Genomic DNA, 54,645 nt, shown 5'->3' on the forward strand with positions numbered 1-54,645 from the left:
GGGGCCATCAGGCTCCTTGGTCCCGTCCTCCACCAACGGCCGGCCGTTCCATAGGGCCAGCGCCAGGGACTCAGGCTCGTCCAGTTTCTGACGCAGCCAGTCGCGGTCGCCGCGCCGCTCGCTGGCGCGATCCAGCGGGTTGCCGGCGAAGGTGTTGGTGATGATCGAGAGGGGCATGGGACAAGCCTAGCAAAGCGGGTGCGACCGCGCGAGACTTGCATCTCGGCCCTCTAGACGCGATATAGCGCCCCGGAGGCTGGCGGCGGGCGGAGTCCTCGCCAACCTGGTCAGGTCCGGAAGGAAGCAGCCACAACGAGTTTCGCTCCGGGTCGCCGTTCAGTCTCCACCCTTTCCCTTCCGCCTTTTTGTGCGTGGTTCGAGACAGCCGCTAGCGCGGCCTCCTCACCATGACTAGGTTTGGCGGTCACCACGAAAATCAGTCATGGTGAGGAGCGGCCCAAAGGGTCGCGTCTCGAACCACGCACTTGAGGCGCCCAGACCGAGGCCTTAATGGACGAAGACCTGCCGAGCGACATCGCCGAAGCCGACGAGCGCGACGACAAGACCTTTTCCATGTTCGGCGACGCCGAGCCGGCCACCACGCCTGCGCCGGAGGGTCCCGCCTACCAGGTGCTGGCGCGCAAGTACCGGCCGCGGAAGTTCGAGGACCTGATCGGGCAAGAGGCGATGGTGCGCACCCTGCGCAACGCCTTCGCCTCGGGCCGCATCGCCCACGCCTTCATGCTCACCGGGGTCCGCGGGGTCGGCAAGACCACCACCGCACGCCTTTTGGCCCGCGCCCTCAACTTCGACAGCGATACGGTGCACGAGCCGTCCCTGGATCTCTCGGTCGAGGGCGTGCACTGCCGCTCGATCATCGAGGGCCGGCACTTGGACGTCTTGGAGCTGGACGCCGCCAGCCGCACCAAGGTCGACGACATGCGCGAACTGCTGGACGGGGTGCGCTATGCCCCCGTCCAGGCGCGCTACAAGGTCTACATCATCGACGAAGTGCACATGCTGTCGACGGCGGCGTTCAACGCGCTGCTCAAGACCCTGGAAGAGCCGCCGCCGCACGCCAAGTTCATCTTCGCCACTACCGAGATCCGCAAGGTCCCGGTGACCATCCTCTCGCGCTGCCAGCGCTTCGACCTGCGCCGCGTCGAGCCTGAGGTGATCGTCCGGAACCTGGAACAGATCTTGGAGACCGAAGGCGCGCGGCTGGAGCCCGAGGGCCTGACCCTGATCGCCCGCGCCGCCGAGGGCTCGGTGCGCGACGCCCAGTCCCTCTTGGACCAGGCCATCGTCCAGGCCGAGCGCGGCCAGGTGGTGCCGGCGGCGGTGGTGCGCGACATGCTGGGCCTGGCCGACCGCGGCCAGACCATCGACCTTTTCGAGCTGGCCATGCGCGGCAAGACCGGCGAGGCGCTGGAAGCGTTCAAGACCCTCTACGGCTTCGGCGCCGACCCGGTGGTGGTGGTGCTGGACCTTCTGGAACACGCCCACGGCGCTTCGGTGGCCAAGGCGCTCGGCCCCGACGCGCTCGGCCTGCCGCAGGAACAGGCGGCCAAGCTCGCCGCCATCGGCGCCGGCGCCTCGGCCGGAACCCTGGCGCGGGTGTGGCAGATGCTGCTCAAGGCGCACGACGACGCCCGCCGCGCCCCCGACCCCAAGGCCGCGGTGGACATGGCCCTGATCCGCCTCTGCTACGCCGCCGACCTGCCGGGGCCGGAGGAGGCGCTGAAAGCCCTGCGCGACGGCGCGCCCGCAGGCGGAGGTGGCGGCGCGTCCCAAGGCCCGTCCGGTGGCGGAGGCGGAGGCGCGACCGCCCAGGCCCGCATGGTCGCCCCACGCCCGGCGGCGCCCCAGGCCGCGGTCAAGCTGGAGTCCTTCGAGGACGTCTGCGCTCTGATCGAACAGCGCCGCGACATCGGCCTGAAGCTGGACGTGGACCGCTTCATGCGCCCGATCAGCTTCCGACCTGGCGCCATCACCTTCGAGCCGGCCCCCGGCGCCCCGTCCAACCTGGCCCAGCGCCTGGTCGCCCGGCTGAAGGAATGGACCGGCCAACCCTGGCTGGTGGCCGCCGAGGGCGGCGGCGGCGCCGAAAGCGCTTGGGAGCGGGAAAAACGCGAGCAGCGAGAGACCCGGGCCGAGGTCGAGGCCGACCCCTTCATCGTCCAGGTCATGCAGGCCTTCCCCGGCGCCGAGATCCTCTCCATCCGCCGGCCCCAGGTGGTCGTCGAACCGCCGCCGGTCGAAGACGGCGAGAGCGTCGAGGACGACGACTAGACCCCGGGCGTCCCGACGCCCATCTTCCTGAATACGAGACCCCTATCGGAGCCCGCCATGAAAGACCTCGGCGCCTTGATGAAACAGGCCCAGGCCATGCAGCAGAAGCTGCAGGAAGCCCAGGCCAAGCTGGCCGAAACCGAGGTCGAGGGCGCCTCCGGCGGCGGCATGGTCAAGGTGACCCTCCTGGGCTCGGGCGAGCTGAAGGGCGTGGTGATCGACGACGAGCTGATGCGCCCGGGCGAGGGCGAGCTTCTGGGCGACCTCCTGGTCGCCGCCCACGCCGACGCCAAGCGCAAGCTGGACGCCGCCCAGGCCGAAACCATGAAGCAGGTCGCCGGCCCCCTAGCCGGCATGCCCGGCTTCCCCAAGTTCTAGCCGTTTGGCCGCCTCCGCCGGACCCGAGATCGAACGCCTGATCGCCCTCCTGGCCAAGCTGCCGGGCCTGGGGCCGAGGTCGGCGCGCCGCTCGGCCCTGGCGCTGCTGAAGCGCCGCGATCAGCTGCTGGTCCCCCTGGCCCAGGCCATGACCGCGGCGGCCGAGCAGGTGAAGACCTGCTCTATCTGCGGCTCGCTGGACTCCACCGATCCCTGCTCGGTCTGCAGCGATCGCACCCGCGACGGCGCTCTGCTGTGCGTGGTGGAAGAGGTCGGCGGCCTCTGGGCGCTCGAGCGCGGCGGCTCCTATCGAGGCCGCTACCACGTGCTCGGCGGCCTGCTGTCCGCCCTCGACGGCCGAGGCCCCGAGTCCTTGCGCGTCGGCGAACTGGTCGCCCGCGCCGGCTCCGGCGAGGTGCGCGAGGTGATCCTGGCCCTCCCCGCCACCGTCGACGGCCAGACCACCGCCCACTACCTCGCCGAACGCCTGGCCCAGACCGGGGCCGCAGTCACCAGCTTGGCGCGCGGCGTGCCGGTGGGCGGCGAGCTGGACTGGCTGGATGATGGAACGATCGCCCAGGCCTTGAGGGCGAGACGGCCGGCTTAGGTTGCCAGTTTGTTCTAAACCTGGTATTGAAATCGCTATATTAAAGCCGCTCATCCCCGCGAAGGCGGGGATCCAGGTTTCACATGGCGTTCTTCACCTGTCTCCTCAGTAGCGGCCGCAACAAAACCCTCTACTGCGGCCATACCGACGACCTGACCAGCCGCATCTGGGAGCACAGAGAGAAGCTGTTCAAAGGCTTCACGGCCGACTACGGCGTCGATCGCCTGGTCTGGTACGAGGTTCATGATACCCGTGAGGCGGCCTTCGTTCGCGAATGCCAGATCAAGAAATGGAATCGCAGCTGGAAAGTCCGGATGATCGAGACGGGCAATCCGAAATGGCGCGATCTCTATTAGACGCTGAACCAATAGTGCGCCGGCCCCTGGATCCCCGCCTTCGCGGGGATGAGCGGATTTTATATGGTTCAAGGACCCGACTCCGCCTAAAGAACGGAGCATGAACGCAATTTCCGCCATCCTCGCCGCCGTGGCGGCCATCACCAGCCTGGGCCTCGTGGGCGCCCTCATGGCCCTGGGCCGGGAGCGGGCGCGGGCCGCTGAGCTGGACCGCGGGCTCGCCCGCGCCGAGGAGCGGCTCAGGGCCAGCGAAGCCGGCCAGGCCCAGTTGCAGGAGGCGGTGCGGGCCCAGGCCGCCGCCTCGGCCCAGGCCGTGGCCGAACAGCTGGTGGTCCGCGCCACCGAGACCTTCAAGGCGCAGGAGGAGCAGGCGAAGACCCGTCTCGAAGCCCAGCTCAAGCCCGTGGCCGAGACCCTGGCCAAGTTCCAGGAACAGGTCACCGCCGCCGAAAAGGCCCGCGCCGAGGAGACCGGCGGCCTGAAGGCCCAGATCGCCGCCCTGATGCAGGCCTCCTCCGACACCCAGGCCGAGGCGCGCAAGCTCTCGGCCGCCCTGCGCCGCGGGGCCGGGGTCCAGGGCCGCTGGGGCGAGCAGACCCTGCGCAACGTCTTGGAAGCCGCGGGCCTGTCCAAGCGCTTCGACTTCGAGGAGCAGTTCTCGGTCGACACCGAGGAGGGCCGCCGCCGGCCGGACGTGAAGGTGCGCATGCCCGGCGGCGGAGTGTTCGTGATCGACGCCAAGTGCTCGCTGAACGCCTTCCTGGAGGCGCAGGACGCCGCCGACGAGGCCCTGCGCGAACAGGCCCTGGCGCGCCACGGTTCCAGCGTGCGCCAGCACATGGCAGGGCTTTCGGCCAAGGCCTATTGGGACCAGTTCAAGGACGAGGGCTCGCCCGACTTCGTGGCCATGTTCGTCCCTGGCGACGGCTTTCTGGCGGCCGCCCTTGACCGCGCGCCCGACCTGATGACCGAGGCCATGGACAAGCGGGTGCTGATCGTCACCCCGACCACCCTGTTCGCGCTGTGCAAGGCGGTCGCCTACGGCTGGCGCGTCGAGGAGCAGGCGGCCAACGCCGACAAGATCGCCGGCCTCGGCCGCGAGCTCTACAAGCGCATCTCGGTCATGGGCGGCCATGCCCTGGCGCTCGGCAAGGCGCTGGAGGGGGCGGTCGGCAAGTACAACGCCTTCGCCGCCTCGCTGGAGAGCCAGGTCCTGACCCAGGCCCGCCGCTTCGAGGACCTGGCCGTCGACCACGAGGGCAAGGAGATCGCCGACCTGCCCCAGGTCGAGACCGGCGTCAGAACCCTCTCCAAACTGGCCAGCGACGATGCGCCCGAACTGGCGGCCTTGACGCTGGAAAGCCGCTGACCTACCTCACGAAATCATGGCCATCCGCGACATCCTGATCGTTCCCGACCCGCGCCTGAAGCAGGTCTCCACCCCCGTCGAGGGCGGGGTGACCGACGAGCTGCGCGCGCTGATGGACGATATGCTGGAGACCATGTACGACGCCCCCGGCATCGGCCTGGCCGCGATCCAGATCGGCGTCGCCAAGCGCATCATCGTCATGGACCTTTCCCGCGAGGACGAACCCAAAGCCCCCCGCTATTTCGTCAATCCCGAGATCACCTGGCGCTCGGAAGAGACCGTCCCCTACGAGGAAGGCTGCCTCTCGGTCCCCGAGATCTACGACGAGGTCGAGCGCCCGGCCCGCGTGCGGCTGAAGTACCTCGACTACAATGGCAAGGCGATCGAGGAAGACGCCGAGGGCATGTACGCCGTCTGCATCCAGCACGAGATGGACCACCTGGAAGGGGTGCTGTTCATCGACCACCTGTCGCGCCTGAAGCGCGACCGCGCGGTCAGCAAGGTCAAGAAGGCCGCCCGCGCGGCCTGATTCCACTCAGTTCTGGTTGCTTGTCCGGTTGCGGGCGTCGTCCGCGGCTTGGTGCGCCTTGGCGTCGGCGCTGTCGGCGGCCTGGCGGGCCTTGTCGGCGGTTTCCGCGGCGCCTGCGCGAAGGGCGTTACCCGTATCCTTGGCGGCGTAGTGCAGATCCTGGCCCGCGCGCTTCAGGTCGGGATCCTGGCCGATCTTGTGCGCCTCGGCCTTGATGTCGTGGCCGGCGGCGTCCAGGTCATGCTTGACCGCATCGCCGTCCGAGCGCGAGCAGGCTGCGGCGGCCAGGGCTAGCATCAGGATATACGGAACGGATCGAGCCATACCGGGTCTCCTCCTATAGGTGATTGCAACGGGCCGGCTTGCGGCAAGGTTCCCGGCGCCGCTAAACCCAGCCCATGCGCATCGCCTTCCTCGGCACCCCCGATTTCGCCGTCCCCTCCCTCGCCGCCTTGGCTGAGGCTGGACACGAGATCGCCTGCGTCTATTCCCAGCCCCCGGCGCCCCGCGGCCGCGGCCAGACCCTGCAGCCCTCGCCGGTGCACGCCTTCGCCCTGGCCCACGGCTTTCCGGTCCGCACGCCGGTCTCGATGAAGGACCCGGCCGAGATCGAGGCCTTCGTGGCCCTGAACCTCGACGCCGCCGTGGTCGTCGCCTTCGGCCAGATCCTGGTGGCCGCGGTGCTGGACGCCCCCCGGCTGGGCTGCTTCAACCTGCACGGCTCGCTCCTGCCCCGCTGGCGGGGCGCCGCGCCGATCCAGCGGGCGGTGATGGCCGCCGACCGCCAGACCGGCGTGCAGGTCATGCGCATGACCGAGGGCCTGGACGAGGGCCCGGTGCTGATGGGCGAGAGCGTGCGTATCGACGCCTTGGAGACCGCCGGCTCTCTGCACGACCGCCTGGCCCCGATCGGCGCGCAACTGCTGGTCCGCGCCATGGCCGCGGTCGAGGCCGGCAAGGCCCAGGAGACGCCCCAGCCCGAGGAAGGCGTCACCTACGCCAAGAAGATCCGCCGCAAGGAGACCCGCATCGACTGGACCCAGCCCGCCGCCGAGGTCGATCGCCGCATTCGCGGCCTCTCGCCTTTCCCCGGCGCCTGGACCACCGCGCCGGGCGAGAAGGGTCCCGTGCGGGTCAAGCTGCTTCTGTCCCGTGTCGAAGACGCCGACGGCCAACCCGGCGAGGCCCTGGACGATGGCCTGCTGATCGCCTGCGGCCAGGGCGCGGTGCGAATCCTGCGCGCCCAGCGCGAGGGCCGCGCGGCCCAGGACGCCGAGGCCTTCCTGCGCGGCTTCCCCGTCCCAGCCAAAACGCGGCTCGGCTGATGCCCCGCTACCGCCTGCTGGTCGAATATGACGGCCGCCCCTATCACGGCTACCAGGCGCAAGGCGACCTGCCCGCGGTGCAGAGCTCGATCGAGCGCGCCATCAGGGCGTTCTGCGGCCAGGAACTGCGCCTCCAGGCGGCCGGCCGCACCGACACCGGCGTCCACGCCACCGGCCAGGTGCTGCACTGCGACCTGGACAAGGACTGGAAGCCGGACGTGGTGCGCGACGCCCTGAACGCCCACCTGGTCCCAGAGCCGATCGCGATCCTGGAGGCGAGCCTGGCCGAGCCCGGCTTCCACGCCCGCTTCTCCGCCACTGGCCGCCGCTACCTCTACCGGATCCTGGCTCGCCGCGCCCCGCCGGCTCTGGACAAGGGCCGGGTCTGGCATTTCCGCAAGCCCCTCGACGCCCAGGCCATGCATGCCGCCGCCCAGATCCTGGTCGGCCACCACGACTTCACCACCTTCCGCGACCTGCAATGCCAGGCCAAGTCGCCGATGAAGACCCTGGACGAGGCCCGGGTCTGGCGCGAGGGCGAACAGGTGCTCTTGACCTTCGCCTCCCGCTCCTTCCTGCACCGCCAGGTCCGCTCCATGACCGGGAGCCTGGCCGAGGTCGGCGTCGGCCGCTGGACCGCGGACGACCTGCGCGCGGCGCTGGAAGCGCGAGATCGCCGCGCCTGCGGGCCAGTGGCGCCGGCGGAGGGGCTGTACCTGACGGGGGTGGAGTATGGGGCGCGGGCTGCGACCGGAGAGGGGGAGTAGGCGCCCGCCTCAGTTCGGCCGACCGTAGCCCTCGCCCAGAAGAAACCCGCGGATCCATTCCGCCACGCGCTCGCGGTCGTTGGGGCCGGCCAGGCTGGCGATCGCCGCGTCGGCCTGCTCGTCGGTGTAGCGCACGCCGCGGCGGGCCTCGATCAGGGCCTTGGCGAACTCGGGGTCGAACTCGGGGTGCCCCTGGAACGAGATGGCGCTGCCGTCCTCGTAGGCCAGGCCGGCATAGGGTGTGAACGCGCTGGTCAGGCTGACCCGGCAGCCCGGCGGCAGTTGCACCACCTGGTCCTGGTGCGAGACGGCGATGCGCACTTCCTCGGCGGCGTCCATCCAGGGGCCGCGCTCTTCCACGCCATAGCGGTGCAGGCCGACGCCCCAGCCCTTGGGCGACTTGATCACCTCGCCGCCGAAGGCCTTGGCCAGGATCTGGTGGCCGAAACAGACCCCCACCAGCCGCGCCCGGCCGCGCGCCGCGCGCAGGAATTCGACCAGGGGCTGGATCCAGGGCAGGTCTTCATAGACCCCGGCCGGGGAGCCGGTGATCATATAGGCCTCGCAGGCCTCGATACTGGGCGGGGCGCCCTGGACCACGTCGAAGGTCTTGGCCTCGAAACCCGGACCGACCAGGTCGCACAGCATGGCGGGGAAGTCGCCGAACTTGTCCTTCAGCGCGTCCGGGGCCGTCCCGGTCTGCAAGATCCCCAGCTTCATGGCTGGCTCCTCGGGTCCTGGCGATTGATTCGTCGCCAGCCTCGAGTTTGCACAGCAGTCGTATACGGATGGTGAGCGGCATGGTTGGCCGCCGTTCATCCAGCGCGGCATTGCGTCACGGACAGGCGTTTCGACCGGGTCGACGCCAATCCTGTGGGCGCCCTTCCCCCGTCCCGGTGTTTGATGCTTAAGCTCGCCGCCATGCAGAGGGGAGAATCGCGGATGTCCTTGGCGGCTGAGCTGCGCGGGATGGACCGGCATCAGTGGAGCGCGGTGACCGCCAGCTTCCTGGGCTGGACCCTGGACGCCTTCGACTTCTTCCTGATGGTGTTCATGTTCAGCGCCATCGCCAAGGAGTTCCACTCCAGCGTGCCGGCGGTGGCCATAGCCAGCACCCTGACCCTGGCGGCGCGTCCGTTCGGGGCGCTTTTCTTCGGCATGCTGGCGGACCGGTTCGGGCGCAAGCCGATCCTGATGATCGACATCCTGCTCTATTCGGTGATGGAGTTCGCCTCGGCCTACGCGCCGACCCTGACGGCCTTGCTGTTCCTGCGCTGCCTGTTCGGCTTCGCCATGGGCGGGGAGTGGGGCATAGGCGCGTCGCTGGTGATGGAGTCGATCCCGCCCAAGGCGCGGGGGTTTCTGTCCGGGGTGCTGCAGGAGGGCTATGCGGCCGGGTACCTTTTGGCCTCGCTGGTGTTCTATTTCCTGTTCGATCGCATCGGCTGGCGCGGCATGTTCATGGTCGGCCTGGCCCCGGCCCTGATCATCGTCCTGATCCGCTTAGGGGTGAAGGAATCGCCGGTGTTCGAAGCGCAAGCGCGGGCGAGCGCCGGCGCCACAGCTCGCCGCAGCCTGCCGGCCATGCTGGGCCTGGGGCTGCTGGCGCTGGGCGTCTCGGTGGGGCCGGCGATCGTCGGCGCGCTGGCGGGTCCGCTGGACAAGAACGCCATGCTGTACTGGGTCTATTTCGTCGACGCGCCGATCGCGCTCTGCGGCCTGTGGGTCTTCCGCAAGCACTGGAGGATGGCGCTCTACTGCGTGCTCCTGATGACCGCCTTCAACTTCTTCAGCCACGGGGCGCAGGACCTCTATCCGACCTTCCTGACCAAGCAGCACCACCTGGACACCCAGGCCACCGGGCTCCTGACCATGCTGGGCAATGTCGGGGCGATTGTCGGCGGCCTCGTCTTCGGCGCCTGGTCAGAGCAGCTCGGCCGGCGGCGAACCATGGTCATCGCCGCCCTGCTGGGCGTCCTGGTGATCCCGCTATGGGCGTTCTCGCACACCATCCCGCTCCTGATGCTGGGCGTAGTGCTGATCCAGGTCAGCGTCCAGGGCTCCTGGGGGGTGATCCCGGTGCATCTGAACGAGCTGTCGCCGGCCGACGCCCGCGGCGCCTTTCCCGGCTTCGCCTATCAGCTCGGCAACATCCTGGCCTCGGGCTGCATCGTCTGGCAGTCGCAGATCGCCGAGGCCCGCGGCGGCGACTACGGCTTCGCCCTGGCCCTGGTGGTGGGGATCGTGGCGGTGGTGATCGCCGGCCTGACCCTGTTCGGGCCCGAGCGCCAGGGGGTGGATTTCGTGACGGCGGACTGAGGCGAGGTTAGGCGCCCCTCAAACCGCCTCGCAGCGCTCGCCCTTGTTCTGCACCGCCAGCCATTTGGCCAGAGGGGCGAAATAGTCGGTGATGGCGCTGGCGTCGATATCGTCCTCGCCGGTGAAGGTCTTCAGGGCCTCGGGCCAGGGGCGAGACTGGCCAAGCTTCAGCATGGCGGCGAACTTCTCGCCCACAGCCTTGTTCCCATAGACCGAACAGCGGTTCAGCGGCCCTTTCCAGCCGGCCTGACGGCAGGCGGCGCGGTAGAACTGGAACTCGTAGATGTCGGCCAGGAAGTAGCGGGCGTAGGGCGTGTTGTCGGCGACGTGGAACTTGGCGCCCGGATCGAAGGCGTCGGCGGGCCGCGGCGCCGGCGGGGCCATGCCCTGATACTTGCGCACCAGGTCCCACCAGGCGTCGTTGTAGTGGTCGGGGGTGACCTGGCCCGAGAACACCTCCCAGCGCCATTTATCGACCAGGTAGGCGAAGGGGAGGATGGCCACCTTGTCCAGCGCTATCTTGAGCAGATAGGGGATGTCGGCGTCGGTCCCGGGCACGGTGTCGATCAGGCCGACCTGCTTCAGATAGTCCGGCGTCAGGGCGTTCAGGCCGGCGAAGTCGCCGATCGCCTCATGGAAGCCGTCATTGGCTCCGCCCTTGAACAGGAACGGCTGATCGGCATACGCCCGCTGGTACATGTTGTGCCCTAGCTCGTGATGGGCGGTGTAGAAGTCGTCGGCGGTGACGGTGAAACAGGCCTTGATCCTGAGGTCGTCCTTGTTGTCGACATCCCAGGCCGAGGGGTGGCAGACCACCTCGCGGTCGCGCGGCCGGGTGATCATCGACCGCTCCCAGAAGGTCTGCGGCAGGGGCGCGAAGCCGAGGGATTGGTACCAGCCCTCGCCGGTCTTTACGATCCGGGTCGCGTCGTAGCCCTGCTTGACCAGGTTGGCGGTCAGGTCATAACCCAGGCCGGTCCCGCCCTTGGGCTGAACGATGTCGTAGATGTCGCCCCAGGCCTGACCCCACATGTTGCCGGTGAGATCGGCGCGGATCGGGCCGGTGCGTGGCTGGACGGCGTCGCCGTAGCGCTCGTTCAGCCGGCCGCGGACATAACAGTGCAGGCTCTTGTAGAGGGGCGCGACCTGGCCCCACAGCCGGTCCATCTCGCCGCCGAACCTGTCCGGCGGCATGTCGTACCAGGAGCGCCACAGGGCGCCGGTGTCGGCATAGCCCAGCGCCTTCGAGCCCTGGTTGGCCAGGGCGACCAGCTTGACATAGTCGTCCTTCATCTTCGGCGAGACGGTGCGCCAGCCCTCCCACAGGGCCTTGGTTTCGGCCGGGTCGCGCGAGGTGCGCAGGATGTCCTGCATGTCGTCGAGCGTCAGGGTCTTGCCCTGATAGGTGAACTTGCCGGTGGAATAGAGGGTGTCGAGGTCAGCCTGCAGGTCCGCCAGTTCCTTGGCCGCGCCCGCCCGCGCCGGCGCCGGCAACACCACCGCCTGTTCCAGCAGATAGAGCTTGCGGCGGGTGACCGGATCGACTTCCACGTGGTCGAACCGGGCCGCCTGTTTCGCGTACTTGACCGCGGCCTCGGTGTTCTCGGCGTTGGCCTTGGCCGCCAGCCAGTTGCTGTCGGCGTTGATATAGGTCGCCTGCACCCAGCCGGCGTGGGCGCCATATTCCGACAGGGCGGCCAGATCGGCTTCCGCGGCATCGACGAAGGCCTTGGCCTCGGCCGCGGTGGGCGGGGCGTCGGCGGCGGCGATGGGAGAGGCGAGGGCGCAGGAAAGAGCAGCCGCAGCACAGGCGGCCAGAAGCTTGGATTTCATGGTCTCGGCGTTCCAGGGTTGGGCGAGGACGTGAAACAGGTCCGTTTCCCTCATGGGTAGCGCCCTGCGATGGGCCGTCAAGGCTTGCCCGGGCTGGACTTCAGCCCGCGCGCGGCCGAAAGAAGGGACATGGACGAGACGCTGAACGCCGACGTGATCATCGCCGGGGCCGGCATGGCCGGCGCCACCCTGGCGCTCGCCCTGCACCAGGGCGGGCTGAAGCCGGTGCTGGTGGATCCGCAGCCGTTCTCGGCCCAGCTGGAGCCGACCTTCGACGGGCGCTCCTCGGCCATCGCCTTCTCCTCGTTCCGCGCCTGGGACGCCATCGGGGTGGGCGACCGGATGCGGCCGGACGTGCAGCGGATCGAGCAGATCCTGGTCACCGACGGCCACAAGCCGGGCGCCTCCACCGGCGGGGTCGGGCCGTTCTTCCTGCGCTTCGAGGCGGCCGAGATCGCCGACCGCGTGCACGGCGAGCCCCTGGGCTACATGGTCGAAAACCGCCGCACCCGCACGGGTCTGGCGCAGGCGATCGAGGCCGCTGGCCTGACCGTGCTGGCCCCGGCCCGGGTCGAGGGGGTGGAGACCACAGGCTCCGGCGCGAACGTGCGCCTGGCCAATGGCCGCATCCTGACCGCGCCGCTGGTGGTGGGGGCCGAGGGCCGCGGCTCGGCAGTCCGCAAAGCCGCGGGCATCGGGACTATCGGCTGGGACTATCGCCAGACCGGGGTGGTGGCGACCCTGAAGCTGGAGCGGCCGCACCACGGGGTGGCGCACGAATATTTCCTGCCCTCCGGCCCCTTCGCCATCCTCCCCCTGACCGAGAACCGGGTCAGCCTGGTCTGGACCGAGAGCAACCGCGCCGCCGCCGCGCTGAAGGCGGCCTCGCCCGAAGCCTTCCTGTCCCTGCTGCGCCGCCGCTTCGGCGATTTCCTGGGGAGGATCGAGCTGACCGGGCCGGTGTTCGTCTATCCCCTGTCGCTGCAGCTGGCCGAGCGGACCACGGCGCCGCGCACGGCCCTTCTGGGCGATGCCGCGCACGGGGTGCATCCGATCGCGGGCCAGGGGCTGAACCTGGGCCTAAGAGGCGCGGCGGCCCTGGCCGAGGTGCTGGTCGACGCCGCGCGGCTCGGCGAGGATATCGGCTCGCCCGCGGTGCTACAGCGCTACGCCGCCTGGCGCCGCTTCGACACCCTGACGCTTAGCGCCGGCATGGACGGCTTCGTCAGGCTATTCTCCAACGACCATCCGCTGGTGCGCCTGGCCCGCGGGGTGGGCATGGCCGCGGTCAACCAGGTCGGCCCGGCCCGCCGCTTCTTCATGCAGGAGGCCGGCGGCGCGGTCGGCGACCTGCCGCGGCTGTTCCGGGGCGAACTGCTTTAGCCTGCCTCAGCGCGACAGCCCCTCGCGCTCAAGCCGCTTCAGATAGTCCGCCCACAGCCGCTCGCGCCCCTGGCCGAGGCGGTAGAGCTCGTCCCAGCTGTAGAGGCCGGTGTCGTGGCCGTCGCTGAAGCGGATGCGCACGGCGTAGCGGCCCACGGGCGTGAGGTCGGTCACCGAGACCCCCTGCTTGCCGCTGACGCAGCGCCCCGGCCCTGCGCCATGCCCGCGGTCGGCGGCGCTGGGGGTCATCACCCGCAGGTATTCGGCCGGCAGGTCGAAGGCAGCGCCATCGTCGAAGCTGGCGGTGAGCACGTCCGTGCTGCGCTTCAGCCTGAGCTCGATCGGCCAGGGACGCGGGGCGCTCATTCGTCGTCGCCGAGGGCGCGGGCCTCCTCGGCCAGCATCACCGGCACCCCGTCGCGCACCGGGTAGGCCAGGCGCGCGGCGCGGCTGACCAGCTCGCCGCGATCGCGATCATAGGTCAGCGGGCTGCGGGTCAGGGGGCAGACCAGCACTTCCAGAAGGCGCGGATCGACCTCATGGACCAGCGCCAGGGGCGCCGCGTCGTCGGCGAAGGGATCGGGGGTTTCGGGCATTCAGGCGTCCTATTGCAGCCAGTGTGGGTCGTCGTCGCCAGATCGGTCGGCGGCGTCGATCTCCATCAGGGCGATCAGGGTCTCGCGCCGCTCCTCGAAAGCCACGGCTTCCAGAAGGGCTTGGCGCTCGGCCGGCTCGAAGGGCAGGGCCATGGACAGGCTGTTGACCAGGGCCTCGGCCGGGGCGTCCTTGGCCGTGTCCCAGTCGACGTCCAGGCCGCGCCGCTCCAGAAACGCCTTCAGCGCGGCCAGGAAACGGATGCGGTCGAAGCCCTCGTCGTCCACCAGGGGCTTCAGGTCTTCGACAAACTCGGCGTAGTTGGCGCGGACCTGGCGATAGGGCAGGCGCCCGGCCAGCTCGTTCGCCACCCGGAAGCGGCAAACCCCGGTCAGGGTGATCAGGTAGCGTCCGTCCGAGGTCTCGGCGAAGCTGGTGATGCGCCCCAGGCACCCGACCGCCGCCAGGGCCGGCAGGGCGGGCGAGCCGCCGGCCGGCTGGATCATGCCGATCATGCGCTCGGCGGCCATGGCGTCGTCGATCATGTTCAGATAGCGCGGCTCGAAGATGTTCAGCGGCAGCTGGGCGTGCGGCAACAACAGCACGCCGCCCAGGGGGAACACCGGGATCACCTGGGGCAGATCGCCTGCCTTGATCGCGCGGCCGGCGGCCATGGCTTTACGAGAACAGGATCGAGGACAGGCGGCGCCGGCCCTTCTTGGCCACATCCGAGGTCGGACCGGCCGCCTCGAAGATGGTCAGGAGCTGCTTGCGCGCAGCCTCCTCATTCCAGGTGCGGTCCTTCTCGATCAGGGTCAGGAGGTGGTCAGCCGCGGCGTCCATGCGCCCCTGGGCCGCCAGCACCTTGGCCAGTTCGAAACGCGCCTCGTGATCCTCCGGGTCGGCGGCCAGGCGCTTTTCCAGCGGCCCGGCCTCGCCCTGGGCCTCAGTCGCCAGCGCCAGGGCTGCGCGCACGCTGTCCAGCTCGGCGTCCTTCGCCCCGGCTGGCGCCATGTCCACCACCTCCTGCGCCCGCTCGGCGTCGCCGCCGGTCAGGTAGCAGCGGGCGAGGCCGGCGATGGCCTTGACGTTCTCCGGCTCCATCTGCAGGGCCTGGGCATAGGCCTGGGCCGCACCACCGATGTCGCCGACCTCGAGAGATTCCCTGGCCATCTCCAGCACCTGGTCCAGGTCCGAAGGCTCGCCGGGGCCGGTCAGCCGCTCGATGAAGGCCTTGATCTGGCTGTCCGGCACCGCGCCCATGAAGCCGTCAACCGGCCGCCCGCCGACGAAGGCGTAAACCGTGGGGATCGACTGCACGCGCAGCTGGCCGGCGAAGCTGGGGTTCTTGTCGACGTCGATCTTGACCAGCTTGACCGCGCCCTTGGCGGCGACGACGGCCTTTTCCAGCGCCGGGGTCAGCTGCTTGCAGGGGCCGCACCAGGTGGCCCAGAAATCGACGATCACCGGCTGGGTCTTGGACGCCTCCAGCACATCGGCCACGAAGGTGGCGTCCGAGCCTTCCTTGATCAGGTCGCTTTGCGAGGGCGCGGAGGTCTTTTCTCCGAGCATGGGCATCAACTCCGGGCGGACAGGGGTCTTAAAGGACGGGGCCTAACATGGTCCGGTCGGCGGCCTGCTGCAACGCGCCTGGACCACAAATCGAAGGCGCGGACTGACCGAAGTTCAGCCGGATACCAGCGTCGCCGGTTCGGCGCTGAAATCCACAACGATCGGCTCGACGCCGACGGCCTTCAGGAAGGCGAGGAAACCGGCCTTGGACACGGCCGTGGTGGCGGTGTTGACCAGGGGATGGAAGTTGACCAGATCGTGCTGCAACAGGCCCGCGTCCAGCACGAAGGTCACCTTGTGCTCCGGATCGTTGATCAGGGCGAAGGCGGTGACCGAGCCGGGGGTCACGCCCAGGGTCTCCTGCATCAGCTCCGCATTGCCGAACGACAGCCGCGCCGAGCCGATGGTCTTGTGCAGGGTCTTCAGGTCGATGACCGAGTCGGCCAGGGCGCTGATCAGCCACAGCCGCCCCTTGGCGTCCTTCAGGAACAGGTTCTTGGTGTGGCCGCCCTTAAGCCTGGCCTTCAGCTCCGGCCCCTCCTCGACGGTGAACACCGCTTCGTGCTCCAGGGTGACGTGGTCGACGCCATGGGCGTCGAAGAAGGCGAACAGGTCTTGGGGCGTTGTGGTCGGCATGGCCGCTTCCTAGCGGCCCCGGCGCCCTAGGTGAAGCCCCGGCGGACTTTACGGCCCCCGCCCGGCGCCGTTAGGAACAACACACGGACCTTGAGGAACCGCGACGATGAAGCTCGAATGTTTCGCCACCACCCAGCGGCCGCCGGACATCGTGCCGGGCCGGCCGCAGCGCGCCTGGATGGAGAAGTTCGACGAGCGGCACCCCTACCGCTGCCTGCCCCTGACCATGGCCAACACCACCGGCTGGGAGATCCTCTGCCCGATGGCCTTCACCGCCACCTGGAACGGCGGCAATCACCAGAACGACATCACCCTGGTCCCGGACGTCCCGCACCCGGACTTCCACGATTTCGTGGTCTCGCACTTCTCGACCGGGGTCCTGACCTTCCATCCCGGCTACCTGTTCCGCACGCCGGAGAACTGGTCGATGTGGGTGATGGGCCCGCCCAACCACATCAAGGACGGCATCCAGCCCCTGATGGGCCTGGTGGAGACCGACTGGCTACCCTTCCCCTTCACCATGAACTGGCATTTCACCCGGCCGGGCGAGGTGCGCTTCGAGCGCGGCGAGCCGTTCTGTTTCATCACCCTGGCCCAGGACAAGCCGATCGAGGAGTTCGACGTGGTCCAGCGCTCGCTGCAGAGCGAGCCGGACCTTCGGGCCCAGTACGAGGCCTGGGGCAACCGCCGCACCGAGTTCAACAAGCGCCTGGCCAAGGGCGACGAGGCCACCATCAAGGAGGCCTGGCAGCGGTTCTATTTCCGCGGCGAAATGCCCGACAACACCGGCCCGAACCCCAAGACCCACGTCAACAAGCGCCGCCTCAAGGCCCCGCGCTTCACCCGCTGAGAGCCGCGCCGCCTTCAGCAAGGCCGCGGCGAAAAAGCCGCGCGACCCCGCTTGCCAAGCGCGCCGGCCTCTGCCATAAGCCGCGCTCCTCGCGAGGGTCGCTTCGGCCCTCGTCGATGCGGGCGTAGCTCAGGGGTAGAGCACAACCTTGCCAAGGTTGGGGTCGGGCGTTCGAATCGCCTCGCCCGCTCCATTTCTCCAAAAGAAATGCAGCGATCAAAGCGGTCCTTCGGGGCCGCTTTTTGCTTTCTGTCGCCCTATTCCGCCGCCGTCAGCCGCCGGGCGCCTTCCTCGGCGCGCTGCTTGAAATTGATGCCCTGCAAAAAGCGGATGCCCTCGTCGGCGATGGCGTCACCGGGCATGGAGAGGCCCTGGGCGGCCAGTTCGTCCATGTCGACGAAGCCGGCGTAGAAGCCCCGGGTGCGCTCGGTGATCAGGTGCGCGTTGAGCAGGGTCTTGACCAGCACGCGGAAGGCGTTGGTCTCGCCGCGCATCTTGCGGTTGGGGTCGCGGTTGCGGCGCATCTCCTCGAAGCCGTCCAGCACCCGCTCGGGGTCGAGGCCAAAGGCTTCGTAGACCGGCGCGTGCTGCTGGGGGCCGCCCTGGTTGATGAGCAGGGCCTGGCAGCAGTGCGCCGCCCAGTCCTCGACCACGCAGCGTTCGGCCTCGGTCATCTGCGGCACGGTGCGGTCGGCCCAGATCTTGCCGAACTTGTGGTGGAAGGCCTCGTCGGTCATCACCAGCTGGAACAGCTTTTTGGCCAGTGGGTCGGCGTTGTAGCGGAAGCCGTTGGCGAAGGCGCCCATGGCCAGGCCCTCGACGATCATCTGCATGCCGATGATCTTCTTGTAGACCTCGGGCGAGGCGATGATCTCGACGAGGAGGGCCTTCAGCACCACCCCGCATTCGGTCGGCCGGCCCCAGCGCACCTTGATGTACTTGGCGAAGGCGGTGACGTGACGGGCCTCTTCCCGGGTCTGGTTGGCGGCGTATTCCTGGGCCCCCTGATCCTTGAGCACATGGCACAGCGAGGCCGAAAGGTTCAGCGCCCCCTGCTCGCCGTGCAGGATCGAGGAGAAGCCCCAGAGCTGCATGTGGTTGATGAAGGCGACCCGCTGCTTGGGATCGCTCAGCGCTTCCGAGACATAGGGGATGCGAAGGGCCATGACGTGGTGGTCGGGGACCATGGCCACGTTTTCCAGGTCGAAGGGGGTGTCGAAGTCGATGTACTTGGGGTCCAGCGGGTCCCAGAAATGGTCGTGGGTCGCCGAGATGATCTTATCGAAACAGGTCGAGCGGGCGCCGTAGCGGTCGAGCTCGAGCATGGACTCGAAATCGTCCGGGGCCACAGCCTCATAGACCATGTCCTTGGTGATGTTGCCGTCGGCCATTTTCGGCTCTCCAGGCGGGCTCGTCCCTGAGTTATCACTGTCCACCTGTACCCGATCGCCGTCAATCGGCGCGCCGGTCGGCGAGGATCATTAAGCAAGTTTAATCCCCGCCGGCCGGCCGTCCGTAGACGCGCGTTTCGCCGTAGCGTATGCCCGCGACCAAACTTGGCCGCGCGAGTGCGAGCCAAGGCGCCACCATAGAGGGGCCTTTTCATGAAACGCACCGCGCTGACCGCGCTGGCCACTGTTCTCCTGCTCAGCGCCGCCCCCGCGGCCTTCGCCACCCACGCCTACGCCGACGACATGGACGGCAAGGGCGAGGCCGCCGCGGCGGACAAGAAGGACAGCCAAGAGGAAAAGATCGACGCGGCCACCGCTCGCGCCCCGATCGACGAGCAGGCCTCGACCACCAGCCACACCATCCAGGTCCACGGCCAGACCCTGGCCTACAAGGCGACCGCCGGCACGCTGACCATCCGCGACGACGACGGCAAGCCGGTCGCCAGCCTGTTCTATGTCGCATACGCCCTGGACAACCCCAAGGGCGGGCTGAACCACCGCCCGGTGACCTTCCTCTACAATGGCGGCCCAGGCTCCTCGAGCATCTGGCTGCACATGGGCTCGCTTGGCCCCATGCGGGTCAAGACTTCGAGCCCCGACCACATGGGCTCGGCGCCGTTCAGCTTCGGCCCCAACGAAGACACCCTTCTGGACAAGACCGACCTGGTGTTCATCGACGCCATCGGCACCGGCTATTCCCGGCCCCTGGGCAAGACCGAGGCCAAGACCTTCTGGGGCGTGGACCAGGACGCCGACGCCTACGCCAAGGCGATCAGCCGATACATCCTGCTGAACGGCCGCACCAACTCGCCCAAGTTCCTGTTCGGCGAATCCTACGGCACCACCCGCTCGTCGGCCCTGGTCTACAACCTGCACCAGCGGGGCGTGGACATGAACGGGGTCACGCTGCTGTCCTCATGGCTGAACACCGCCGCCAGCGAACCCGGCTTCGACCTGAACTACGCCGAATATCTGCCGAGCTATGCGGCGACCGCCTGGTTCCACAACAAGATCGCCAACAAGCCCGCCGACGAGGCCGCCTTCCTGGCCGAGGTCCGCGCCTGGGCCGCCGGCCCCTACGCCGCGGCCCTGTTCAAGGGCGACGCCATCAGCCCTCAGGAGTTCGACCAGGTCGCCCAGCAACTGGCCGCCTATACCGGCCTGCCGGTGGACTATGTGAAGAAGGCCAAGCTGCGGGTGAACCTGGAACGCTTCCGCCGCGAACTGCTGCGCGACCAGGGCCGCATCACCGGCCGCCTCGACAGCCGCTACCTCGGCCAGGAAGAGGACACCGCCGGCGAGGCCACCAGCTACGATCCCGCCGATACCGCCATCTCCGGCGCCTTCGTCGGGGCGGCGGGCGACTACATCACCGGCGAGCTGAAGTTCAAGACCAACCTGGAATACCGCCCCAGCTACTACAAGGCGGGCGAGGCCTGGGACTTCCACCACGCCATCGTCAACGGCGGCGGCCAGAAGGCCAATGTCTCGCCGGTCTATCTCGACCTGGCCCAGACCATGCGCGAGAACCCGCACATGAAGGTGTTTTCGCTGAACGGCTGGTACGACCTGGCCACGCCGTTCTTCGAGACCGAGTACGACCTGGACCACATGCTGCTGGACCCGGCGATCAAGGCGAACCTCTCCTACGCCTACTATCCTTCGGGCCACATGGTCTATCTGAACCCCGACGCGCTGAAGCAGATGCACAGCGACCTCGCCCGGTTCTACGACATGGCCGCCCCGCAGTAGGGTTGTCCTGGCGCGGAGGGGCTTGGAGCCAGGCCTCTCCGCGTCTAAATTGAGCGCCATGAACGCTTATGACCGAGACCTCGGCGGGTCCGACCTCGCCGTCCTGCACTATGGCGACGGCGAATACGCGGTGATCAAGGCCGGGCGCTACGTGGTGTGCGCCGTGTCGGGGGCCAAGATCCCGCTGGACGCCCTGCGCTACTGGAACCCCGAGGCCCAGGAAGCCTATGCCGGGCCGGAACAGGCCCTGGCCCGCTGGCGCGAGCTGCACCCGGCCGAGAAGGGCTGAGCGCCTTCACATCCCGAGCCGCGCATAGGCCTCCTCGTCCCAGCGTTTGTGCACCCAGAAATATTCCTCGGGCCGCTCGCGCACCCGCGCCTCGATGAAGTCGGTGATCCTGCGGACCGCGACCTCAACGTCCTCCTGGCGATCGCCGGTTTGCGGCAACGGGATCGGCTCGTGGACGATGACGCGGAAGCGGGCGCCCTTCAGCCGCTGCACCGACATCGGCTGAATCTGGCCGCCGAACCGCAGGGCGAGCTTGGCCGGGCCTGTGGCCGTATGCACCGGCTGGCCGAAGAACAGCGACGCCACGCCGCGGTTGTTCTTCTGGTCGTTCATCAGCGCCACCGACTGGCCGCGCCCCATGGCCTGCAGCATCTCGCGGATGCCGTCGCTGCTCTTGGGCGCGAACAGTTCGACGCCATAAGCCTTACGGCTCTCGACGATCGCCTCGTTCACATAAGGGTTGTTGGCCTTGCGGAAGGTGATCGCGCAGTCGATGCCGGCGCCCAGGATCACCGAGGACATGATCTCGAAATTGGACAGGTGGCCGGAGACGAACACCGTGGCCGGGCCATGCTCGGCTATGGCCTTCAACCGCTCCATGCCCACGACCTCGACCCGACCGCTGTCCAGGGTCAGGCGGTCCATCATCAGGAATTCGGCGAAGTAGCGGCCGACGCTCTCCCACTGGGCGCGGCGGATACGCTCGCGCTCGGCCTCGCTCATCTCGGGAAAAGCCAGGCGAAGATTGCGCCGGACGGTCTTGTCGACCCCGGTCAGCGGCCCCAGCTGGGACAGGATCCAGGCCCCCAGGTCCGAGGCGGCGTCGACCGGCAACAGGCGCAGCAGGAACTTGACCGCGCCGTAGCCGACGGCCTCCAGCCGCCAGGCCAGGTTCTGTCCGAAGGAAGCGTCGACGGGGTCCAAGCGATCGGCCAATCCAAGCAAGTGCGGCTGCGGCGCGAAGCCGGCGCACAAGCTGCGCCGATCCCGTTCGCCGCCGCGGCATATCGCTTGCCAGGGGAAAGGCCAAGCGTCCCGCGTCGGGACGGCAAGCTATTTGAAAGGCTAGCCGGTGGGCAACGAAATCGACCTTCACCTGGGCAAGCGGCTCCGGCGTCGCCGGCGTCTGCTCGGTCTGACCCAGCAACAGCTCGCGGACGCCGTCGGCGTTCGCTTCCAGCAGATCCAGAAATACGAGTGCGGCGCCAACCGCATCTCGGCCGCGCGCCTTTGGAGTCTGGCCGAGGCGCTGGAGGTTCCCGTGGGCTATTTCTATGACGGCCTGGCCGCCAGCGCGCCCGTCGAGATCCCGCCCGAACGCGGCGAAGGCGGCGAAGTCCTGGCCCGCAAGGAGACCCAGGACCTGATCCGCGCCTACTACCAGCTGGGCGAGCGCCCGCGCCGCCGGCTGCTGGACCTGGCCAAGTCGCTGCACAACGGCGCCGAAGCGGCCTAAGCTCGATGATCGCCGCGCGGGGCTTCGCGGCTCCGCGCTCATATTGCTGAGCGCGGGGCTTTGCCGCCCCGCGCTGAGAGGCTATGGCTTGCGCCATGCCTGACACTCTCGATTCCGCCCGCCTGGACCAGCTCGACGCCTTCCTGCTCGAGCTGAACCGGGCGTCCGCGGACGTCATCCTGCCCCTGTTCCGCGCCGACCATGGCCTGGAGGACAAGGCCGCCCCGGGCGTCGCCTTCGACCCGGTGACCCAGGCCGACAAGGGGGCCGAGGCCGCCATCCGCAAACGGCTGTCTGAGCGGTTCCCCGAGCATGGGGTGATCGGCGAGGAATACGGTGAAGACCGGCCAGACGCCGAGTTCGTCTGGGTGCTGGACCCGATCGACGGCACCCGCGCCTTCATCGCCGGCCTGCCGCTGTGGACCACCCTGATCGGCCTGCGCTTCCAAGGGCGGCCCGTGCTGGGCTCGATCGGCCAGCCCTTCATCGGCGAGGTGTTCGTCGGCTCCGACCGCGGCTCGCGCCTGATCTCGGCCGCAGGGACCCGCCCGCTGGCCGTACGCGCCTGTCCCAGCCTGGAGCAGGCGGTGATCGCCACCACCGACCCGGTCCTGTTCCGCGACGACGCCCAGGCCCAGGCCTGGGGCCAGCTGCGCGCCGCGGTGCGCCTCGCCCGGTACGGCTGTGACGCCTATGCCTACGCCATGGTGGCCATGGGCAAGCTGGACCTGGTGGTCGAGACGGGTCTGAAGGCCTGGGACATCGAGGCGGCCGTGCCGGTGCTGGCCGGCGCCGGCGGCTTCGTCGCCGACTGGCGCGGCGCGCCGATCGGGACCCAGGGCGGCAAGATGCTGCTGGCCGGCGACCGCGCCGCCATGGAACAGGCCGCCGAGATCCTCAGCCCGGCGGCTTAGAGCCGGCGCCCACCTGTTCGGCCAGGGCGTCGAATTCGCGCCAGAACTGGGCGCGGATGTCGTCGGTCTCCATCAGAATCTCGTGGAAGGCGCCCTTGACCTCGACATAGCGGGCGCCTGGCACGCGGGCGGTGACCGTCCTCTGGTCGGCGTTGCTGACCAGCCGCTCCAGCTCGGCGCCCATCACCACCAGCGGAATATGGATGCGGGTCACCTCGGGCGCGGTGTGCAGCCAGTCCACGGCGCGGAAGGCGCTGGCCAGCCAGCCCCAGGTCGGCGCCCCCAGGGCCAGGTCGCGGTCGGCCAGGATCTGGCGGCGGGTGCGGTCGTAGCGCGCCCGGTCATGGGTCAGCTGGTCCGCTTCGAAGGTGGTCGTATAGGGGTCGGTGGCCCCGCCCAGGATGTAGCCGCCGCCCCGCCCCAATGCGGCCAGCCCCTTGGACATGGACCTGGCTAGCCAGGGCGGGATCTGCCCGGTGTTCAGCCCCAGCATCGGCGCCGACAGGATCGCCGCGTCGAAGCCGCCGATCTGCTTGGCCAGGGCGGTCAGGGTAAGGCAGCCGCCCATGGAATGCCCGACGGCGATGCGCGGGTGCGGCAGGCGGTCGTCGAACTGGGCCACCAGCCGGCGAAAATCCTCGATGAAGTCGTCATAGCCCGCCGCATGGCCCTTCAGCCGGTCGCCCAGGAGCCGGGCCGAGCGCCCCTGGCCGCGCCAGTCGTGGATCAGCACCGAAAAGCCGCGGGCGACCAGCTCGCCCACCACCTCGACATATTTCTCGATCGGCTCGGTGCGCCCGCCGCTCAGCACCACCGACCCCCTGGGCTGCTCGGCCGGAGCAAACGCCGCGCGCATGGGCAGGCCGCCGACCCCCTCGTACCAGATGGCCCGGGTTCCGGGTGGAAAGGCGCAGTCGGCGGTGGCCAGCAGGGGCGCGTCCGCGCCGGTCTCGAAGGTCTTGGCGTCCATGGGCTCGAAGTTGGCCGCTTGCGGCGCACAAGTCAAAGCGGCTTGCGAAACCTCAGGGTCATGCGGTCGCTCTCGCCGATCGCCTGGTAAGGCCGGGTGTCGAACTTGGGATCCGGCGGCTTGCCCTCGGGCGCGGTGCGCAAGGTCGGCGGCAGGGTCCAGACGCCGAAGGGATGGTCGTGGCCATCCTTCGGATTGGCGTTGATCTCGCTGGCCGCCTCGAAGGCGAAGCCGGCCTCCTTGGCCATCTGCTGCACATAGGCTTCCTGCACATAGCCGTTGGCCGCCAGCACGTCCTGCACGCCGCCGGGCGGGGCGCGGTGGGCCTCGACCCCCAGGGCGCCGCCGGGCTTCAGGGCCAGGAAGGCGTCATGGAAAGCCTTTTCCGCCATGCCGCCGCGCATCCAGTCGTGCAGGTTGCGCAGGAACAGGGCCAGGTCGCACGAGCCGGCCGGCGCCGCCGGGCCGGAATTGGGACCGAAGGCGGTGAACTCGACCCTGCCATAGAGCTTGGGGCTGGCCTTGATGCGCCGCTGGAAGGCCTGGGTCACCGCCTGGGCCGCAGGGCTGACCGGCTGGATATTGGCGGCGTAGAGCGTCCCGCCGGTGGCGGCGAGGAACGGGGCGATGATGTCGGTGTACCAGCCGGCGCCGGGCCAGAACTCGACCACCGTCATGCCGGGCTTCAGCCCCCAGAAGGCCAGGCTCTGGGCCGGATGGCGCCAGGCGTCGCGGGCCCTGTCCGCGGGCGGGCGCCAGGGCCCTGCGGCCGCGGCCTCCAGCGTGGTCGGCGGCGCGGCGGCCGAGGGCGCTGCGCCCTTGCGCGAACAGGCGGCGACAAGGCCGCCCGCGCCGGCGGCCAGAACGGCCCGCCGCGGCAAATGCCCGATGCTGCGCTTCATGTCCGGCGCCTTCTTCCGCGCCCCCGCGGCCGACCGGCCAAGCCTTAGCGCGACGGCGCAGCCCGGTCAAAACCGGGTCTGGGATCGATCCGGCTTGACGCAGTGATCTGTGACTGCAGATTGGTGAACAATCAAAAGCAAGGGGGAAAACATGGCGCATAAGAACCTGCTCATCTGCCTCACAGTTGTGATCTCAGTTGCGCTGACGGCCGGTTCCGCCGCGGCGCAGGACGACGGCCTGCCCAAGTCCCTGGCCGAGGCGGTGAAGATGGAGGCGGCCGACGCCCTGCCGCGCACAGCTCTCTATGACGCGCCGAAGTCCCTCGCGGCGAGCAAGCCCGGCGCGCTGCTGAAGCACGAGGCTTTCGACGGCTATGACCTGCCCAAGGGCGCGCGGGCGGTGCGTATCCTCTATCATTCGCAGAACGACCGAGGCCGCGACGTGGCCACGAGCGCGGTGGTGCTGATCCCCGCCGGGACCGCCCCCGCCGGCGGCTGGCCGGTGATCGCCTGGGCCCACGGCACCAGCGGCGTCGCCCGCCAGTGCGCCCCCTCGCTGATGAAGGACCTCTATTACGGCGAGGAGGGCCTGATGCCGATGGTCCGCGCCGGCTACGCCGTGGTGGCCACCGACTATCATGGCCTCGGCACTGACGGCGGCCACCAGTACATCGACAAGCCGGCCCAGACGAACGACGTGGTCTTCTCCATCCCCGCCGCGCGCAAGGCGGTTCCCGAGCTCGGCGCCCGCTGGGTGGTCGACGGGCACAGCCAGGGCGGCCTCGCCGCCTGGGGGGTGGCCGAACTGGAGGCCAGGCGGCATGACGCGGGCTATCTGGGCGCGGTGGCCGTGGCCCCGGGGGTGGGGCTAAAGAGCCTGTCCCAGCACCTGGCCGACCCTGGCGCGGCCAGCTTCTATCTCGACTATTTCGCCTATGCGATCGGCCACATGTCGCCGGGCTTCAAACCCTCGGACATGCTGACCGGCCAGGCCCTGGCGCGCTATCACGACGTGACCACCAAGGGCTGCTGGGACTACGCCTACGCCAGCTACCTCGGCGACACCACGCCGCCGAAACTGAAACCGGGCTGGGACGAGACCCCGGCGGCCAAGCGCCTGTTCACCACCGACGCCGCCGGCGAGGCGCCGCTGGGTGGCCCCCTGTTCGTCATCGCCGGCGAGCAGGACCACTCGGTGCCGCTGTTCGCCGTCCGCGAAACCGTGGCCAAGGCCTGCAAGGCGGGCGCGACCCTGAACTTCCGCGTCTATCCAGGCCTGGACCACGACCCGACCATGGACAAGTCCACCCCCGACCAGCTGGCCTGGATCGCCGACCGGTTTGCGGGCAAGGCGGCGGGGAATGACTGCCCGGCCGCTGCAAAGTAGCAGTTGCAGGGAGGCGGGGCGCAACGCCTATCCGCGAACAGGGCCTAAGATCCTTCCATCTGCGCCTTGTTGTTTCGCCAGCCGCCACAAAGCCCTTCCCCCAGCAGGGTCTCGCGCTGCTGCTCGACGAGGCGGGCGCGAAACTGGACGTCGCACCAGGGATCGGCTTCCGCCTCGGCTGATTTCCAGCGCCGTTCTTGGATGAGGATCTGGGCCAGTTCGAAATGGAGCATGGGCTCCAGGATTCGCGGCATCGCGCCAGCCCAGGCGTCGTGCTCGTCGATGGCTGCCCGCGCTTCCGCCTCGGCCGGATAGAGATCGTTCCGGGCCAGGAGGTAATCGCTGCGGATCAGGCGCGCGCGGGGATCGTGCGGATAGAGTTGGACCAGTCTGGCGGTCCGCCGGTCGAAATCCGGGTCCTGCAGCGCCTGGGGCGTGGCCTGCGGCAACTCGCTCGCATAGGGCTCCCCGGCCTGCGCGTAGGTCGGGTAGCGCAGGGCGACCAGCAGAAAGGCGACGGCCGCGATGGCCGCGCCGGCCAGGCCGACCCGGCTGGCGAGCTTCTCCCCGGCAGGATGCACGCGCTCCTCGGGCCATGCCGCCCGGATGAGGAAGCCCAGCAACAGCCCGGCCAGAAAGCCGCCGCCATGGCCGTTGTAGTCGATCGGTGCGCCCTGGACGCTGGAAAAGGGGATCAGGGCGGGGATGGCGATGCGGGCGCAGGCGAACTGGATGCGTCGGCGGCGGTCGGCAGCGTGGACATGGAAACTGATCACCAGCGCCACCGCCAGCAGCCCCATGATCGCGCCCGAGGCGCCCACAGTCGTGGTTTGCGATGGGTTGCACAGGATCGAGGCCACCGTCCCGCCGAGGCCGCAGATGACGAAGGCGGCGGCCAGCCACGCCCGGCCGATCAGCCGCTCGAGCGTCGCACCCGCCATCAGCAGCACGATGCAGTTGCCGACGATGTGAGCGAGGTTGGCATGCAGCAGGGCGGCCGTAATCAGGCGCCAGGGCTCGTGCGCACCGAACACCAGCTGGCGGCTGGCGGCGCCGAGCGCAATGAGGCTGTTCGGTCCCGGGGTCGTATCTGGCGTCGGACTGATATTGAAATGGCGTTCGGCCGCGTAGATCAGGGCCAGGGCGCCAATGATCGCAAGGGTCAGATAGGGCGCCGGGCGACGAGCGGATCGCACCGCGAACTTCACCTTCAGCTCGGGCTCGATCACCATCGCGCCGGCGAGCAGGGTCTGGGGTAGCGCGCCCCGCAGCGCCGAGCCGCCCGCGCCGTCGCCACCGACGCGCCGTCCGAAGGTCGCCTCTTCGCTCATGCCGCGGCTCCGAAGCTCGTGCAATCGGAGTCATAGGACGCGAAGGTTGTGAAACCGTGGATAGCGGCGCAAGGCGGCTTGCCGTAGTGCGTTCAGGAGTGAGCGCAGGGTTCCCTGAAACGGCGGCGGGAAGTCCGGCTTGGGGCTCCGCTGCTCGCTCAAGACTGGGCCGCAAGCACGCCGATCCGCGGCTGCTCTAAGCGCCGGCCTTGACCAAGCTTGAGCCCCAAGCTGCAATATCACCTGAGGCTTTCAAGATGGGTGCAGGGGCACCCAACGCCAAACAGTGGGGGTGAATTTGGCCGTTGTTTCCGGATTTCAACGCGCGGAACTCAAGCAGCCCAAGTTGCATCCGACTCAGGTGGTTTGCCATTGGGCGGTTCTGCAGTCAGAGGCTGGCGGACCGATCCTTCAGCTCGACACACGAGGGTCTGTCGATCGGGAAATGCCAGGCAAAATAAGCCAATCCCTGCAGCTCACGCCGGAGAGCGCCGCGGAACTTCTATCCATAATTCGACGAGAATTTAGACTTCCATGACCCCTACAGCGTCCGCGCGATCAGCACCTTCATGATCTCGTTGGTGCCGCCGTAGATGCGCTGCACCCGGCTGTCCTTGAACATCTGCCCGATCGGGTACTCGTTCATGTAGCCATAGCCGCCGTGCAGCTGCAGGCACTCGTCGACGATCTTGCACTGCAGGTCGGTGACCCAGTACTTGGCCATCGACACCGTGGCCGCATCCAGCTTGCCCCGCAGATGCAGCTCCAGGCAGTGGTTGACGAACACCTTGGCGATGGTGGCCTCGGTCTTGGCCTCGGCCAGCTTGAACTGGGTGTTCTGGAAATCGATGATGCGCTTGCCGAAGGCCTGGCGCTGCTTGACGTAGTCGATGGTCACGGTCAGGGCGCGCTCGATGGTGGCCATGCCCTGCAAGGCGATGATCAGCCGCTCCTGGGGCAGCTTCTCCATCAGCTGGAAGAAGCCGCGGCCCTCCTCGTGGCCCAGCAGGTTGGCGGTCGGCACCCGCACGTCGTTGAAGAACAGCTCGGAGGTGTCGGCCGCCTCCTGGCCGACCTTGTCCAGGTTGCGGCCGCGCTCGAAGCCCGGCGCGTCGTCGGTCTCGACGAACACCAGCGAGGTCCCCTTGGCGCCTTGGGCGGGGTCGGTCTTGGTCACCACACAGATCAGGTTGGCGGTCTGGCCGTTGGTGATGAAGGTTTTCTGGCCGCTGATGACGTAGTGGTTGCCGTCCTTCTTGGCCGTGGTCCGCACGCCCTGCAGGTCCGACCCGGCGCCGGGTTCGGTCATGGCGATGGCGGTGACGATCTCGCCCGAGGCGATCTTGGGCAGCCAGCGCTGCTTCTGCTCTTCCGAGCCATAGGCCTCGATGTACGGGGCGACGATGGCGTTGTGCAGGGTCAGGCCAAAGCCCTCGACCCCCTTCAGCCCCATCTGCTCGATCAGGATCGCCTCGTGGCGGAAGTCGCCGCCGGCGCCGCCATGGGCCTCGGGCATGGAGACGCCGAGAAGCCCGGCCTGCCCCGCCTTCAGCCACATCTCGCGCGGGACGATGCCGGCCTCGCGCCATTTCAGCATCTCGGCCGGGCTGGCGTGATCATCGAAGAAACGGCCGGCCGCGTCCTCGAAGATGTTGAGGTCCTCTTCGGCCATGAAGGCCGGCTTTTCCACCTGCAGCACGCCCATGGCCGTCGCTCCGTGTCAGATCCTGCTTCAGGCGTGTGACACAGGCGAGGAGGCGGGAAAAGCACGACGTAACGGGAGGCTACCCCCCTTTTTCAGGCCTGCTCGACGGCCTTGGCGGCGGCGTCGAGGGCGGCGGCCAGGGCTTCGACCTGGGCGTCGCTCAGGGGCCCGCGGGTAAGGCGCAGGCGAAGGGCCGTCTTCAGGTTCTCCATCGCCCGCACCAGTTGCGGGGCGTCGCGGCCGCGGCTGGCGGCGGCGGCCTGGTCGACGCGGCCCTTCAGCTCGGCCAGGGCTTCGGCCTGGCTGTCCAGCTGGGCCTGGCCTTCGGGGGTGATGGTGTAGAGCTTCTTGCCGCCCTCCTCGGTCGGCCGGGCGTAGCCCAGGTCTTCCAGAAGGGTCAGGGTCGGATAGACCACGCCGGGCGAGGGGCTGTAGGCGCCGCCGACCGAGTCTTCCACCGCCTTGATCAGCTCGTAGCCATGGCGCGGCTTTTCGGCGATCAGCTGCAGCAGCAGAAGGCGCAGGTCGCCCTGTTCGAACACCCGCTCGCGACGGCCCGAACGGCCGAAACCGTGCGGACCCCGTTCGCCCCAGCCGAAGCCGTGGCGGGCCCTTTGCTCGCGGTGCATGCCCATATGATGAAATCGATGCATTTTGATGCTCCTTAGATATATCGATGTGTTAGATATATCTAAGATGGATCAGATTGCAAGGGGTCGGGCAAAGAATCTGAAAACTGGGGATTGGCCTGAGGCCCAGACGCGCAAAAGCCCGCGCGGCGGGGGGGGTGACCGCGCGGGCTCGCTATAGCGCCGAGGATCGAAGCGGGGGCTCCGGGGGCTGGGGGGCTGTACAGGGCCGAAGCCTTGGTCGCCCGATCCGTCGACGATGTGACTATCGCGGCTCAACCTGGCGTGCGTTCGTCCGAAACAAGGTCATTTCATGGCCCAGCCTTCGGCTTCGACACGAAAGGCGGCGACTGTGTCCTGGGCGCAAGCCTTCGCCGTCCGCGCCGCATTTTCCCGGCGCTTTGCGCTTTGCCGCAGGCGGGGTTAGGCTCTGAATCGTGAGCCTGGACCAGATCCCGACAGAGCCCTACCGCGCGGTCGTGTTCTTCGACCGCCGCGAACTCGACAAGCTGCTTCGCCTCTATGGCCGGATGGTCGCCGCCGGCGAATGGCGCGACTATGGCATCGGCGGTCTGCGCGATGCGGCGGTGTTCTCGGTGTTCCGCCGCGCCTCCGAGGCGCCGCTCTACCGCATCGAAAAGCGCCCCGCCCTCGCCCGTCGCCAAGGCGCCTGGGCGGTGATCGCCCAGGGCGGCCACGTCATCAAGCGCGGCCACGAGCTGGACCAGGTGCTGAACGTGTTCGACCGCGGGCGGCTCAAGCTTGTCGAATGAAAAAGCCCCGGCGGAGGCCGCCGGGGCTCGAAAGCACTGTATCCAGTCCTGTCCTCAGCGGCGGCTGCCGCCCATGAAATAGAGCAGGAAGCGGAACAGGTTGATGAAGTCCAGGTAGAGGCTGAGCGCGCCGAAATTGGTCGCCACGCCGATGGCCGCCTCGTTTCCGCCCAGCTGGTAGTAGGTCGCCTTCAGGCGCTGGGTGTCGTAGGCGATCAGGCCCGCGAAGATCAGCACGCCGAACACGCTGATCATGAACTCCATCATCGCCGAGTGCAGGAACATGCTGACGAAGATGGCGATGATCAGGCCGACCAAGCCCATGATCAGGAAGCTGCCGAAGCCGGTCAGGTCCTTCTTGGTGGTGTAGCCCACCAGGCTCAGGGCGCCGAAAGCCGTGGCCGTGACTAGAAAGGTCGTGGCGATGCTGGCGCCGGTATAGAGGAAGGCCAGCGAACCCAGCGAAGCGCCGATCAGGGCGGTGATCACCCAGTAGATCGCGCCGGAGGCCCGCGGCGAGATCGACCGCATGGCAAAACCCGAAAACAGCAGGATCATCAGCGGGGCGAAGGCCACCAGGGCGCCCAGGCCGGTGTAGCCGACCAGCCGGCCGTCATAGGTGACCCTGAACAGCATGGCGGTCACCGCCGGGACGCTGGAGGTCAGGTAGGCCATGGCGGCCGAGAGCACCAGGCCGAGGCCGACCTTGTTGTAGACGCCGAGCATGAACGCGCGCAGTCCCGCGTCCACCGACATGTCGGCGACGCCCGCCGTCATGTTGCGGGGATAGCCGCGGTTGAAGTCGCTCATCGAGGTTGAATCCTTGTTGCGCGCCCAAGACGGACGCCCCTGAAATATCGGTCACCGCCCGCCGGCCCGCAAGGGGTATCGAATTGCGGCAAAGCTCGGGCTTTTTGGCGGCGAAAGCCCCGCGGTTTCAGGGTTGCCTGAGCACAGGCGCGGGGCGGCGAGCCAGGGCGTGGGCGGCGGCGACTAGGCCGCCGGCGCCGGTCAGGCCCGCGGCGGCGGCGAGAAGGGCGGCGAGCCCGCCCCAGTCCATGCTCCAGCGGGCCTCGAACAGCTTGACCACTACCGGCCAGGCGGACGCCGCGCCAAGGGCCGCGCCGGCCAGGCCCGCCACCAGCCCCACCGCGCCATATTCCACCACATAGGCCAAAAGGATCTGCCGCCGGGCCGCGCCCAGCACCTTCAGAAGGGCCGCTTCGCGCGCCCGGGCCTGGGCGCCGGCGGCTATCGAGCCGGCCAGGACCAGGAGGCCGGCCAGGGCCGCGACCCCGGCGGCGGCGCGCACGGCCAGGGCCAGGCGGTCGAACAGGGCGGCGGCCGTCTCCAGCTGCTCGCGGACGCTGATCACATTGACCATGGGAAAGTCGCGCCCCAGGGACCGGGTCAAGGCCAGCTCGTGCGCCCGGTCCATGCGGGCGATAGCCACGCTGCGCAGCGGCGCGCCCTCCAGCGCATGGGGATTCAGGATCACCGCGAAATCGGGGCCGAAGCCGCCGAAGTCGACCTTGCGCAAGGCGCCGACCCTGGCCTCGATGTCCCGGCCCAGCACCTGCAGGGTCAGGCTGTCGCCGACCTTCAGCCCACCGGCAGCGGCGACATCGGCCGACATCGCCACCAGCGGCGGCCCGGCATAGTCCGCCGGCCACCAGCGGCCCTGGACCACGCCCGCGTCGCGGGGCTCCGGCCCGATCACCGAAAGGCTGAGGTCGTTGTCATAGGCCCAGCGCTGGCTCTCGCGGATCGCCTTGCGGTCGACCGGTCGACCTTTCAGGCCGGTGATGCGGCCGGTGACGAAGGGAAAGCGCTGATAGACGTCGGGATTCAGCGGCCCCATGCCCGCCGCCACCGCCCGGTCGAAGGCCTCGGCCCGGCCTTGCGGGATCTCGGTGAACACCACCGCCGGGGCCGACTTGGGCGCCACGGCGCGCACCTGGTCCAAGAGGCTCGACTGGATCAGCACCACGGCGCTGAGCAGGGCGACGGCGAGACCGATGGCCGGGGTCGCGGTGCGGGCGGCCGAGCGGGGCCCGGCGAGATTGGCCAGGCCCAGACGCCAGGGGCCGCGGACCAGGCCCCGCAGCCGTCCCGCGCCCCAGACCGCCAACCGCCCCAGGGCCCAGAGCACGGCCAGGGAAACCGCCACCGCCCCGATCATACCCCCGGCCAGGGCCAGGTTGGGCGCCGTGGCCAGGGTCAGGCCCGCCAGGCCCAGCCCGGCCAGGACGGCGCCGACCGCCTCGGGCGTGAAGCCGACCCGCGACGCCAGGTCCTGGCGCAGCAGCGAAGCCGGTGAGGTCGCCCGGGCCCAGGCCAGGGGCTCGAGCGAAAAGGCGGCGGCGGCCAGGAGGCCGAACAGGCCCGCCTTGGCCAGGGGCAGGGGATAGATGGCGAACAAGGCCGGGACCGGCAGCGAGTTCTGCACCACCGCCCCCAGTACCAGGGGAATCGCCGCCCCGACCACCAGGCCGATGCCGACGCCCAGGGCCGAAAGGGCGGCGATCTGGATCAGATAGACGGCGCGCGCCAGCGGCCCCTCGGCGCCCAGGGCCTTCAGCACCGCGATCGAGCCCTTGCGCGTCTCCAGATAGGCCTGCACGGCGCCGAACACGCCGAGCCCCCCGGCCAACAGCGAGGCCAGGCCGATGAAGCCGAGGAAATAGTCCAGCCGGTCGATCAGCTTGCGCGCGCCAGGCGCCGCGTCGCCGCGGTCGCGGATGCGCACCGGATCGCCGGGCAGGGCGGCGCGCAGGGCTTTGACGGCCTTGGCCGGGTCCTGGCCGGCCGGCAAGGCGATGCGCGCCGTCTCGGCGTGCAGGGTCCCCGGACCCATGAAGGGGCTGGACTGTACGGCGGCGAGGCTGGTCAGCACCCGCGGCCCCAGCGCAAAACCGCGGCCCAGCCGGTCCGGCTCGCCCAGCAGCACCGCCCGGGCGACGAAGGTCTGGTCGCCGACCAGGAAACGGTCGCCGAGCTTCAGGTTCAGGCGTTGCATCAGCGCCGGCTCGACCGCCGCGCCGGGACCCTCGGGCGAGACCGCCAGCGCCTGGGCCAGGCCTGGCGCGCCTTGCAATTGAACCTGGCCGGCCAGGGGATAGCCGGGGCTCACCCCGCGGATCTCGACCAGCCGCCGCTCGCCGCCAGGGGCGGTGGCCATGGCCTCGCCGCCGGCGGCATAGACCACCTGGCCGAGCCGGGCGAAGGCGGCTCGCTCGGCGGGGGTGAAGTTGCGCTGCTGCACCGAGACGGCGACGTCGCCGCCCAGGATCTCCCGCGCCTGCGAGGCCAGGCCCCGGCGGAAGGCCTCGGCCGTCGAGCTCGCCGCCGCGATCGCAGTCACCCCGACCGCGAGGCAGGCGAGGAAGATGCGAAATCCGCGCACGCCCCCGCGCAGCTCACGACCGGCGAAGCGGAAGGCGAGACCGAGCGAACTCACGCGGGCGCTCCGGCCTCACTTGTGATTCGGCCGTCGGCCATGGTCACCACCCGGTCGGCGCGGGCGGCCAGGGCGGGATCGTGGGTGACCATCACCAGGGCCGAGCCGGCCTCGGCGACCAGGCGAAACATCAGCTCGGACACCGCCTCGGCGTTGGCGGCGTCGAGATTGCCTGTGGGCTCGTCGGCGAACAGCAGCCTGGGCCGCGCCGCCAGCGCCCGAGCCAGGGCCACGCGCTGCTGCTCGCCGCCCGAGAGCTGGTGCGGATAGTGCCGGCGGCGGGCGCTGAGGCCCACACGCTCCAGCCAGTCCTGTGCGGTTTCGCCGGCGCCCGCCTGGCCGGCGATCTCCAGCGGCGCGGCGACGTTCTCCTCGGCGGTCATGTTGGGCAGCAGGTGAAAGGCCTGGAACACCAGCGAGACCCGCCCGCGGCGCAGGCGGGCGCGGCCGTCCTCGTCCAGGGCGGCCAGATCCTGGCCGAACAGACGGGCGGTCCCTTCGGTCGGCCGCTCCAGACCAGCGGCGATGGCCATCAGCGAGGACTTGCCGCTGCCGGACGGCCCGACCACCGCCACGCGCTCGCCCGTGGCGACAGTCAGGTCGACGCCCTTCAGAATGCTGACGGGTCCGGCGGCGGAGGGCAGGGTCAGCGCGATGCGCTCGAGCTGCAGAGGCGGTTCGGGCGACGTCATGCGCTTTCGGTTGAGCTCCGGGGTCGATCCCTACATAAGCCGTAGCGATGGAATTCAAACCCGAAACCCGCCTGACCCGGCGCGAAGGGCTGATCGGCCTCGCCGCCGCCCTGGCCGCAGGCAGCGGCGCCCGTGCGGCAGGTTCGGCGCCGGTGGTCACCATCCTGGGCGACTCCATCACCGCGGGCCTCGGCCTGCCCGCCGCCGACGCCTTGCCGGCCCAGCTCTCGGCCGCCCTGGCGCGGATCGGCAGCCCGGCCCAGGTGCGCGGGGCCGCCGTCTCGGGCGACACCACCGCCGACGCCCTGGCGCGGGTGGATTTCAGTGTCCAAGGCGACACCCGCCTGTGCCTAGTGGCCCTGGGCGGCAATGACCTGTTGCAAGGCGTCGAGCCGCGCGCCGTCGCCGCCAACCTGACCGCCATCGTCCGGCGACTGAAGGCGCGGCGGATCGCCGTAGTGCTGGCCGGCATGCGCGCGCCGGCCGGCATCGGCTCGGCCTATGCCCGCGAGTTCAACGCGATCTACGCCCAGGTGGCCAAGGCCGAGGCGGTGCGGTTCTATCCCTTCCTGCTGGAGGGCGTGGCGGCCGATCCCCGGCTGAACCAGGCCGATTCCATCCACCCCAACGCCGCCGGGGTCAAAATCATCGCCTGGAAGCTGGCCCCCGTGCTGGCGCGGGCTCTCAAGGCCGGCCGCTGAGCCGGTTGCAAGCCGGGGGGTCGCCCCCAACCTTTAAATCCATGATCCGTCTGTTCGCCGCCCTTCCCATCCCGCCCGAGATCGCCGAGGGCCTGGTCCGCCGCCAGCACGGCCTGACCGAGGCCCGCTGGAGCCCGGCGGAAAACCTGCACATCACCCTGCGCTTCGCCGGCGACGTGGCCGAGACCACGGCCGAGGACCTCGACAGCGAGCTGTCGCGGGTCGCAGCCGAGCCGTTCGACCTGAGCCTGGAGGGCGTCGGCGCCTTCGGCGAGGGCCGCGACATCCACGCCATCTGGGCCGGGGTGGCGGAAAGCCCAGCGTTGAAGCGCTTGGCCCAGTCCTGCGAGAGCGCGGCCCGCCGCGCGGGCCTCGCCGCCGACACCCGCGCATACCGCCCGCACGTGACCCTGGCCTACCTGCGCCGGCCAGACCCGGCCCTGGGCGCAGCCTGGATCCAGTCCAACAACCTCCTGAAATCGCCGACCTTCCGCATCGACCGCTTCGGCCTCTATTCCAGCCACGCGACCAAGGGGGGCTCGCGCTACCAGCTCGAGCGGCTCTACGGCCTGGGCGGGAACTGAACCCCGGGTGGGCGCGGATATAGCGGCTGGCGGGATTTCGCGGCCGTTCGGGAACCGAACCGTGGCCATAGTCTTAATAGATGGTTAAGAAACCGGGCCTGGCGCGGCGCCGGCGCTTTTGTTTGTCCCCGGAGGACCTCACCCCTGGTCAACGCGACGCGGCGATCCGCCCTGGCCGGCCTTGCGAGCCTCGCGCTCGCCCCGAGCTGGAGCCTTGCGGCGGCCGCCGGCGGCGGGTTGCGCCTGGGCTCGCCTGCGCCCTTCTCCTTCGAACGCTTGAAAGCTCGCGCCGCCGAGTTGGCGCGCCGTCCTTTCGCGCCGACGCCGGCCCCGCCGCGAAACCTGGTCGAGGCGGTGGACTACGACGCCTTCGGGGCGGTGCGCTATCGGCCGGATGCCGGCCTGTGGGCCGACCCGCCGAGCGACGCCACGGTACGCTTCTTCCACATGGGCCGCGCCGCGACCCAGCCGGTCGCCATGCACGTGGTCGAGGGCGGCCAGGCGCGGCAGGTGATCTATGCCGAGAACCTGTTCGACGCCCCCGCCGACTCGCCGGCGCGCAAGCTCGGCCCCCGCGCGGGCTTCGCCGGCTTTCGGGCGATGAACCCGGACCAGCAGGGCGACTGGATCGCCTATCTGGGCGCCTCCTATTTCCGCTCCGCCGACCCGTTCAATCAGTACGGGCTCTCGGCCCGGGGCCTGGCGATCGACACCGCCATAGACGGGGCGGAGGAATTCCCGAGCTTCACCGCCTTCTGGCTGGAGAAGGACGCTCAAGGCCGCCTGCTGGTCCACGCCCTCCTGAACGGGCCGAGCTGCACCGGCGCCTTCCGCATCCTGCACGACCGTCCGGCCAAGGGCGGCCTGCCGGGCCTTACCCAGACCATCCAGGTCCAGCTGAATTTCCGCAAGGCGGTGACGCGCCTGGGCCTCGCCCCGCTGACCAGCATGTACTGGTACGGCCAGAGCGATCGCACGCCCACCGATGACTGGCGGCCGCAGATCCATGACAGCGACGGCCTTTCCATCTGGACCGGCGCCGGCGAGCGTCTCTGGCGGCCCCTGGCCAATCCGCCGCGGGTCACCACCAATCTCTTCTTCGACAAGGGCCCGCGCGGTTTCGGCCTGATGCAGCGCGATCGCCAGTTCCAGGACTATCAGGACGACGGGGTGTTCTATGAAAAGCGGCCCAGCGTCTGGGTCGAGCCCGTGGGCGACTGGGGCGAAGGGTCGGTGCAGCTGGTGCAGATCCCCACCACTGGCGAAACCGACGACAACATTGTCGCGTTCTGGACCCCGTCGGCCCCGGTCCACGCCGCAAGCCGGCTCGACTACGGCTATCGCCTGCTCTGGACCGGCGAGGAACCGGGCCCTTTCGGCGTGGCCCGCGTGGTGGCCACCCGGCAGGGCCGCAGCGGTCGCCCCGGCCTTCCGGCGATCCCTGGCCGGCGCAAGTTCGTGATCGACTTCGAGGGGTCCGGATTGGCCGGCCTGGACCGCTCCAGCGGGGTTCAGCCGGTGGTCGAGGCGCGCCCCGGCCGCATCGTCGATCCGGTCGCCTACCCTGTGGTGGGAACCCCGCGCTGGCGCCTGGCGTTCGACGCGGAGACGACCGGTCTTGCCTCGGGTGCGGCTGTTGAATTGCGGGCGTATCTGAGGCGCGGCTCGGCCGCCCTAACGGAAACCTGGTCGTATCAGGCGTTCGCCGCATGACGTTGCTCGCTTTCGGATCCGCGGCGCCGCGTTTTGGTGTTCACAACGCCGTGATTCCGCCGCAGACAGGGACGATGCTCGCGGCTGCGAATTCGTCCGTGCCCGCCGCTTCGCCGCCGTTCGCCCTCCACGCTCGCGAGTATTGTGTATGAACGCCTCCGTCCGACGGCCCCTGGCCTTCGCCCCCCTCAGCGTGTGCGACCCGATCGTCGCCGACCTGCCGGAGGCCGCGCCGATCGACATGCCCGTGCAATCCCTTTGGGAATCGGCGCGCCGGCGCCGGCGCATGGCTCCGGGCACGGCCCAGGGCTGGCGCGTCGCGGCCCTGTCGGCGATCACCCTGGCCATGACCGTGCCCGCGACGGCTGTCCTGGCCTCGGGTCTGAGGGTCGACGGGCTGAGCGTGCTGGATTTCGCGCTTCTGGTCGTGTTCGCCCTGCTGTTCGCCTGGACGACCTTCGCCTTCGTCAGCGCCGCTGTGGGCCTGATCGCCGTCGAGGAAGAAGCCGAGGACTGCCTCGACCCGGCCGAGCCGGTTCCGACCCTCGCCAGCCGCACGGCGGTGCTGGTCCCGGTCTATAACGAAGACCCCAGGTCCGTGTTCGTGCGGTTGAGAGCGATCGCCGCCTCGATCGCCGAGACCGGCCAGGCCCACGCCTTCGCCCTGTTCGTGCTGAGCGACACCACCAAGGCCGAGATCCGCGTCGCCGAACAGGCCGCCTTTCGCCGCTTCAAGGGCAGCGGGACCGGCGTCGAGGCCTATTATCGCCACCGGCCCGAGAACATCGACCGCAAGGCCGGCAATATCGCCGACTGGGTCAGGGTGTTCGGTGGGGCCTACGAGCAGATGGTGGTGCTGGACGCCGACAGCCTGATGAGCGGCGAGACTCTGGTGCGGCTGGCCGGCGCCATGGAGCGCAACCACCGCCTGGGCCTGATCCAGACCCTGCCGACCCTGGTCAACCTGACCAGCCTGTTCGCCCGGGCGCAGCAGTTCGCCAGCCGCCTCTATGGCCCCATGCTGGCGCGCGGGACCGCCTGGTGGTCGGGGCCGCAGGGCAACTACTGGGGCCACAACGCCATCCTTCGGGTGAAGGCCTTCGCCGATCAGGCCGGCCTGCCACATCTGGCCGGCCGTCGCCCCTTCGGCGGTCACATCATGAGCCACGACTTCGTCGAGGCCGCCCTGATGCGCCGCGCCGGCTGGGAGGTGCGCATGGCCACCAAGCTCGGCGGCTCCTACGAAGAATCACCGCCGACCCTGGCCGATCTGATGGCCCGCGACCGGCGCTGGTGCCAGGGCAACCTCCAGCATGCCCTGGTGGTGCCGGCGCGCGGCCTGCACTGGGTCAGCCGCCTGCACCTGGTGCGCGGCTTCTGCGCCTATCTGACTTCGCCCCTGTGGCTGGCCCTTCTGGTGATTGGTGCGATCCTGTCCGTGGCGCCGAAACTGGGCGCCTATCAGGCCGCGAACGCGACCGCCGCCGACCTGAACCATCGCTCGGCCGCGCTCACAGCCGTGTTCGCCATCTCCATGGGTATGGTGTTGGCGCCCAAACTGATGGCCTTCGGCGTGGCCATGGTCCGCCGTGAGACGCGCGTGGCCTTCGGTGGTCTCCGCCGCGCCCTGATGAGCCTCTTGGCCGAGATCGGACTTTCGGCCCTGATCGCTCCGATCATGATGCTGAGCCAGACCCGCGCCCTGGCCGACATTTTCCTCGGCCGCGACTCCGGCTGGTCGGCCCAGACCCGCAAGGAGGGCGCATTGTCCTTCAGAGAGGCGACCCGCCGCCACCGGGTCGACACCCTGTTCGGTCTGGTGCTTGCGGCGGCCAGCCTTTCGGCCTCGCTGGCGACCTTCCTCTGGCTCTCGCCCGTGATCCTGGGCCTGCTCTCGGCCATTCCGCTCGCGGTCCTGACCTCGCGCCAGGACCTGGGGCTGAAAGCCCTGCGCGCCGGCCTGTTCCTGATCCCCGAGGAGCGCGCGCCGCCGCCCCTGATCCGACATGTCAGCGCCCTGATGGCGTGGCCATCGGATTTCAGCTTCGACGCCGCATCGGCCTGGCTGATCAGCGGCGGCAAGGTCGAACCGATGTTCGGCTAATCCTGCCGCGCCTTCAGCTCCGCGAGCAGTTCGCCGAAGCCGGTCTTGCACACGAACCCCAGGCGCTCGGCCGCGCGGCTCGGGTCATAGACCCGGTCGATCGAGGCGAACATGGTCCAGCCCAGGCGGTTATAGATCTCGCGATAGCCAGGAAAATAGCGCTCGACCACGGCGGGCGCGTCGCGGATCAGGTCCTCGGCGTCGTCCGGTGAGAACGGCGGCCGGGCCGAGATGATGAAGATGTCAAAGCCGAGCTCGGGCGCCTTGTCCAGCGCCGCCACATGGGCCTCGGCCGCGTCCGCCTGGGTCAGGCGGCGATAGAGCAACTCGTTGGCCTTGGTATTGGCGTCGGACTGCTCGATCGCATGGGCCATGTCGTCGGCCTCGGGAAAAAAGCGGCTGGTGCGCAGCACCACCACCGGCAGGCCGGTCTGCAGGTTCACGACCCGGCACAGGCTCTCGGCCGCCAGCTTGGTCGCGCCATAGATGTTGCGCGGCTCGCAAAGCGCCGCCTCGGTCAGCCAGACCGCCTCGCGCGCGCCTCCCCTGGCTCCCTCGCGGATCGCCTGGGTGATCATCAGCGAGGTGGTCGAGGTGAAGACAAACCGCTCCACCCCCTGGTCGGCTGCCTCTTCCAGGAGGTTCAGGGTCCCGGTGACATTGACGTCGATGAAGGTCTGGCGCCCGTGGCGGGCCATGTCCGGCTGGTGCACGGCGCCGGAATGGATCACCGCCTGGACCTTGTGATCCCCGATCGCCTGGCGCACCAGGGCCCGGTCAGCGACCGAACCGACGATCGCCGTGCGTTCGGACGGGACCGGGTCGAGGCCGATCACCTCATGACCTAAGGCGACGAGTCGCGGCGCCAGGCTTTCGCCCAGCCAGCCGGAGGAGCCGGTCAGAAGGATGCGCATGAGGCCACAACTCCGAATCGCCGCAGGAACGGCGAAGATAGGGAGATCAGGGCTCGAACCCCAGATGCAGGGCCACTTCGCGCCGATGCGGGCGGCGGCGGTGCTCGAACAGGTAGATCCCTTGCCAGGTCCCCAGCGCCAGGCGTCCATCGATCAGCGGGACGACCAGATGCACGCCTGTCAGGGCGGCGCGCAGGTGCGCCGGCATGTCGTCCGGGCCTTCGTCGTCATGGGCGTAGCGGCCGGGCGCTTCGGGCGCGATCGCCTCGAAGAAAGCTTCCAGATCGCCCCGCACCTCCGGTGCAGCGTTCTCCTGGATCAGCAGCGAGGCCGAGGTGTGGCGACAGAACAGGGTCAGAAGGCCGGTTCGCGCGCCCTGGCGGCGGACCCACTCGGCGACGGGGCGCGTAATTTCCAAAAGACCGCGGCCCGGCGTGTCGAAGGAAATGATCTCTGCGGCGTGGGGCATGGGAAAGCCATATCAGCTTCAAAGCCCTCACGGCGCGCGGATGTTCCGTCGCCTATTCCGGCACGGCCTCGCCCGAGCCGCCGAATTCGGCCGGGAAATCCCTCAGCTTGGGCAGGCCGTCCTTCATCGGCAGCACGGTCTCGGCATAGTTGACGTGCACCCCCGGCTTGAAGTCGAGCCCAGGCAGGGTGGCCGTGAATACGTCGATCAGGCCCAGCGGCGGGTGGTTGGTCATCAGATGCCCGCCGCACTTGGCGCAATACTGCCGCTGGCTGAGGTCGGTCTTCTGGAATGTCGCCAGGTGCTCGGCCCCCTTGGTCACCTTGATTGACTCCGGCTTCCACAGGCTGAAGGCGTTGACCGGCCCGCCGGACCAGGATCGGCACGAGCGGCAATGGCAATAGCCCATCGCCTCCGGCTCGCCCGTCGCCTGAAGTTCGACCGCGCCGCAAAAGCAGTTCCCGACATAGGCCATCGTGGCCTCCCATCAGCCCGTTGAGATAGCGACGTTATGCCTAAGCCTGGCCGGCGCCAATCGCGGGCGGGCGCCAGGCCATGCCGATCGACGCCGGCGCCGTGGGCTGAAAGCCGAACTGGGCGTAGAGGTCCTTGGCCGGGCCGTCGGCGATCAGGCTGACATAGCCGGTCGGCGGAACCTCGGCCTCCAGCCAGGCCATGATCTCCACCATGATCGCCTTGCCGTAGCCGCGACCCTGGAATCGGGGATCCACGGCGATGTCGACCACCTGGAAGAAGCAGCCTCCGTCGCCGATCACCCGGCCCATGCCGATCGCTTCGTCGCCCATGAACAGCTGCACGGCGAAGAGGCTGCCGGCGAGGCCCCGCGCGGCCGCCATGGGGCTCTTGTCGCTGAGGCCCGCGGCTGTGCGAAGCCGGCGATAGGTCTCGACGGACGGAACGGCGTCCGAGACTCGAATGGATTGGGTCACGGCTGGCTCCGGGAGGGAACGTCGATATCGCAGATGCTGAAATCCGCGCCCTTGGCCGCGCGAACCTTGCGGATCAGGGCGGCGAAGGCCGCCGAGCGCGGGTTCATCACCTCGAGTTTGGGACGCTCCGTCGCCGGCAGGTCGGCCATGACGCGGACCTTGATCATGCGGTCGGGATGGGCCGGCGGTTCGCCGATCGCCACGGTGCGCACCACGTCCAGCCCCTGCACCACACGCCCCCAGACGCTGTAGCTGCGGTCCAGCCGCCGGCTGGGCTCGCGCATGAAGAAGATTTCGCTGTTGCCGGTGCCCGGGTCTTCCTCGCGCCCCATGCCGACCACACCGGCGCAATAGGCGCCGGCGGCGCGCAAGGTTCCGTCGGGGCGCGGCAGCTGGCTGGCTGAGAACGGCGTAGCGCCGACAAAGCCGGTGATCCCGTCGCTGGCGCGGGAGGCGATCGCGTCCGCCGCATCGGGCTTGAGCAGGAAGTCGAATTCGGGCGGCAGGTTCGGGTGGCTGGAGGTTCCGCCGTCGCGGTTGTTGGGATTGCCGGTCTGGTCGACGAAGCGGTCGATCACCCGGTGGAACAGCAGGCCGTCATAGACTCCCTCGCGCGCCAGGAGCTTGACCCGGGCCACCGACTGCGGGGCGAACTCGGGGCGCATCTCGACCACGATCCTGCCCTGGCTGGTGTCGATCACCAGGGTGTTGTCCGGATCTAGCCCACGCCAGGTCGGCGCCGGCGCTGCGCTCGCCGCGCCGGCGCATAGCGCCAGGCAGAGCCCGGCCTGCATGGCCCATCGCCGCATGGTTCCCCCCTCCAGTGTCATCAGCCTTCATAGCCGGCGCGACGCCGTTCTGTCGCGGGTGGACTCCCGTTCGTCCCGCGCGCATCGTGCCGTTAAACAACCGGAACTGGGGGGAAGACTTGAACCGAATCGTCCGCGCGCTCGCCCTGGCTCTGGCCCTGGGCTTTTCCGGCCTCGCCGGCGCCGCCCAGGCCGCGGCCCGCGCGCCGCTGATCCTGATCGCCCTGGACGGTTTCCGCGCCGAATACCTGGACCGCGGCGAGACCCCGAACCTCGCCGCCCTGGGCGCCGAGGGCGTGCGGGCCGAGGCCATGCGGCCAGCTTTCCCCTCGGTCACCAACCCCAACCACTATACCCTCCTGACCGGCCTCTACCCCGCCCATCACGGGGTCGTGGACAACATGATGAAGGACCCCGCCCTGCCCGGCCTTTGGTTCGGCGGGGTCGAGGACGGCAGGGACAACGCCGACCCGCGCTGGTGGGGCGGCGCGACGCCGATCTGGATCACCGCCCAGCGCGCGGGGCTGAGGACCGCCTCCGACGGCTGGCCGCATGACTGGGTGGTCATCAAGGGCCAGGTCCCGACCTATCTCGAGCCGCGCAATCCCAGCGCCCACGTCGCCGACCAGGTGGACAAGGTGCTGGCCTGGCTGGACCTGCCCCTGGCCCAAAGGCCGGACTTCATCCGCCTGCACCTCGATCCCACCGACGCCATCGGCCACATTTTCGGACCCGACGCGCCGCCGACTAACATGGCCATCAAGCAGGTCGACGGGGCGATCGGCCGGCTGGCCCAGGGGCTGAAGGCCCGCGGCCTCTACGACAAGGTCAACATCATCATCGTTTCCGACCACGGCATGACCGAGGTCAGCCCGGCCCGCACCTTCAAGCTGGCGGCCCTGGTGGACTCGAAGCTGGTGGATGTAGCCACCTTCGGCTCCGACCTCGGCGTCACGCCCCTGGCCGGCCACGAGGCGGAGGTGGAGAAGGCGCTTCTGGGCCGCCATCCGCACCTGTCCTGCTGGCGACGGGCCGAGATTCCCGCCCACCTGCACTATCGCGACGGCCCGCGGGTCCCACCGATCTTCTGCCTGCCCGACCTCGGCTGGCTGGTGGTGACGCCGGGGGGCGAGAAGCTCTATGGCGGGCTGAAGGGCGACCACGGCTATGACCCCAACGACCCGGACATGTGGGCGATCTTCCTCGCCCATGGCCCAGGCTTCAGGTCAGGCGCCAACCTGCCGCTGTTCGAAAATGTCGACGTCTATCCGATGATGACGAAGCTGCTGGCGCTCAAGCCGGAGCCCAATGACGGTCGGCTGGCCGAGGTCGAGGGTGCGCTGAAGTAGGCGCTACTTCTTCAGCGAGGCCAGATAGGCGATCAGGTCGCGGCGCTCCTGGGCGTCCGGGACCTGGGCCTGCATGGGCGAGCCCGAGACTATCTTGGTCGGGTCGGTGAGGAATTTGTCGAGCTGGTCCGGCGTCCAGGTCAGGCCCGAGGCGGTCATGGCGTCGGAATAGTTGAAGTCCGCCGCCGTCCCGGCCTTGCGGCCGACGACCCCGTGCAGATCCGGCCCCTGGCCCGGGCCATCCAGCGAATGGCACATGACGCAGCGCGACTGATAGGCGGCTTCCCCCTTGGCGATGTCGGCGCCCTGGCCGTGCGCCGCGCCGGCGATGCCGAGGGCTGCTGTCGCAATCGCCAGGACCCGCCTCACTGGCCGGCCCCGTGCGCCACCCGCCAGATCCCGCCGCCGCCGTCATCGCTGACCAGAAGGGCGCCGTCATGCGCCACCGCCACGCCCACCGGTCGGCCCCAGACGCTCTTGGCGTCGATGACGAAGCCGGTCAGGAAGTCCTCGTACTCCCCGGTCGGGACCCCGTCCTTCAGCTTGACCCGCACCACCTTGTAGCCGGTGCGGACCGCCCGATTCCACGATCCGTGCAGGGCCACGAAGGCGTCTCCCTGGTACTCGGCCGGAAAGGCCGCCGGACCGCCCTTGGCCGTGTAGAAGGTCAGCTCCAGCGGCGCGGAGTGCGGCTGGAAAAGCACGTCCGGCGTCGTCACCCTGTCGGCCAGGTCGGGCCTCTGGCCCTTCAGCCGCGGGTCCTCGTGGGCGCCGATATAGTACCAGGGCCAGCCGTAGAACCCGCCCTCTCGCACCCGCGTGGCATAGTCCGGCGGGGTGTCGTCGCCCAGCAGGTCGCGCTCGTTGGTGGCGCACCAGACGTCGTGGGTCCTGGGATGGATCGCCAGGCCCACGCAATTGCGGATGCCGGCGGCGAACACCTTGCGGTCCTTGCCCTCAGGGTCGAAGGACAGCACCGCGGCCCGGTCCTCCTCCTGGCCCCACATCACGCCCAGCGCATGGTCCTTCTGCCAGGCCAGCGCCTCTTCGGGCGTCTTCTTGGTCACCTGCTCGGCGATGTTCGAGCCAGAGCCGATCGAGACCAGCATGCGCTTGCCGTCGGGCGAGAAGGCGACGTCGCGGGTGAAATGGTACTGGCTGCCGGCGGTCAGCTTGGGGACGATGGTCTCCGGCGCGCCCGAGGCCTTCAGGTCGCCGTCGTGATAGGCGAACCGGACCACCGAATTGGTGTTGGCCACATAGACCCACTTGGGATGCGGGCCGGGCGGGTAGAAGGCGACGCCGAACGGCCGGTCCAGGCCCTCGGCGAAGGTCTCGCTCTGGTCGGGCTTGGCGGCGCCGTCCTTGGCGCGGAACACGTGGATGCGGCCGCCTTGGGTCTCGGCGACAAAGATATCGCCATTGGGCGCGATCCGGATGGTGCGCGGGCCTGACAGGGTGGCGAACTGGCTGACGGTGAAGCCCGCCGGAGTCTTCAGCGCGGCGTCGGCCGGCCTGGGCTTCAGGCTGGCGACGGCGGCGGCGATCGCCTTGGACGGGGGATTGAGATCGGCGGGCGTGATTTTCCGCACCACGCCCGGGGCATCGGTGGTCCAGTCGCCATAGGCCGCGGCGCCGGTGCGGGTCTGGGCGTGGGCCAAGCCCGCCGCCGCCAGGGCCGCCAGCCCCGTCGTGGTCATCCAACGCTTGATCATGTCGTCCTCTGTCGCTCGCCGCTCCGCCTCACCTTATCGCCTGACTTGGTGGGCGGAGCAGCAGATTTCCAGGCGATCGCCGGCTGGTCCCTATCGCGGCGCCGGCTGCCCGCCCTGGCGATAGACCACCCCGGCCTTCATCACGAACTTGACGTGCTCCAGCTGGCTGACGTCGGCCATGGGATCGCCATCGACGGCGACGATGTCGGCGTATTTGCCCGGTGCGATGGCGCCGAGGTCCGCGCCCAGCGGGCCGAGTTCCTTGGCGGCGGTGGTGGTGGCGGCCTGCACCGCCTGCATCGGGGTCATGCCCCACTCGACCATCTTGGCGAACTGCTTGCCGTTGTCGCCGTGGGGGTAGACCCCGGCGTCGGTGCCGAAGGTCATGATCACCCCGGCCTTGACCGCCCGGCGAAAGGTCTCGCGCTGCAGCTTGCCGATCGCCCGCTCCTTGGCCAGGTTCTCGGGCAGCATGCCCATCTTGGCCCCTTCGGCGAGGATGAAGTCGTCGTTGTAGATGTCCATGTCGAAGGCCGCGCCCTTGGCCTTGGCCAGGGCCATGGCTTCGTCGTCGGCCAGGCTGGCGTGCTCGATGGTGTCGACCCCGGCGCGGATGGCGTCCTTGATGCCGCTGGTCCCGTGGGCGTGGGCTGCGACCTTCATGCCCAGCATGTGGGCCTCGTCCACCGCCGCCTTCATCTCCTCATAGGTCATCTGCTGGGCGCCGACGCTGTCGCCCTTGGACAGGACCCCGCCGGTGGCGCAGAGCTTGATCAGGTCGGCGCCGTACTTGTGGTTCTCGCGCACCTTGTGGCGCACCGCGCCCGGTCCGTCGGCCACGCCCTCGCCCACGTCGTGATAGGCGTAGGGCAGAAGGTTCTCGTCGCAGTGGCCGCCGGTGGCCCCGATCAGGGGGCCGGAGACGAACAGGCGCGGGCCGGCAGTCTCTCCGGAATTGATGGAATCACGCAGGGCCACGTCGGCAAAGCCGTCGGCGCCCACATTGCGCAGGGTGGTGAAGCCGGCCTGCAAGCTCTTCCAGGCCTGGGCCACGCCGCTGATCGCCTGCGAGGGCACGCTGACGCCGAGGCCCTGATAGCCTTCGCTGTCCGGGCGCGAGGTGATGTGGGTATGCATGTCGATGAAGCCGGGCAGGATCGTCTCAGCCCCCAGATCGATCCGCCGCGCATCCGCCGGCGCCGCGAGGCTGGCCGCTGTTCCAACCTGGACGATATGCTCGTCCTTGATCAGCACGGCGGGGCTGGAGATCACAGACCCCGAGGCGGGATCGACCATCTTGGCCGCCGTCAGGTAGATCGTCTCGGCCCTCGCCGCCGTGGCCAGCGCCATCACCGCCACGCTGGCCAAGGCCGCGTTCTTCAAACCCTTCATCTGCTTCCTCACCACTCCCAGGCGCACCGCTGCGCCGCACGTGACAGCACCGCTGCACAGGTTCGAGGCCCAAGGCAAGGGCGCCGTGATCACACCAACAGCCTTTGCGACCAATTCGCCGTTCACGCGTTTCTGATGCGCGCCATACGTGTCTTGCGCGATTCGCGGGCGCCCCAGGTGTGACCTTTGAGCTATAAAGCCACCACCTAACCACCGACCCAGACCGACCCCAAAAGATCGACCCGGAGGACCCCATGGTTCAGGTGATTACCGTTGCGCCCATCACGGGCGGATGGACCGTGCAACACGACATCGCCGGCAACGCCATGCTTTTCAAGAGCGGCGCCAAGGCCGAGGCGGCGGCCCGCGAACTGGGCGGCAACCTCGCGCAGAAGGGCGAACCTGCCGAGATACACATCTATCTGCGCGACGGCTCCCTGGCCGGCCGTTTCCTCTGCCCGCCCCAGTTCAGGACCATGGCGGAGGCCTTCTGAGGCGGTTCTGGGGGCCGCCGGACAACCCGATCCGTGACGCGTGACACAATGCCGCGCGCCGCCAATTTAAGACCCGGGAAAGCCTGTTGCGTGCATTTTCCCAAGCATGGACAGGCCGGAAGCCGTATTGCTCATGCCGACGGACGGGGCTGACCCGCGCCGCAGCGAGCCGCGGCTTCGCACGCTCCTCAGCGGCAAGCTGGTGTTTGGAACGCATGACCTGACGGCCGACTGCGCCGTCAGGAACTTGTCCGAGCGGGGCGCCAAGCTGCACACGACCCTGGCCGCCAATCTGCCGCGCGAGCTGTGGCTGATCATGGTCAAGAAGGGCTGCGCCTATCGCGCCACGGTCTGCTGGCGTCGCGGCGACGAGGTGGGCGTGCGCTTCGAGAGCGAGCACGACCTGACCCGCAACACCGATCCCGACCTGGTCGCCGTTCGCCGGGTCTGGCGGGAAGTCGCCGCACGATAGAGGCCGCCGACTATCCGGCCGCGCGGATGCGCTGCAACTCAGTGGCGAGCTGGTCCATGTTCACCGGCTTGCGCACGATCGGCGAGGCGGCATAGCGCTCAGGATTGTCCAGCCGCTCGTAGCCGGTGCAGAACAGGAACGGCACGCCCCCGCGCTGCAGCAGATCCGCCAACGGATAGACGGTGTGGCCGCGCAGGTGGACGTCGAGCATGGCCACGTCGGGCAGGGCGCTTTCGGCGATCAGGTGGAAGGCCTCGTCGACCGATAGGGCCGGGCCGACCACGGTCCAGCCGCGACGACGCATCTGTTCGGCGATCTCCATCGCCACCAGGCTCTCGTCCTCGACGATCAGCAGGCGCTCGCCCTCGCTCGCCGCAGTCTGGCTAATCGGGCTGGCCGTGGCGGATTCGCGCGGCGGATGGGCGTCGATACGGCAGGCGGTCTCGGGCAGGACGGCCGTCAACCTCAGCCCGCCCTTATCCCATAAGATATCCAGCGCCCCGCCGAGCTGTCGCGTGACCACCTCGTTGATCAGGGTCGAGCCGAACCCACGCACCGTAGGCGGCGTCACAGGCGGCCCGCCGGTCTCCTGCCAGGTCAATTCGACGCCCTTGCCGAGATAGAGGCGCGCCGCCACATCCACCCGTCCTCTCTCGGTCGACAGCGCGCCGTACTTCACCGCATTGGTGGCCAGTTCGTGGACCAGCAACCCCACCGGCTGCACCGAGTCCGGCGTCAGCATGATCGTCGGGCAGTCGATACGCACATGCCCGGGCCGTTGATAGGCGGCGCATTCGTCCGCCACCAGCTGGCCCAGCTCGGCGCCTTCCCACCGGTTGCGGGCCAGCAGCACGTGCGAGCGGCCGAGGGACGAGACTCGGCCCATCACCGCCTCGATGAAGCTCTCCGTCGAGGCCGCACGGGTCAGGGACACGACCGCCTGGACCACCGCCAGGGCGTTCTTGGCCCGGTGATCGACCTCCCGCGCCAGGAGATTGCGCGCCTCCTCCACAGCCTTGCGCTCGGTGATGTCACGCAGGATCACCGTCGCCAGACGATCACCGCCGATCTCGACCTGGGAGATCGAGGCCTCGATCGGAAACTCCTCGCCGTTGGCCCTCAGGCCGCTGATGGCGCCCAGCGACCCCATCGCCCGGTTGGTGGCGCCGGTGCGGGTGAAGCGGGCGATGTGCTGCTCGTGGGCGGCGCGAAACCGCTCGGGGATGAAGCGCGAAATGTGCTCGCCCAGCGCCCTGTCGGCCTCGACCCCGAACATGCGCTCGGCCGCCGGGTTGAAAAGCACGATCGCCTGGTTGTGGTCGACCGTGACGATGGCGTCCATGGCCGAGGCGACAATACCCTCCAGCCGCCGCTTGATGTCCGCGACATCCTTAGACCCGCTCTGCCGACGGCGAGGGGCAGTGGTCATGGATCGAACGCCCTCCTCGATCTGAATCGACTATAAGGGGAACTCGGCGCGCTTCAAGGTTGAGTCTGACTTTACCGCCAAGCCGGCGCCCGAGGCCGCACAGGCCGCTCGGATCGGGTTCGGCGAGGTTTTATCGGCGGCGCCGTAGCCTGGCGGTCCCGTTTCCGGGCAGGCTGCAGCGGTCACGCCTCCAGCTCGATGTCCCAATAGAGGTAGTCGAGCCAGCTTTCGTGCAGGTGGTTGGGCGGGAAGCGCCGGCCGTGTTCCTGCAGTTCGTACATGTTGGGGCGGCGGGGGTGATGGTGCGGGTGCATGCCCGCTTCGCGCGGGGTGCGGCCGCCCTTGGTCAGGTTGCAGGGGGCGCAGGCGGTGACGATGTTCTCCCAGGTCGTGCGACCGCCGCGGGAGCGGGGGATGACATGGTCGAAGGTCAGGTCGTCGCCGGAACCGCAGTACTGGCAGGCGAAGGCGTCGCGCAGGAACAGGTTGAAGCGGGTGAAGGCCGGCGGCCGATCCTGGGCCACGTACTGCTTCAGCGACACCACGCTGGGCAGCTTCATCTCGAAGGAGGGGGAGTGGACCGTCTGGTCGTAGGTCGAGACCACGTCGACCCGGTCGAGAAACACCGCCTTGATCACTTCCTGCCAAGGCCACAGGGACAGAGGATAGTAGGAAAGCGGCCGGAAGTCCGCATTGAGCACGAGAGCCGGCCATCCCGACGGCGGACGCTTAAGCACCTGCATGGGAAACCTCCCACCGGGCTGGTCCGGCGGCTGTACGAGCCGCTGATGTCAACGCGAATGGACTGAAGACGAGCTCCTTCCTGACCGCGGCGCCCGCTTCACCGTCAGAATCGACCGATCGATTCGCGAGCATTCTCACCATAGGGGAAAAGCGGCGACAGCTCCATGTCAGGAATGTGATCGTTTGGCCACCATATGGCCAGAAGCGGGGGGTAGGCTAAAAAAACTTGATCGGGACCTAAGGCCCCGGGAGGATCGCTTGAGGGGAGCAGATCCTCTGAGAGAAAAACCGGGAGGAGCGTGGGGAGACGCCCCTCCCTAGTCATTCGGATCCATCATCGGATCGGGAACAGGGCTCAGGCGCCGACCAGGGCAAGGGCGCCGGCCGTGACCAGGCCGAGGGCGAGGAGGAAAACGCCGCCAACGCGGTCGAGAGTCGTTTCAAAGCGAGCGAGAGACATTTGGGTAGTCCTTTTGCGAGAGAGGGTCAGTTCGATTTCAGGCGTCGCCGGGGGGAGCCAGCGGCGGTTCGGATTGTCGCAGGACCTTGGGGAGAAGGACGCTGTTCGATCTGAACGCCGCTTAAATAGTGCATATCTAAACGGTGTCAAGTTCTATCTTTACACCGTTCATATTAAAAGTTAGAAAGGTTCAGGATTTAAGGGTGGAAACATGACGACCGTGGCCTTGGCCGAATCCAAACCCTATCATCATGGCGATCTGCGCCGCGCCCTGCTGCTCGCCGCCGAGGCGGTTCTGGAGCGTGAGGGTCCCAGCGCCCTGTCTCTGCGCGCGGTGGCGCGCGAGGCGGGGGTCAGCCCGGCGGCGCCCTACCACCACTTCAAGGACAAGAACGAACTGCTCAACGCCGTGGCTATGGAGGGCTTCTCCCAGCTGCACGACGCCATGGCCATGGCGATCAAGGATGAGCCGGCCGAGGAGCGGCGGCTGGCGATCGGCGTGGCCTATGTGGAATTCGCCCAGGCCAATCCCGCGCTCTATCGCGTGATGTACGACTGCGCCCGCAATGGCGAGGCCCTGCCGGAGGACACGCACGAAAACGACGCCATGGGCGGCTACAAACTGGTCAAGGACACCATCAACGAAGCGTCCGGCGGCCAGTTGAGCGAGCTGGACCTGGAGCTGACCTGCATCGCCTCCTGGTGCGCGGTGCATGGCCTGGCCGAGATGTGCAAGTTCCACAAGTTCAATCCGCTGAAAGAGATGATGGGCGGTGAGCGCGCCTTCCTGGAGGGCGTGCTGGACCATTTCGGCGTGCTGAGCCGGACCAAGAAAGCCTGACCCAGCCTTGTTCGCCAGCCGCTTCGCGCCATCGCCCAGCGGCTATCTGCATCGCGGCCACGCCTTTTCCGCCCTGACGGCTTTCAAAGCTGCACGTGAGGCGCAAGGCCGCTTCATCCTGCGCATCGAGGACATCGACACCGAGCGCTGCCGGCAGGAATTTGAAGCCGCCATCTTCGAAGACCTCGCCTGGCTGGGCCTCGAATGGGAGCAACCGGTTCGCCGCCAGTCGGATCACCTGGCCGACTACCAGGCGGCGCTCGAGCGCCTGAGGGCCGACGGCCTCGTCTATCGCTGCTTCAAGACCCGCCGCGAGATTCTGGACGAGATCGCCCGCGCGCCCCACGGGCCCGAGACGCCCTATCGCGGCGCGCGCCTGGCGCCCGACGAGGAGGCGCGGATGCTCGAAACCGGCGCCCCGTTCGCGTGGCGGTTGTCGCTGGAGGCCGCGCGGGCCCGGCTAGGCCCTGCCTGGGACGCATTGAGTTTCACTGAGGAAGGCGCCGGGCCGAACGGCGAGCACGGCCTGATTGGCGCTCGACCGGAAACGGCGGGCGATGTGATCCTGGCGCGCAAGGGGCTCGGCGTCGCCTATCACCTTGCGGTCGTGGTCGATGACGCCCTGCAGGGGATAACCCACGTGGTGCGAGGCCAGGACCTGTTCGAGGCGGCGCACATCCAGCGCCTGCTGCAGGCCCTGCTCGGCCTGCCGACGCCGACCTATCGCCACCACCGGCTCCTAGTCGGCCCAGACGGCAAACGCTTCGCCAAGCGCGACAGGGCCGAGACCCTGAGGGAAATCCGGGCGCGTGGGGTGAGCGCAGCCGCGCTCAGGAACGAACTGGGGTTCTGAGCAAAGCCCCTTCCCCGCAAGGGAGAAGGGGCGCTCAGCATCACAGCGTCCGCTTGACCTCTTCCACGGTGAAGCACTCGATGGTGTCGCCGGGCTTGATGTCCTGGAAGTTGGCGAAGGCCATGCCGCATTCCTGGCCGACCACCACCTCGTTGACCTCGTCCTTGAAGCGCTTGAGCGTCTGCAGGGTGCCCAGCTCCAGGATGACCACGTTGTCGCGGACGATCCGGACGCGGGCGCCTTTTCGCACCACGCCTTCGGTGACCTTACAGCCCGCCACGCGGCCGACCTTGGAGATGTCGAAGGCCTGCAGCACCTCGGCGTTGCCCAGGAAGGTCTCGCGCTGGATCGGCGCCAGCATGCCCGAGAGCACGCCTTTGATGTCGTCGAGAAGGTCGTAGATGATCGCGTAGTAGCGGATCTCGACCCCTTCGCGGTCGGCAAGGTCGCGGGCCTGCTTCGAGGCGCGGACGTTGAAGCCCAGGACCGGCGCGCCGATCCCCTTGGCCAGCATGACATCGCTCTCGTTGATCGCCCCGGCGCCGGAATGGATGATCCGGGCGCGGACCTCGTCGGTGGAGATCTTCTCCAGCGAGCTGACGATAGCCTCGGCCGAGCCCTGCACGTCCGCCTTGATGATCAGCGGCAGTTCGGCGACCTTCTTGTCCTGCAGCTTGGCCATCATGTCGGCCAGCGAAGCGCCGGCCACGCCGGCCGGTGCAACGGTCTTTTCGCGCTTCAGGCGGATGCGGTATTCGGTCAGCTCGCGGGCTCGGGCCTCGTTCTCGACCACCGCGAAGGGCTCGCCCGGATCGGGCGTGCCGTCCAGGCCGAGGATCTCCACCGGCTCGGACGGGCCGGCCTCGGGCACCTGCTCGTCGCGCTCGTTGATCAGGGCGCGAACGCGGCCCCAGTTGGCGCCGGCCACGACGATGTCCGAGCGCTTCAGGGTGCCGCGCTTGACCAGTACGGTGGCCACCGCGCCGCGGCCGCGATCCAGCTTGGACTCGATGACGATGCCGTCGGCCACCCGGTCGGGATTGGCCTTCAGGTCCATCAGCTCGGCCTGCAGCAGGATGCCTTCGATCAGATTGTCCAGGCCGATCTTCTTGGTCGCCGAAACCTCGACGATCTGGGTGTCGCCGCCCAGGCTCTCGGCCACGATCTCGTGCTGCAGCAACTCGTTGACCACCCGGGTCGCGTCGGCGTCCGGCTTGTCGATCTTGTTGACCGCCACGATGATCGGGGCGCCGGCGGCCTTGGCGTGGTTGATGGCCTCGATGGTCTGGGGCATCACGCCGTCGTCGGCCGCCACCACCAGGATGACGATGTCGGTGACGTTGGCGCCGCGGGCGCGCATGGCCGAGAAGGCCGCGTGGCCCGGCGTGTCCAGGAAGGTGACGCGCTCGCCGTTCGGCAGGCGCACCTGGTAGGCGCCGATGTGCTGGGTGATGCCGCCGTGCTCGCCGGCCGCAACGTCCGTAGAACGCAGGGCGTCCAAGAGGCTGGTCTTGCCGTGGTCGACGTGACCCATCACCGCGACCACAGGGGCGCGCGGCAGCAGGTGATCGTCGACATCCTCGGCGCCGATGAAGCCTTCTTCGACGTCGGATTCCGAGACGCGGCGGACGGTATGGCCGAATTCGGTGGCCACCAGCTCGGCGGTGTCGCTGTCGATCACGTCGTTGATCTTCAGCATCAGGCCCTGGCGCATCAGGAACTTGATGATCTCGACGCCGCGGGTGGCCATGCGGTTGGCCAGTTCCTGCACGGTGATGACGTCGGGAATGACGACTTCACGCGCCGTGCGGGCCTGTTCCTGGGCCCCGCCCTTGCGCTTTTCGCGCTCGCGTTCGCGGGCCCGGCGCACCGAGGCCAGCGAGCGCATGCGTTCGACGGCCTCGTCGTCGTTGCCGGCCACGGCCTGGATGGTCAGGCGGCCTTCGCGGCGCTGAGGCGCGCCCTTGACGCTGCGGGTCGGCTTGGCCGGGGCGGCCTTGGAGCCGCGGCGGGCGGCGCTTTCTTCCTCGTCGTCCGGACGGCGGTCGATCACGCCGCCGCCGGGGCGCGGGGCCTGGCGGGTGGCGCGCTGGATCTCGGGTCCGGCCGGCGCTTCGGCGCGGCCAATGCC

Annotated in this window: 56 protein-coding genes, 1 tRNA gene and 1 other RNA gene (2 of these 58 only partly in view); 28 read left to right on the forward strand and 30 right to left on the reverse strand. The window is 68.9% G+C overall.

Annotated elements, in window-relative coordinates:
* Positions 1-177, reverse strand: the 5' portion of a protein-coding gene (gene nudC / locus KCG34_RS14830; protein ID WP_211936423.1) for an NAD(+) diphosphatase. 771 nt of this gene lie to the left of the window's left edge; only the first 177 of its 948 coding nucleotides appear in the window; it begins with the start codon at positions 175-177; its stop codon lies off the left edge, out of view.
* A gap of 74 nt (positions 178-251) precedes the next feature.
* Between nudC and ffs the strand changes: the two genes are divergently transcribed.
* The 7 genes from ffs to def all read left to right on the forward strand — a co-directional run bounded on the left by ffs (position 252) and on the right by def (position 5,531).
* Positions 252-348, forward strand: an RNA gene (gene ffs / locus KCG34_RS14835) — signal recognition particle sRNA small type.
* A 162-nt stretch (positions 349-510) separates the two neighbouring features.
* Entirely contained in the window at positions 511-2,292 is a 1,782-nt protein-coding gene (locus KCG34_RS14840) for a DNA polymerase III subunit gamma/tau (RefSeq protein WP_211936424.1), read from the forward strand.
* Between the two features lie 57 nt (positions 2,293-2,349).
* Positions 2,350-2,670 carry a YbaB/EbfC family nucleoid-associated protein gene (locus KCG34_RS14845; protein WP_211936425.1) on the forward strand — a complete coding sequence of 107 codons (321 nt, stop codon included), beginning with the start codon at positions 2,350-2,352 and terminating at the stop codon, positions 2,668-2,670.
* Positions 2,671-2,674: 4 nt separating this feature from the next.
* Complete coding sequence (gene recR / locus KCG34_RS14850; RefSeq protein ID WP_211936426.1) at positions 2,675-3,277, forward strand: recombination mediator RecR; 603 nt, start codon at positions 2,675-2,677, stop codon at positions 3,275-3,277.
* 83 nt (positions 3,278-3,360) lie between these two features.
* A complete protein-coding gene (locus KCG34_RS14855; RefSeq protein WP_211936427.1) occupies positions 3,361-3,633 on the forward strand; it encodes a GIY-YIG nuclease family protein in 273 nt (90 codons plus the stop codon).
* A 100-nt stretch (positions 3,634-3,733) separates the two neighbouring features.
* The gene (locus KCG34_RS14860; protein WP_211936428.1) at positions 3,734-5,002 is read left to right on the forward strand and encodes a DNA recombination protein RmuC; all 1,269 of its coding nucleotides are present in this window, start codon (positions 3,734-3,736) and stop codon (positions 5,000-5,002) included.
* A gap of 16 nt (positions 5,003-5,018) precedes the next feature.
* Complete coding sequence (def, locus tag KCG34_RS14865; RefSeq protein WP_211936429.1) at positions 5,019-5,531, forward strand: peptide deformylase; 513 nt, start codon at positions 5,019-5,021, stop codon at positions 5,529-5,531.
* A 6-nt stretch (positions 5,532-5,537) separates the two neighbouring features.
* On the opposite strand, the gene KCG34_RS14870 is transcribed toward def, so the two are convergent.
* Positions 5,538-5,855, reverse strand: a complete 318-nt coding sequence (locus KCG34_RS14870) for a hypothetical protein (RefSeq protein WP_211936430.1) — start codon at positions 5,853-5,855, stop codon at positions 5,538-5,540.
* A 74-nt stretch (positions 5,856-5,929) separates the two neighbouring features.
* Between KCG34_RS14870 and fmt the strand changes: the two genes are divergently transcribed.
* Together fmt and truA are read left to right on the forward strand one after the other, a co-directional pair.
* A complete protein-coding gene (gene fmt, locus KCG34_RS14875; RefSeq protein ID WP_211936431.1) occupies positions 5,930-6,856 on the forward strand; it encodes a methionyl-tRNA formyltransferase in 927 nt (308 codons plus the stop codon).
* The gene (gene truA / locus KCG34_RS14880; RefSeq protein WP_211936432.1) at positions 6,856-7,623 is read left to right on the forward strand and encodes a tRNA pseudouridine(38-40) synthase TruA; all 768 of its coding nucleotides are present in this window, start codon (positions 6,856-6,858) and stop codon (positions 7,621-7,623) included. Before fmt ends, truA begins: the two co-directional genes overlap by 1 nt.
* A 9-nt stretch (positions 7,624-7,632) precedes the next feature.
* Here the strand turns inward: truA and KCG34_RS14885 are convergent, their stop codons facing one another.
* Positions 7,633-8,343 (reverse strand): glutamine amidotransferase-related protein, encoded by a 711-nt coding sequence (locus tag KCG34_RS14885; RefSeq protein ID WP_211936433.1) that lies wholly within the window; start codon positions 8,341-8,343, stop codon positions 7,633-7,635.
* A 222-nt stretch (positions 8,344-8,565) separates the two neighbouring features.
* Here KCG34_RS14885 and KCG34_RS14890 point away from each other — a divergent pair, with 222 nt between their 5' ends.
* The gene (locus KCG34_RS14890) at positions 8,566-9,942 is read left to right on the forward strand and encodes an MFS transporter (RefSeq protein WP_211936434.1); all 1,377 of its coding nucleotides are present in this window, start codon (positions 8,566-8,568) and stop codon (positions 9,940-9,942) included.
* A gap of 18 nt (positions 9,943-9,960) precedes the next feature.
* On the opposite strand, the gene KCG34_RS14895 is transcribed toward KCG34_RS14890, so the two are convergent.
* The gene (locus KCG34_RS14895; protein ID WP_367576000.1) at positions 9,961-11,829 is read right to left on the reverse strand and encodes a M2 family metallopeptidase; all 1,869 of its coding nucleotides are present in this window, start codon (positions 11,827-11,829) and stop codon (positions 9,961-9,963) included.
* 75 nt (positions 11,830-11,904) lie between these two features.
* Here KCG34_RS14895 and KCG34_RS14900 point away from each other — a divergent pair, with 75 nt between their 5' ends.
* On the forward strand, positions 11,905-13,158 hold the full coding sequence (locus KCG34_RS14900; protein WP_211936435.1) for a UbiH/UbiF/VisC/COQ6 family ubiquinone biosynthesis hydroxylase: 1,254 nt from the start codon (positions 11,905-11,907) through the stop codon (positions 13,156-13,158).
* Positions 13,159-13,164: 6 nt separating this feature from the next.
* Here the strand turns inward: KCG34_RS14900 and KCG34_RS14905 are convergent, their stop codons facing one another.
* The 5 genes from KCG34_RS14905 to KCG34_RS14925 form a co-directional block, all read right to left on the reverse strand.
* Positions 13,165-13,524, reverse strand: a complete 360-nt coding sequence (locus KCG34_RS14905; RefSeq protein ID WP_211936436.1) for a gamma-butyrobetaine hydroxylase family protein — start codon at positions 13,522-13,524, stop codon at positions 13,165-13,167.
* Complete coding sequence (locus KCG34_RS14910; RefSeq protein ID WP_211936437.1) at positions 13,521-13,754, reverse strand: Trm112 family protein; 234 nt, start codon at positions 13,752-13,754, stop codon at positions 13,521-13,523. The genes KCG34_RS14905 and KCG34_RS14910 overlap by 4 nt, the downstream gene beginning before the upstream one ends.
* Positions 13,755-13,763: 9 nt before the next feature.
* Positions 13,764-14,426, reverse strand: coding sequence for an LON peptidase substrate-binding domain-containing protein (locus KCG34_RS14915; protein ID WP_211936438.1), 663 nt, complete (start codon positions 14,424-14,426; stop codon positions 13,764-13,766).
* 4 nt (positions 14,427-14,430) lie between these two features.
* A complete protein-coding gene (locus KCG34_RS14920; RefSeq protein ID WP_211936439.1) occupies positions 14,431-15,330 on the reverse strand; it encodes a thioredoxin family protein in 900 nt (299 codons plus the stop codon).
* A gap of 108 nt (positions 15,331-15,438) precedes the next feature.
* Entirely contained in the window at positions 15,439-15,960 is a 522-nt protein-coding gene (locus KCG34_RS14925; protein ID WP_211936440.1) for a prolyl-tRNA synthetase associated domain-containing protein, read from the reverse strand.
* A gap of 106 nt (positions 15,961-16,066) precedes the next feature.
* Here KCG34_RS14925 and KCG34_RS14930 point away from each other — a divergent pair, with 106 nt between their 5' ends.
* Both KCG34_RS14930 and KCG34_RS14935 read left to right on the forward strand, forming a co-directional pair.
* Positions 16,067-16,810: a DUF6065 family protein gene (locus tag KCG34_RS14930; protein WP_211936441.1), complete on the forward strand. Its 744-nt coding sequence runs from the start codon at positions 16,067-16,069 to the stop codon at positions 16,808-16,810.
* A 118-nt stretch (positions 16,811-16,928) separates the two neighbouring features.
* A tRNA-Gly gene (locus tag KCG34_RS14935) sits at positions 16,929-17,003 on the forward strand.
* A 64-nt stretch (positions 17,004-17,067) separates the two neighbouring features.
* Here the strand turns inward: KCG34_RS14935 and KCG34_RS14940 are convergent.
* On the reverse strand, positions 17,068-18,201 hold the full coding sequence (locus tag KCG34_RS14940) for a ferritin-like domain-containing protein (RefSeq protein ID WP_211936442.1): 1,134 nt from the start codon (positions 18,199-18,201) through the stop codon (positions 17,068-17,070).
* 213 nt (positions 18,202-18,414) lie between these two features.
* Here KCG34_RS14940 and KCG34_RS14945 point away from each other — a divergent pair, with 213 nt between their 5' ends.
* Together KCG34_RS14945 and KCG34_RS14950 are read left to right on the forward strand one after the other, a co-directional pair.
* Positions 18,415-20,013, forward strand: coding sequence for a S10 family peptidase (locus tag KCG34_RS14945; protein WP_211936443.1), 1,599 nt, complete (start codon positions 18,415-18,417; stop codon positions 20,011-20,013).
* 58 nt (positions 20,014-20,071) lie between these two features.
* Positions 20,072-20,302, forward strand: coding sequence for a DUF2093 domain-containing protein (locus tag KCG34_RS14950; protein ID WP_211936444.1), 231 nt, complete (start codon positions 20,072-20,074; stop codon positions 20,300-20,302).
* Positions 20,303-20,308: 6 nt separating this feature from the next.
* On the opposite strand, the gene KCG34_RS14955 is transcribed toward KCG34_RS14950, so the two are convergent.
* A complete protein-coding gene (locus KCG34_RS14955) occupies positions 20,309-21,226 on the reverse strand; it encodes a lysophospholipid acyltransferase family protein (protein WP_211936445.1) in 918 nt (305 codons plus the stop codon).
* Positions 21,227-21,374: 148 nt separating this feature from the next.
* Here KCG34_RS14955 and KCG34_RS14960 point away from each other — a divergent pair, with 148 nt between their 5' ends.
* Both KCG34_RS14960 and hisN read left to right on the forward strand, forming a co-directional pair.
* On the forward strand, positions 21,375-21,758 hold the full coding sequence (locus KCG34_RS14960) for a helix-turn-helix domain-containing protein (RefSeq protein ID WP_211936446.1): 384 nt from the start codon (positions 21,375-21,377) through the stop codon (positions 21,756-21,758).
* A 95-nt stretch (positions 21,759-21,853) separates the two neighbouring features.
* Entirely contained in the window at positions 21,854-22,672 is an 819-nt protein-coding gene (hisN, locus tag KCG34_RS14965; protein WP_211936447.1) for a histidinol-phosphatase, read from the forward strand.
* On the opposite strand, the gene KCG34_RS14970 is transcribed toward hisN, so the two are convergent.
* Positions 22,656-23,642, reverse strand: coding sequence for an alpha/beta fold hydrolase (locus KCG34_RS14970; RefSeq protein WP_211936448.1), 987 nt, complete (start codon positions 23,640-23,642; stop codon positions 22,656-22,658). The two genes, hisN and KCG34_RS14970, sit on opposite strands and share 17 nt — an antisense overlap.
* Positions 23,643-23,674: 32 nt before the next feature.
* Positions 23,675-24,544, reverse strand: a complete 870-nt coding sequence (locus KCG34_RS14975; RefSeq protein WP_211936449.1) for a class I SAM-dependent methyltransferase — start codon at positions 24,542-24,544, stop codon at positions 23,675-23,677.
* Positions 24,545-24,695: 151 nt separating this feature from the next.
* On the opposite strand from KCG34_RS14975, the gene KCG34_RS14980 reads away from it, so the two are divergent.
* Positions 24,696-25,931 (forward strand): lipase family protein, encoded by a 1,236-nt coding sequence (locus KCG34_RS14980; RefSeq protein WP_211936450.1) that lies wholly within the window; start codon positions 24,696-24,698, stop codon positions 25,929-25,931.
* A gap of 44 nt (positions 25,932-25,975) precedes the next feature.
* Here KCG34_RS14980 and KCG34_RS14985 read toward each other — a convergent pair whose 3' ends face one another.
* From KCG34_RS14985 to KCG34_RS14995, 3 genes are all read right to left on the reverse strand, one after another.
* Positions 25,976-27,262 carry a rhomboid family intramembrane serine protease gene (locus KCG34_RS14985; RefSeq protein ID WP_211936451.1) on the reverse strand — a complete coding sequence of 429 codons (1,287 nt, stop codon included), beginning with the start codon at positions 27,260-27,262 and terminating at the stop codon, positions 25,976-25,978.
* A 541-nt stretch (positions 27,263-27,803) separates the two neighbouring features.
* On the reverse strand, positions 27,804-28,967 hold the full coding sequence (locus tag KCG34_RS14990) for an acyl-CoA dehydrogenase family protein (protein ID WP_211936452.1): 1,164 nt from the start codon (positions 28,965-28,967) through the stop codon (positions 27,804-27,806).
* 92 nt (positions 28,968-29,059) lie between these two features.
* Entirely contained in the window at positions 29,060-29,620 is a 561-nt protein-coding gene (locus KCG34_RS14995; RefSeq protein WP_249138032.1) for a PadR family transcriptional regulator, read from the reverse strand.
* A gap of 413 nt (positions 29,621-30,033) precedes the next feature.
* On the opposite strand from KCG34_RS14995, the gene KCG34_RS15000 reads away from it, so the two are divergent.
* A complete protein-coding gene (locus tag KCG34_RS15000; protein ID WP_249138033.1) occupies positions 30,034-30,369 on the forward strand; it encodes a DUF2794 domain-containing protein in 336 nt (111 codons plus the stop codon).
* 54 nt (positions 30,370-30,423) lie between these two features.
* Here KCG34_RS15000 and KCG34_RS15005 read toward each other — a convergent pair whose 3' ends face one another.
* The 3 genes from KCG34_RS15005 to KCG34_RS15015 all read right to left on the reverse strand — a co-directional run bounded on the left by KCG34_RS15005 (position 30,424) and on the right by KCG34_RS15015 (position 34,521).
* A complete protein-coding gene (locus KCG34_RS15005) occupies positions 30,424-31,179 on the reverse strand; it encodes a Bax inhibitor-1/YccA family protein (RefSeq protein ID WP_211936453.1) in 756 nt (251 codons plus the stop codon).
* Positions 31,180-31,306: 127 nt separating this feature from the next.
* Entirely contained in the window at positions 31,307-33,829 is a 2,523-nt protein-coding gene (locus KCG34_RS15010) for an ABC transporter permease (protein ID WP_211936454.1), read from the reverse strand.
* Positions 33,826-34,521, reverse strand: coding sequence for an ABC transporter ATP-binding protein (locus tag KCG34_RS15015; protein WP_211936455.1), 696 nt, complete (start codon positions 34,519-34,521; stop codon positions 33,826-33,828). The genes KCG34_RS15010 and KCG34_RS15015 overlap by 4 nt, the downstream gene beginning before the upstream one ends.
* Positions 34,522-34,568: 47 nt before the next feature.
* On the opposite strand from KCG34_RS15015, the gene KCG34_RS15020 reads away from it, so the two are divergent.
* From KCG34_RS15020 to mdoH, 4 genes are all read left to right on the forward strand, one after another.
* Positions 34,569-35,222, forward strand: coding sequence for an arylesterase (locus KCG34_RS15020; RefSeq protein ID WP_211936456.1), 654 nt, complete (start codon positions 34,569-34,571; stop codon positions 35,220-35,222).
* A 41-nt stretch (positions 35,223-35,263) separates the two neighbouring features.
* Complete coding sequence (gene thpR / locus KCG34_RS15025) at positions 35,264-35,806, forward strand: RNA 2',3'-cyclic phosphodiesterase (protein ID WP_211936457.1); 543 nt, start codon at positions 35,264-35,266, stop codon at positions 35,804-35,806.
* A gap of 276 nt (positions 35,807-36,082) precedes the next feature.
* On the forward strand, positions 36,083-37,519 hold the full coding sequence (locus tag KCG34_RS15030; RefSeq protein WP_211936458.1) for an OpgD/OpgG family glucan biosynthesis protein: 1,437 nt from the start codon (positions 36,083-36,085) through the stop codon (positions 37,517-37,519).
* 148 nt (positions 37,520-37,667) lie between these two features.
* Positions 37,668-39,623, forward strand: a complete 1,956-nt coding sequence (mdoH, locus tag KCG34_RS15035; protein ID WP_211936459.1) for a glucans biosynthesis glucosyltransferase MdoH — start codon at positions 37,668-37,670, stop codon at positions 39,621-39,623.
* Here the strand turns inward: mdoH and KCG34_RS15040 are convergent.
* The 5 genes from KCG34_RS15040 to KCG34_RS15060 are packed head-to-tail and all read right to left on the reverse strand — an operon-like array spanning position 39,620 to position 42,765.
* Complete coding sequence (locus KCG34_RS15040; RefSeq protein WP_211936460.1) at positions 39,620-40,537, reverse strand: NAD-dependent epimerase/dehydratase family protein; 918 nt, start codon at positions 40,535-40,537, stop codon at positions 39,620-39,622. The genes mdoH and KCG34_RS15040 overlap by 4 nt on opposite strands.
* A 46-nt stretch (positions 40,538-40,583) precedes the next feature.
* Positions 40,584-41,006 carry a secondary thiamine-phosphate synthase enzyme YjbQ gene (locus KCG34_RS15045; RefSeq protein ID WP_211936461.1) on the reverse strand — a complete coding sequence of 141 codons (423 nt, stop codon included), beginning with the start codon at positions 41,004-41,006 and terminating at the stop codon, positions 40,584-40,586.
* A 52-nt stretch (positions 41,007-41,058) separates the two neighbouring features.
* Complete coding sequence (locus KCG34_RS15050; protein ID WP_211936462.1) at positions 41,059-41,481, reverse strand: GFA family protein; 423 nt, start codon at positions 41,479-41,481, stop codon at positions 41,059-41,061.
* A 40-nt stretch (positions 41,482-41,521) separates the two neighbouring features.
* Positions 41,522-41,956, reverse strand: a complete 435-nt coding sequence (locus KCG34_RS15055; protein ID WP_249138034.1) for a GNAT family N-acetyltransferase — start codon at positions 41,954-41,956, stop codon at positions 41,522-41,524.
* Positions 41,953-42,765: a peptidylprolyl isomerase gene (locus KCG34_RS15060; RefSeq protein ID WP_211936463.1), complete on the reverse strand. Its 813-nt coding sequence runs from the start codon at positions 42,763-42,765 to the stop codon at positions 41,953-41,955. Before KCG34_RS15060 ends, KCG34_RS15055 begins: the two co-directional genes overlap by 4 nt.
* Positions 42,766-42,884: 119 nt before the next feature.
* Between KCG34_RS15060 and KCG34_RS15065 the strand changes: the two genes are divergently transcribed.
* Complete coding sequence (locus KCG34_RS15065) at positions 42,885-44,114, forward strand: alkaline phosphatase family protein (RefSeq protein WP_211936464.1); 1,230 nt, start codon at positions 42,885-42,887, stop codon at positions 44,112-44,114.
* Positions 44,115-44,117: 3 nt separating this feature from the next.
* Here KCG34_RS15065 and KCG34_RS15070 read toward each other — a convergent pair whose 3' ends face one another.
* The 3 genes from KCG34_RS15070 to KCG34_RS15080 all read right to left on the reverse strand — a co-directional run bounded on the left by KCG34_RS15070 (position 44,118) and on the right by KCG34_RS15080 (position 47,221).
* Positions 44,118-44,483 (reverse strand): c-type cytochrome, encoded by a 366-nt coding sequence (locus KCG34_RS15070; RefSeq protein WP_249138035.1) that lies wholly within the window; start codon positions 44,481-44,483, stop codon positions 44,118-44,120.
* Positions 44,480-45,829 (reverse strand): PQQ-dependent sugar dehydrogenase, encoded by a 1,350-nt coding sequence (locus KCG34_RS15075; RefSeq protein WP_211936465.1) that lies wholly within the window; start codon positions 45,827-45,829, stop codon positions 44,480-44,482. Before KCG34_RS15075 ends, KCG34_RS15070 begins: the two co-directional genes overlap by 4 nt.
* 90 nt (positions 45,830-45,919) lie before the next feature.
* Positions 45,920-47,221, reverse strand: a complete 1,302-nt coding sequence (locus KCG34_RS15080) for a Xaa-Pro dipeptidase (RefSeq protein ID WP_211936466.1) — start codon at positions 47,219-47,221, stop codon at positions 45,920-45,922.
* Between the two features lie 254 nt (positions 47,222-47,475).
* Between KCG34_RS15080 and KCG34_RS15085 the strand changes: the two genes are divergently transcribed.
* Together KCG34_RS15085 and KCG34_RS15090 are read left to right on the forward strand one after the other, a co-directional pair.
* The gene (locus tag KCG34_RS15085; RefSeq protein WP_211936467.1) at positions 47,476-47,715 is read left to right on the forward strand and encodes a DUF2188 domain-containing protein; all 240 of its coding nucleotides are present in this window, start codon (positions 47,476-47,478) and stop codon (positions 47,713-47,715) included.
* 133 nt (positions 47,716-47,848) lie between these two features.
* Positions 47,849-48,187: a PilZ domain-containing protein gene (locus KCG34_RS15090; protein WP_211936468.1), complete on the forward strand. Its 339-nt coding sequence runs from the start codon at positions 47,849-47,851 to the stop codon at positions 48,185-48,187.
* Positions 48,188-48,197: 10 nt separating this feature from the next.
* Here KCG34_RS15090 and KCG34_RS15095 read toward each other — a convergent pair whose 3' ends face one another.
* Both KCG34_RS15095 and KCG34_RS15100 read right to left on the reverse strand, forming a co-directional pair.
* Entirely contained in the window at positions 48,198-49,616 is a 1,419-nt protein-coding gene (locus KCG34_RS15095; RefSeq protein WP_211936469.1) for a PAS domain S-box protein, read from the reverse strand.
* Between the two features lie 182 nt (positions 49,617-49,798).
* Positions 49,799-50,359, reverse strand: coding sequence for an HNH endonuclease (locus KCG34_RS15100; protein ID WP_211936470.1), 561 nt, complete (start codon positions 50,357-50,359; stop codon positions 49,799-49,801).
* A 672-nt stretch (positions 50,360-51,031) separates the two neighbouring features.
* Between KCG34_RS15100 and KCG34_RS15105 the strand changes: the two genes are divergently transcribed.
* Together KCG34_RS15105 and gluQRS are read left to right on the forward strand one after the other, a co-directional pair.
* Positions 51,032-51,661, forward strand: coding sequence for a TetR/AcrR family transcriptional regulator (locus KCG34_RS15105; protein WP_211936471.1), 630 nt, complete (start codon positions 51,032-51,034; stop codon positions 51,659-51,661).
* Positions 51,662-51,668: 7 nt separating this feature from the next.
* Entirely contained in the window at positions 51,669-52,514 is an 846-nt protein-coding gene (gene gluQRS / locus KCG34_RS15110; RefSeq protein ID WP_211936472.1) for a tRNA glutamyl-Q(34) synthetase GluQRS, read from the forward strand.
* A gap of 40 nt (positions 52,515-52,554) precedes the next feature.
* Here the strand turns inward: gluQRS and infB are convergent, their stop codons facing one another.
* Positions 52,555-54,645: the 3' portion of a translation initiation factor IF-2 gene (gene infB, locus KCG34_RS15115; RefSeq protein ID WP_211936473.1), read on the reverse strand. 975 nt of this gene lie beyond the right edge of the window; the window shows 2,091 of its 3,066 coding nt (coding positions 976-3,066); its start codon lies beyond the right edge, outside the window — the gene reads right to left on this strand; the stop codon is at positions 52,555-52,557.

This window comes from Phenylobacterium montanum, from assembly GCF_018135625.1.
Lineage (GTDB): Bacteria > Pseudomonadota > Alphaproteobacteria > Caulobacterales > Caulobacteraceae > Poindextera > Poindextera montana.

Coding starts and splice junctions, on each gene's coding strand:
- KCG34_RS15015 (WP_211936455.1), bottom strand. CDS start 34,521: ATGACGTCGCCCGAACCGCCTCTGCAGCTCGAGCGCATCGCGCTGACC.
- KCG34_RS14975 (WP_211936449.1), bottom strand. CDS start 24,544: ATGAAGCGCAGCATCGGGCATTTGCCGCGGCGGGCCGTTCTGGCCGCC.
- KCG34_RS15050 (WP_211936462.1), bottom strand. CDS start 41,481: ATGGCCTATGTCGGGAACTGCTTTTGCGGCGCGGTCGAACTTCAGGCG.
- KCG34_RS14970 (WP_211936448.1), bottom strand. CDS start 23,642: ATGGACGCCAAGACCTTCGAGACCGGCGCGGACGCGCCCCTGCTGGCC.
- KCG34_RS14945 (WP_211936443.1), top strand. CDS start 18,415: ATGAAACGCACCGCGCTGACCGCGCTGGCCACTGTTCTCCTGCTCAGC.
- KCG34_RS15045 (WP_211936461.1), bottom strand. CDS start 41,006: ATGCCCCACGCCGCAGAGATCATTTCCTTCGACACGCCGGGCCGCGGT.
- KCG34_RS15040 (WP_211936460.1), bottom strand. CDS start 40,537: ATGCGCATCCTTCTGACCGGCTCCTCCGGCTGGCTGGGCGAAAGCCTG.
- KCG34_RS14950 (WP_211936444.1), top strand. CDS start 20,072: ATGAACGCTTATGACCGAGACCTCGGCGGGTCCGACCTCGCCGTCCTG.
- KCG34_RS14910 (WP_211936437.1), bottom strand. CDS start 13,754: ATGCCCGAAACCCCCGATCCCTTCGCCGACGACGCGGCGCCCCTGGCG.
- KCG34_RS15100 (WP_211936470.1), bottom strand. CDS start 50,359: ATGCAGGTGCTTAAGCGTCCGCCGTCGGGATGGCCGGCTCTCGTGCTC.
- KCG34_RS14870 (WP_211936430.1), bottom strand. CDS start 5,855: ATGGCTCGATCCGTTCCGTATATCCTGATGCTAGCCCTGGCCGCCGCA.
- KCG34_RS14845 (WP_211936425.1), top strand. CDS start 2,350: ATGAAAGACCTCGGCGCCTTGATGAAACAGGCCCAGGCCATGCAGCAG.
- KCG34_RS15105 (WP_211936471.1), top strand. CDS start 51,032: ATGACGACCGTGGCCTTGGCCGAATCCAAACCCTATCATCATGGCGAT.
- truA (WP_211936432.1), top strand. CDS start 6,856: ATGCCCCGCTACCGCCTGCTGGTCGAATATGACGGCCGCCCCTATCAC.
- KCG34_RS14900 (WP_211936435.1), top strand. CDS start 11,905: ATGGACGAGACGCTGAACGCCGACGTGATCATCGCCGGGGCCGGCATG.
- def (WP_211936429.1), top strand. CDS start 5,019: ATGGCCATCCGCGACATCCTGATCGTTCCCGACCCGCGCCTGAAGCAG.
- KCG34_RS14885 (WP_211936433.1), bottom strand. CDS start 8,343: ATGAAGCTGGGGATCTTGCAGACCGGGACGGCCCCGGACGCGCTGAAG.
- KCG34_RS14980 (WP_211936450.1), top strand. CDS start 24,696: ATGGCGCATAAGAACCTGCTCATCTGCCTCACAGTTGTGATCTCAGTT.
- KCG34_RS15085 (WP_211936467.1), top strand. CDS start 47,476: ATGGTTCAGGTGATTACCGTTGCGCCCATCACGGGCGGATGGACCGTG.
- KCG34_RS14920 (WP_211936439.1), bottom strand. CDS start 15,330: ATGCCCATGCTCGGAGAAAAGACCTCCGCGCCCTCGCAAAGCGACCTG.
- KCG34_RS14840 (WP_211936424.1), top strand. CDS start 511: ATGGACGAAGACCTGCCGAGCGACATCGCCGAAGCCGACGAGCGCGAC.
- hisN (WP_211936447.1), top strand. CDS start 21,854: ATGCCTGACACTCTCGATTCCGCCCGCCTGGACCAGCTCGACGCCTTC.
- KCG34_RS15060 (WP_211936463.1), bottom strand. CDS start 42,765: ATGCGGCGATGGGCCATGCAGGCCGGGCTCTGCCTGGCGCTATGCGCC.
- KCG34_RS15095 (WP_211936469.1), bottom strand. CDS start 49,616: ATGACCACTGCCCCTCGCCGTCGGCAGAGCGGGTCTAAGGATGTCGCG.
- KCG34_RS14940 (WP_211936442.1), bottom strand. CDS start 18,201: ATGGCCGACGGCAACATCACCAAGGACATGGTCTATGAGGCTGTGGCC.
- KCG34_RS14990 (WP_211936452.1), bottom strand. CDS start 28,967: ATGGGCGTGCTGCAGGTGGAAAAGCCGGCCTTCATGGCCGAAGAGGAC.
- KCG34_RS14895 (WP_367576000.1), bottom strand. CDS start 11,829: ATGAGGGAAACGGACCTGTTTCACGTCCTCGCCCAACCCTGGAACGCC.
- KCG34_RS14905 (WP_211936436.1), bottom strand. CDS start 13,524: ATGAGCGCCCCGCGTCCCTGGCCGATCGAGCTCAGGCTGAAGCGCAGC.
- KCG34_RS15075 (WP_211936465.1), bottom strand. CDS start 45,829: ATGATCAAGCGTTGGATGACCACGACGGGGCTGGCGGCCCTGGCGGCG.
- KCG34_RS15020 (WP_211936456.1), top strand. CDS start 34,569: ATGGAATTCAAACCCGAAACCCGCCTGACCCGGCGCGAAGGGCTGATC.
- thpR (WP_211936457.1), top strand. CDS start 35,264: ATGATCCGTCTGTTCGCCGCCCTTCCCATCCCGCCCGAGATCGCCGAG.
- KCG34_RS15090 (WP_211936468.1), top strand. CDS start 47,849: ATGCCGACGGACGGGGCTGACCCGCGCCGCAGCGAGCCGCGGCTTCGC.
- KCG34_RS14860 (WP_211936428.1), top strand. CDS start 3,734: ATGAACGCAATTTCCGCCATCCTCGCCGCCGTGGCGGCCATCACCAGC.
- KCG34_RS14995 (WP_249138032.1), bottom strand. CDS start 29,620: ATGCATCGATTTCATCATATGGGCATGCACCGCGAGCAAAGGGCCCGC.
- KCG34_RS15005 (WP_211936453.1), bottom strand. CDS start 31,179: ATGAGCGACTTCAACCGCGGCTATCCCCGCAACATGACGGCGGGCGTC.
- KCG34_RS14855 (WP_211936427.1), top strand. CDS start 3,361: ATGGCGTTCTTCACCTGTCTCCTCAGTAGCGGCCGCAACAAAACCCTC.
- fmt (WP_211936431.1), top strand. CDS start 5,930: ATGCGCATCGCCTTCCTCGGCACCCCCGATTTCGCCGTCCCCTCCCTC.
- KCG34_RS14985 (WP_211936451.1), bottom strand. CDS start 27,262: ATGAGCGAAGAGGCGACCTTCGGACGGCGCGTCGGTGGCGACGGCGCG.
- KCG34_RS14890 (WP_211936434.1), top strand. CDS start 8,566: ATGTCCTTGGCGGCTGAGCTGCGCGGGATGGACCGGCATCAGTGGAGC.
- mdoH (WP_211936459.1), top strand. CDS start 37,668: ATGAACGCCTCCGTCCGACGGCCCCTGGCCTTCGCCCCCCTCAGCGTG.
- KCG34_RS14925 (WP_211936440.1), bottom strand. CDS start 15,960: ATGCCGACCACAACGCCCCAAGACCTGTTCGCCTTCTTCGACGCCCAT.
- KCG34_RS15080 (WP_211936466.1), bottom strand. CDS start 47,221: ATGAAGGGTTTGAAGAACGCGGCCTTGGCCAGCGTGGCGGTGATGGCG.
- KCG34_RS14930 (WP_211936441.1), top strand. CDS start 16,067: ATGAAGCTCGAATGTTTCGCCACCACCCAGCGGCCGCCGGACATCGTG.
- KCG34_RS14915 (WP_211936438.1), bottom strand. CDS start 14,426: ATGGCCGCCGGCCGCGCGATCAAGGCAGGCGATCTGCCCCAGGTGATC.